This window comes from Desulfogranum japonicum DSM 18378, assembly GCF_000429945.1.
In the GTDB taxonomy this organism is placed as follows: Bacteria; Desulfobacterota; Desulfobulbia; order Desulfobulbales; family Desulfobulbaceae; genus Desulfogranum; species Desulfogranum japonicum.
In genome coordinates this window covers 115,344-173,014 of record NZ_AUCV01000005.1, presented here as the reverse complement: position 1 = coordinate 173,014, position 57,671 = coordinate 115,344, and the positions used below count along the sequence as shown (strand labels likewise).

At 46.1% G+C, this 57,671-nt stretch carries 58 protein-coding genes (2 of these 58 cut by a window edge); 25 read left to right on the top strand and 33 right to left on the bottom strand.

The window, feature by feature from the left end:
* Both G493_RS0106420 and G493_RS28100 read left to right on the top strand, forming a co-directional pair.
* A protein-coding gene (locus G493_RS0106420) for an SLC13 family permease (protein ID WP_028579714.1) crosses the window boundary here: on the top strand, positions 1–1,436 show its 3' portion. The gene continues 340 nt to the left of window position 1, outside the view; only the last 1,436 of its 1,776 coding nucleotides appear in the window; the start codon falls outside the window, past its left edge; its stop codon occupies positions 1,434–1,436.
* Positions 1,437–1,457: 21 nt separating this feature from the next.
* Entirely contained in the window at positions 1,458–2,417 is a 960-nt protein-coding gene (locus tag G493_RS28100; protein ID WP_035273821.1) for a hydrolase, read from the top strand.
* Positions 2,418–2,688: 271 nt separating this feature from the next.
* On the opposite strand, the gene G493_RS0106410 is transcribed toward G493_RS28100, so the two are convergent.
* Positions 2,689–3,456, bottom strand: coding sequence for a carbonic anhydrase (locus tag G493_RS0106410; protein WP_028579713.1), 768 nt, complete (start codon positions 3,454–3,456; stop codon positions 2,689–2,691).
* Positions 3,457–3,656: 200 nt separating this feature from the next.
* Between G493_RS0106410 and G493_RS33335 the strand changes: the two genes are divergently transcribed.
* Together G493_RS33335 and G493_RS32930 are read left to right on the top strand one after the other, a co-directional pair.
* Positions 3,657–3,797: a hypothetical protein gene (locus G493_RS33335; RefSeq protein WP_153306443.1), complete on the top strand. Its 141-nt coding sequence runs from the start codon at positions 3,657–3,659 to the stop codon at positions 3,795–3,797.
* Between the two features lie 74 nt (positions 3,798–3,871).
* A complete protein-coding gene (locus tag G493_RS32930; RefSeq protein WP_084813451.1) occupies positions 3,872–4,045 on the top strand; it encodes an ankyrin in 174 nt (57 codons plus the stop codon).
* Positions 4,046–4,215: 170 nt separating this feature from the next.
* Here G493_RS32930 and gap read toward each other — a convergent pair whose 3' ends face one another.
* From gap to G493_RS0106380, 4 genes are all read right to left on the bottom strand, one after another.
* On the bottom strand, positions 4,216–5,220 hold the full coding sequence (gene gap / locus G493_RS0106395; RefSeq protein WP_028579712.1) for a type I glyceraldehyde-3-phosphate dehydrogenase: 1,005 nt from the start codon (positions 5,218–5,220) through the stop codon (positions 4,216–4,218).
* Positions 5,221–5,546: 326 nt separating this feature from the next.
* On the bottom strand, positions 5,547–6,449 hold the full coding sequence (locus G493_RS31865; RefSeq protein ID WP_028579711.1) for a hypothetical protein: 903 nt from the start codon (positions 6,447–6,449) through the stop codon (positions 5,547–5,549).
* Between the two features lie 6 nt (positions 6,450–6,455).
* Positions 6,456–8,132 carry a glycogen synthase gene (locus G493_RS0106385; protein ID WP_232363720.1) on the bottom strand — a complete coding sequence of 559 codons (1,677 nt, stop codon included), beginning with the start codon at positions 8,130–8,132 and terminating at the stop codon, positions 6,456–6,458.
* Positions 8,129–8,680, bottom strand: a complete 552-nt coding sequence (locus G493_RS0106380; RefSeq protein ID WP_035273820.1) for a shikimate kinase — start codon at positions 8,678–8,680, stop codon at positions 8,129–8,131. Before G493_RS0106380 ends, G493_RS0106385 begins: the two co-directional genes overlap by 4 nt.
* Before the next feature lie 137 nt (positions 8,681–8,817).
* On the opposite strand from G493_RS0106380, the gene G493_RS0106375 reads away from it, so the two are divergent.
* From G493_RS0106375 to G493_RS0106335, 9 genes are all read left to right on the top strand, one after another.
* Positions 8,818–9,768 carry a DnaJ C-terminal domain-containing protein gene (locus G493_RS0106375; protein WP_028579708.1) on the top strand — a complete coding sequence of 317 codons (951 nt, stop codon included), beginning with the start codon at positions 8,818–8,820 and terminating at the stop codon, positions 9,766–9,768.
* 1 nt (position 9,769) lies between these two features.
* Complete coding sequence (locus G493_RS0106370; protein ID WP_028579707.1) at positions 9,770–10,072, top strand: chaperone modulator CbpM; 303 nt, start codon at positions 9,770–9,772, stop codon at positions 10,070–10,072.
* The gene (gene rmuC, locus G493_RS28090; RefSeq protein WP_084813450.1) at positions 10,073–11,440 is read left to right on the top strand and encodes a DNA recombination protein RmuC; all 1,368 of its coding nucleotides are present in this window, start codon (positions 10,073–10,075) and stop codon (positions 11,438–11,440) included.
* Positions 11,441–11,450: 10 nt separating this feature from the next.
* Positions 11,451–11,891, top strand: a complete 441-nt coding sequence (locus G493_RS0106360) for a glycine zipper domain-containing protein (protein WP_028579706.1) — start codon at positions 11,451–11,453, stop codon at positions 11,889–11,891.
* Between the two features lie 18 nt (positions 11,892–11,909).
* Positions 11,910–12,311 carry a secondary thiamine-phosphate synthase enzyme YjbQ gene (locus tag G493_RS0106355; RefSeq protein ID WP_028579705.1) on the top strand — a complete coding sequence of 134 codons (402 nt, stop codon included), beginning with the start codon at positions 11,910–11,912 and terminating at the stop codon, positions 12,309–12,311.
* Between the two features lie 100 nt (positions 12,312–12,411).
* A complete protein-coding gene (locus G493_RS28085; protein ID WP_035273819.1) occupies positions 12,412–12,627 on the top strand; it encodes a hypothetical protein in 216 nt (71 codons plus the stop codon).
* A 26-nt stretch (positions 12,628–12,653) separates the two neighbouring features.
* The gene (locus G493_RS0106345; RefSeq protein WP_035273818.1) at positions 12,654–14,426 is read left to right on the top strand and encodes a UbiD family decarboxylase; all 1,773 of its coding nucleotides are present in this window, start codon (positions 12,654–12,656) and stop codon (positions 14,424–14,426) included.
* Between the two features lie 10 nt (positions 14,427–14,436).
* On the top strand, positions 14,437–15,204 hold the full coding sequence (locus G493_RS0106340) for a pseudouridine synthase (RefSeq protein WP_028579703.1): 768 nt from the start codon (positions 14,437–14,439) through the stop codon (positions 15,202–15,204).
* Positions 15,205–15,322: 118 nt separating this feature from the next.
* Positions 15,323–15,604 (top strand): HU family DNA-binding protein, encoded by a 282-nt coding sequence (locus tag G493_RS0106335; RefSeq protein ID WP_028579702.1) that lies wholly within the window; start codon positions 15,323–15,325, stop codon positions 15,602–15,604.
* 19 nt (positions 15,605–15,623) lie between these two features.
* Here G493_RS0106335 and rimO read toward each other — a convergent pair whose 3' ends face one another.
* The 7 genes from rimO to hemL all read right to left on the bottom strand — a co-directional run bounded on the left by rimO (position 15,624) and on the right by hemL (position 20,838).
* The gene (rimO, locus tag G493_RS0106330) at positions 15,624–16,964 is read right to left on the bottom strand and encodes a 30S ribosomal protein S12 methylthiotransferase RimO (RefSeq protein WP_028579701.1); all 1,341 of its coding nucleotides are present in this window, start codon (positions 16,962–16,964) and stop codon (positions 15,624–15,626) included.
* On the bottom strand, positions 16,961–17,689 hold the full coding sequence (locus G493_RS0106325; RefSeq protein WP_028579700.1) for a nucleoside phosphorylase: 729 nt from the start codon (positions 17,687–17,689) through the stop codon (positions 16,961–16,963). The genes rimO and G493_RS0106325 overlap by 4 nt, the downstream gene beginning before the upstream one ends.
* A 67-nt stretch (positions 17,690–17,756) precedes the next feature.
* Positions 17,757–17,999 carry an ATP synthase F0 subunit C gene (gene atpE / locus G493_RS0106320; RefSeq protein WP_028579699.1) on the bottom strand — a complete coding sequence of 81 codons (243 nt, stop codon included), beginning with the start codon at positions 17,997–17,999 and terminating at the stop codon, positions 17,757–17,759.
* Between the two features lie 73 nt (positions 18,000–18,072).
* Positions 18,073–18,795 (bottom strand): F0F1 ATP synthase subunit A, encoded by a 723-nt coding sequence (atpB, locus tag G493_RS0106315; protein WP_028579698.1) that lies wholly within the window; start codon positions 18,793–18,795, stop codon positions 18,073–18,075.
* Between the two features lie 3 nt (positions 18,796–18,798).
* Positions 18,799–19,224, bottom strand: coding sequence for an ATP synthase subunit I (locus G493_RS0106310; RefSeq protein WP_028579697.1), 426 nt, complete (start codon positions 19,222–19,224; stop codon positions 18,799–18,801).
* An 11-nt stretch (positions 19,225–19,235) separates the two neighbouring features.
* The gene (locus G493_RS0106305; RefSeq protein ID WP_028579696.1) at positions 19,236–19,466 is read right to left on the bottom strand and encodes an AtpZ/AtpI family protein; all 231 of its coding nucleotides are present in this window, start codon (positions 19,464–19,466) and stop codon (positions 19,236–19,238) included.
* A gap of 82 nt (positions 19,467–19,548) precedes the next feature.
* Complete coding sequence (hemL, locus tag G493_RS0106300) at positions 19,549–20,838, bottom strand: glutamate-1-semialdehyde 2,1-aminomutase (protein ID WP_028579695.1); 1,290 nt, start codon at positions 20,836–20,838, stop codon at positions 19,549–19,551.
* 464 nt (positions 20,839–21,302) lie between these two features.
* Here hemL and trxA point away from each other — a divergent pair, with 464 nt between their 5' ends.
* Both trxA and G493_RS0106280 read left to right on the top strand, forming a co-directional pair.
* Entirely contained in the window at positions 21,303–21,632 is a 330-nt protein-coding gene (trxA, locus tag G493_RS0106290; RefSeq protein ID WP_028579694.1) for a thioredoxin, read from the top strand.
* 757 nt (positions 21,633–22,389) lie between these two features.
* The gene (locus tag G493_RS0106280; RefSeq protein WP_028579693.1) at positions 22,390–23,211 is read left to right on the top strand and encodes an outer membrane protein assembly factor BamD; all 822 of its coding nucleotides are present in this window, start codon (positions 22,390–22,392) and stop codon (positions 23,209–23,211) included.
* Positions 23,212–23,253: 42 nt separating this feature from the next.
* Here G493_RS0106280 and G493_RS0106275 read toward each other — a convergent pair whose 3' ends face one another.
* Entirely contained in the window at positions 23,254–23,856 is a 603-nt protein-coding gene (locus G493_RS0106275; protein WP_028579692.1) for an AAA family ATPase, read from the bottom strand.
* Between the two features lie 2 nt (positions 23,857–23,858).
* Complete coding sequence (locus G493_RS0106270; protein WP_028579691.1) at positions 23,859–24,866, bottom strand: hypothetical protein; 1,008 nt, start codon at positions 24,864–24,866, stop codon at positions 23,859–23,861.
* Between the two features lie 380 nt (positions 24,867–25,246).
* Here G493_RS0106270 and larB point away from each other — a divergent pair, with 380 nt between their 5' ends.
* The 5 genes from larB (at position 25,247) to G493_RS0106235 (ending at position 30,851) form a co-directional block, all read left to right on the top strand.
* On the top strand, positions 25,247–26,005 hold the full coding sequence (gene larB / locus G493_RS0106260; RefSeq protein ID WP_028579689.1) for a nickel pincer cofactor biosynthesis protein LarB: 759 nt from the start codon (positions 25,247–25,249) through the stop codon (positions 26,003–26,005).
* 206 nt (positions 26,006–26,211) lie between these two features.
* Positions 26,212–28,773, top strand: coding sequence for a protein translocase subunit SecDF (locus tag G493_RS0106250; protein WP_028579688.1), 2,562 nt, complete (start codon positions 26,212–26,214; stop codon positions 28,771–28,773).
* A gap of 4 nt (positions 28,774–28,777) precedes the next feature.
* Positions 28,778–29,521: a YkgJ family cysteine cluster protein gene (locus tag G493_RS0106245; protein ID WP_028579687.1), complete on the top strand. Its 744-nt coding sequence runs from the start codon at positions 28,778–28,780 to the stop codon at positions 29,519–29,521.
* Between the two features lie 3 nt (positions 29,522–29,524).
* Positions 29,525–30,223, top strand: a complete 699-nt coding sequence (locus G493_RS28080) for an HD domain-containing protein (RefSeq protein WP_051309060.1) — start codon at positions 29,525–29,527, stop codon at positions 30,221–30,223.
* Positions 30,189–30,851 carry an HAD family hydrolase gene (locus G493_RS0106235; protein WP_232363719.1) on the top strand — a complete coding sequence of 221 codons (663 nt, stop codon included), beginning with the start codon at positions 30,189–30,191 and terminating at the stop codon, positions 30,849–30,851. The genes G493_RS28080 and G493_RS0106235 overlap by 35 nt, the downstream gene beginning before the upstream one ends.
* A gap of 134 nt (positions 30,852–30,985) precedes the next feature.
* Here G493_RS0106235 and G493_RS0106230 read toward each other — a convergent pair whose 3' ends face one another.
* Positions 30,986–31,615 carry a DUF4388 domain-containing protein gene (locus G493_RS0106230; protein WP_028579685.1) on the bottom strand — a complete coding sequence of 210 codons (630 nt, stop codon included), beginning with the start codon at positions 31,613–31,615 and terminating at the stop codon, positions 30,986–30,988.
* Between the two features lie 212 nt (positions 31,616–31,827).
* Here G493_RS0106230 and G493_RS0106220 point away from each other — a divergent pair, with 212 nt between their 5' ends.
* Positions 31,828–34,212 (top strand): ubiquitin-conjugating enzyme E2, encoded by a 2,385-nt coding sequence (locus tag G493_RS0106220; protein WP_028579684.1) that lies wholly within the window; start codon positions 31,828–31,830, stop codon positions 34,210–34,212.
* Positions 34,213–34,220: 8 nt separating this feature from the next.
* Here G493_RS0106220 and G493_RS28075 read toward each other — a convergent pair whose 3' ends face one another.
* The 14 genes from G493_RS28075 to dnaG all read right to left on the bottom strand — a co-directional run bounded on the left by G493_RS28075 (position 34,221) and on the right by dnaG (position 49,444).
* On the bottom strand, positions 34,221–35,018 hold the full coding sequence (locus tag G493_RS28075; RefSeq protein ID WP_051309059.1) for a transglutaminase domain-containing protein: 798 nt from the start codon (positions 35,016–35,018) through the stop codon (positions 34,221–34,223).
* A complete protein-coding gene (locus G493_RS0106210; protein ID WP_028579683.1) occupies positions 35,015–35,245 on the bottom strand; it encodes a DUF350 domain-containing protein in 231 nt (76 codons plus the stop codon). Before G493_RS0106210 ends, G493_RS28075 begins: the two co-directional genes overlap by 4 nt.
* Before the next feature lie 40 nt (positions 35,246–35,285).
* Complete coding sequence (locus G493_RS0106205) at positions 35,286–36,257, bottom strand: KpsF/GutQ family sugar-phosphate isomerase (RefSeq protein ID WP_028579682.1); 972 nt, start codon at positions 36,255–36,257, stop codon at positions 35,286–35,288.
* The gene (locus tag G493_RS0106200) at positions 36,254–37,261 is read right to left on the bottom strand and encodes a YhdH/YhfP family quinone oxidoreductase (RefSeq protein ID WP_028579681.1); all 1,008 of its coding nucleotides are present in this window, start codon (positions 37,259–37,261) and stop codon (positions 36,254–36,256) included. The genes G493_RS0106205 and G493_RS0106200 overlap by 4 nt, the downstream gene beginning before the upstream one ends.
* Positions 37,262–37,516: 255 nt before the next feature.
* Positions 37,517–37,939: a GNAT family N-acetyltransferase gene (locus G493_RS0106195; protein ID WP_028579680.1), complete on the bottom strand. Its 423-nt coding sequence runs from the start codon at positions 37,937–37,939 to the stop codon at positions 37,517–37,519.
* Positions 37,940–37,995: 56 nt separating this feature from the next.
* Positions 37,996–38,727: a biotin--[acetyl-CoA-carboxylase] ligase gene (locus tag G493_RS0106190; protein ID WP_161629799.1), complete on the bottom strand. Its 732-nt coding sequence runs from the start codon at positions 38,725–38,727 to the stop codon at positions 37,996–37,998.
* Positions 38,728–38,818: 91 nt separating this feature from the next.
* The gene (locus G493_RS0106185; protein WP_028579678.1) at positions 38,819–39,049 is read right to left on the bottom strand and encodes a dissimilatory sulfite reductase D family protein; all 231 of its coding nucleotides are present in this window, start codon (positions 39,047–39,049) and stop codon (positions 38,819–38,821) included.
* A gap of 76 nt (positions 39,050–39,125) precedes the next feature.
* The gene (gene dsrB / locus G493_RS0106180; RefSeq protein ID WP_028579677.1) at positions 39,126–40,265 is read right to left on the bottom strand and encodes a dissimilatory-type sulfite reductase subunit beta; all 1,140 of its coding nucleotides are present in this window, start codon (positions 40,263–40,265) and stop codon (positions 39,126–39,128) included.
* A 56-nt stretch (positions 40,266–40,321) separates the two neighbouring features.
* A complete protein-coding gene (gene dsrA / locus G493_RS0106175) occupies positions 40,322–41,608 on the bottom strand; it encodes a dissimilatory-type sulfite reductase subunit alpha (RefSeq protein ID WP_028579676.1) in 1,287 nt (428 codons plus the stop codon).
* Between the two features lie 213 nt (positions 41,609–41,821).
* Positions 41,822–43,432 (bottom strand): glucose-6-phosphate isomerase, encoded by a 1,611-nt coding sequence (locus tag G493_RS0106170; RefSeq protein ID WP_051309058.1) that lies wholly within the window; start codon positions 43,430–43,432, stop codon positions 41,822–41,824.
* A 27-nt stretch (positions 43,433–43,459) separates the two neighbouring features.
* The gene (gene rpe / locus G493_RS0106165) at positions 43,460–44,122 is read right to left on the bottom strand and encodes a ribulose-phosphate 3-epimerase (protein WP_028579674.1); all 663 of its coding nucleotides are present in this window, start codon (positions 44,120–44,122) and stop codon (positions 43,460–43,462) included.
* A 427-nt stretch (positions 44,123–44,549) separates the two neighbouring features.
* Positions 44,550–45,674 carry a DNA-processing protein DprA gene (dprA, locus tag G493_RS0106155; RefSeq protein WP_051309057.1) on the bottom strand — a complete coding sequence of 375 codons (1,125 nt, stop codon included), beginning with the start codon at positions 45,672–45,674 and terminating at the stop codon, positions 44,550–44,552.
* A 117-nt stretch (positions 45,675–45,791) separates the two neighbouring features.
* Entirely contained in the window at positions 45,792–47,423 is a 1,632-nt protein-coding gene (locus G493_RS28070; protein WP_084813446.1) for a sigma-70 family RNA polymerase sigma factor, read from the bottom strand.
* 230 nt (positions 47,424–47,653) lie between these two features.
* Complete coding sequence (gene dnaG, locus G493_RS28065; protein ID WP_035273815.1) at positions 47,654–49,444, bottom strand: DNA primase; 1,791 nt, start codon at positions 49,442–49,444, stop codon at positions 47,654–47,656.
* A gap of 395 nt (positions 49,445–49,839) precedes the next feature.
* On the opposite strand from dnaG, the gene G493_RS28060 reads away from it, so the two are divergent.
* Complete coding sequence (locus tag G493_RS28060; protein WP_051309056.1) at positions 49,840–50,577, top strand: hypothetical protein; 738 nt, start codon at positions 49,840–49,842, stop codon at positions 50,575–50,577.
* A 26-nt stretch (positions 50,578–50,603) separates the two neighbouring features.
* Positions 50,604–51,545, top strand: coding sequence for a calcium/sodium antiporter (locus tag G493_RS0106135; RefSeq protein ID WP_028579671.1), 942 nt, complete (start codon positions 50,604–50,606; stop codon positions 51,543–51,545).
* Between the two features lie 100 nt (positions 51,546–51,645).
* Here the strand turns inward: G493_RS0106135 and G493_RS28055 are convergent, their stop codons facing one another.
* Positions 51,646–53,085 (bottom strand): DNA integrity scanning protein DisA nucleotide-binding domain protein, encoded by a 1,440-nt coding sequence (locus tag G493_RS28055; protein ID WP_035273813.1) that lies wholly within the window; start codon positions 53,083–53,085, stop codon positions 51,646–51,648.
* 926 nt (positions 53,086–54,011) lie between these two features.
* On the opposite strand from G493_RS28055, the gene G493_RS0106120 reads away from it, so the two are divergent.
* Entirely contained in the window at positions 54,012–54,206 is a 195-nt protein-coding gene (locus G493_RS0106120) for a hypothetical protein (RefSeq protein ID WP_028579669.1), read from the top strand.
* A gap of 220 nt (positions 54,207–54,426) precedes the next feature.
* On the opposite strand, the gene G493_RS0106115 is transcribed toward G493_RS0106120, so the two are convergent.
* Genes G493_RS0106115 through upp form a run of 3 tightly spaced genes read right to left on the bottom strand, consistent with a single transcriptional unit; the run spans position 54,427 to position 56,811 of the window.
* Complete coding sequence (locus G493_RS0106115; protein ID WP_028579668.1) at positions 54,427–54,888, bottom strand: DUF1178 family protein; 462 nt, start codon at positions 54,886–54,888, stop codon at positions 54,427–54,429.
* A gap of 25 nt (positions 54,889–54,913) precedes the next feature.
* Positions 54,914–56,155, bottom strand: a complete 1,242-nt coding sequence (locus G493_RS0106110; protein WP_051309055.1) for a uracil-xanthine permease family protein — start codon at positions 56,153–56,155, stop codon at positions 54,914–54,916.
* 29 nt (positions 56,156–56,184) lie between these two features.
* A complete protein-coding gene (gene upp / locus G493_RS0106105) occupies positions 56,185–56,811 on the bottom strand; it encodes a uracil phosphoribosyltransferase (protein ID WP_028579666.1) in 627 nt (208 codons plus the stop codon).
* Between the two features lie 468 nt (positions 56,812–57,279).
* Here upp and G493_RS0106095 point away from each other — a divergent pair, with 468 nt between their 5' ends.
* Positions 57,280–57,671, top strand: the start of a protein-coding gene (locus tag G493_RS0106095) for an ABC transporter ATP-binding protein/permease (RefSeq protein ID WP_028579664.1). Its footprint extends 2,173 nt past the window's final position; only the first 392 of its 2,565 coding nucleotides appear in the window; its start codon is at positions 57,280–57,282; the stop codon falls past the right edge of the window.

Sequence of the window (57,671 nt, the reverse complement as noted above, 5' to 3'; positions counted from 1 at the left end):
TGTTGTTTATACCGGTTGTCATGACCATGTGCTGTGAATTTGGCCTGAGTCCCTCTAAATTTCTAATCCCCGTTTCGTATGCATCCATCCTTGCCGGAACATGTACGCTTATAGGCACTTCCACCAACATCATCATCAGCGATTTAAGTGTTGCATCTGGTCTTCCCGGTCTTGATATGTTTGAACTCGCCATCATAGGTGTGCCAATTGCCCTGACCGGTATTACCATTCTCCTGTTTATCGCACCAAAGATACTTCCTGCCCTTGCCAATCCAATCTGCCAACTGCAGGATCAGGATCACCAGAAATATCTTGCTGAACTCCACATCCCAGCGACAAGTCCTTTCATAGGCCAGCGTCCTTGCATACTCTTTAAAGAAAAATATCCCCGTCTGGATGTTCTTGAACTGGTTTCCAATTCGCACATATTTCATCCGGAAAGGGAAAAAAAGAATATCATGCCAGGTGATATTCTCTTTGTAAAAGGATCGCTTAACGACCTTGTAGAACTTTTAAATTCCGAAAATGTCGATCTTCCTCCATCCGAGCGAGGCCTCTCCCTGGGAGCAACAAAAGATGCTTCAATGGTGGTGGAACTCATCATTTCACCCCAGTCTTCCCTGCGTGGTCAACGGCTTTCAGACAGTGATCTGGCCACAGATTCTGCCATCAACATCATTGCTGTTAAACGGTCCAACCTGCACATGAGTGAACGTCAAATTCAGGATGTGCGGCTGAAAGTTGGAGACATTCTGCTGATATGGTGTGACAGCTCCAAACTCGAAACCCTCCGGGGCAACAGTGACTACCTTATTGTTGAAGATGTTTATGAAGAAATCGTCAACAAAAAGAAAGCCTGGTGGTCAATACTCAACTTCATTGCAATGATCATTACAGCAACCCTTGGTCTGGCAGATATCATGACCTGCGCACTTACAGCTGCATTTCTTATGATTATAACAGGCTGCCTGCAGATGCGCGATGCCTATCGCTCACTCCAGGGTGATGTGCTGCTGCTGATCGCCGGGACCATTGCCCTGGGAACAGCCATGCAGAAAACAGGGACCAGTCAGCTCTATGCAGAAACCTTCCTCAACCTGTTCAGCGAGTTTTCTCCCGGTATTATCCTGGGGGCCATGATTGCCCTCACCAGCATCAGTACCCAGATTCTCAGCAATAATGCGACTGCCGTCCTGCTGCTCCCCATTGCCATATCAACAGCCGCAGGTATAGGTGTGGACCCAAAACCGTTTATCATCGGCATATGCTTTGGAGCCAGTGCCTGTTTTGCCACCCCCGTGGGATACCAGACCAACCTTCTGGTTTTTGGACCAGGTGGCTACAGTTTTCAAGATTACCTCAAACTTGGTATTCCACTTAATATTTTCGTTGTAGCAGCAGCAACGATATTGATCCCGATATTCTGGCCTTTTTAAACTCTTACACACCTGATAGATATGCCCAGTTCTAACCTCACCCCACTCTGGCTCCGCAATGGCCACGTACAGACCCTGTTACCCAAAATACTTCGCCATACTCCCAAACTGAACCTGCGCCGGGAACGAGTAGAACTGCAGGATGGCGATTTCATAGACCTGGACCACAGCCTCCGTTGTCAGGGCCCGAGAATTCTTATCCTTCACGGCCTGGAAGGCTCCATGGACTCCCATTACGCAGGACCTTTGGTAGAAGTTCTTGAGCAGCGAGGCTTCAGACCTGTTTTTATGTATCTGCGCGGCTGCAGCGAAGAAACCAATCGGCTTGCCCGTTCCTATCATTCCGGCTCCAGTGACGACCTGCATGAAGTTCTGAATCACTTGTACGTCAAAGGAACTCCAATACAGGGAGCCGTAGGATTTTCCCTGGGTGGCAATATATTATTGAAATATCTTGGCGAACAGGGGAACAAATCCCTGCTCACCGCTGCCATGGCCATTTCAGTTCCCTTGCACCTGGAAATGGCGGCAAAGCGGCTGACCAAGGGCGCATCCAGAATATACCAGCGTTATCTTCTCAACAAACTACGCCGCACCTGGATTCAAAAAAAACGACAACATCAGGAACTTCCTGATATACATGTGAATTCGCTGAGAACCCTTGAGCAATATGACGACCACATCACCGCACCGATAAACGGCTTCAGCAATGCTAAAACGTACTACTCAACCTGTAGTGCGGCAAATTTCCTGAAGGACATTACGGTACCCACATATATCCTCCTGGCCAAAGATGATCCCTTCATGTATCCCTTACAGCAAGAAGACTATGAAATCCCTCCCCATGTCAGGCTGGAAATGTGTGCACACGGTGGCCACGTAGGGTTCATAGCCGGCACCTGGCCCTGGCGGATAAGGTACTTGCTGGATGAATATATTCCTGATTATTTTGAAAAAATGCATTTAAAACACATACAATAATGCTGTTGTGAACAATTTAGGAGTTCTTATCAGGAAGGAATATAACGCAAGGAACTACTGACCGGCTGCTGACTGGTTATAAACCAGCCGGCAGCCGGTGATGAAAGGTAACTACTCGTCAGGGAAACAAATAAACTTGAAACTCCCCTGTTTTTGTAACGGCTTACAGGGCCTGAGATTTTCGCAATCATGCTGGCGCAGCATATTGGATCATACCTAAGCCAGGCTGATCGCGGAAAGAGCACAGTGTTGCCAACGCGCTACAGTGATTTTACTCTACAACAATACGGGCATTAACAGGTTGCACCGGTCTGTTATTAGGTACCCCTATCACCTTCGAAAATTGAGCGATTTGTTCTTTAGAAGCCTGGGCAGACTCTTTGAGCACAATCCAGTGTACACCTTCTGAACAAGGTGGGGTCGTCAATGAACCGTTAAAACGGTAATATCCCTGATTCGCGGGCAGCAATGCTGCTGCATCAACGGTCTGGTGCAGGCTCTCCTGACCACCAACAGCCTGAGGCATTTGTGCCCAGGCTTTAGCCAGTTCCTTATTTGCAGTTCCTTCCTTGAACATCAGTGCCAATACTGCAAGATTACCATCTTTATCTGCATGAACAAAATGAGCTTCCATGGGAAAGGATTCACCGTTAATGGTGTTCTCGCTAGGGGTATGAAAATGAAACTGTTTCAGTTCAAATACCTGCCCATCAAGAGTCAACGTACTGCCTGCAGTATAATTGACCTGGATACTGTGGCCATTATTGATGATCTCGCTTCCCCCGGGAATGTAGGTAATTGTCAATGGAGAGAGATCTGCGTCAAGGTTTGGCACGATGTCAATGGGACTTTGATTTCTTCCATCCTTGCAGGCAGAAAATGGTTCTGCAAGACCTCCCCAATGCTCTGGCCCCTCATGCCCTGTATAGCCCCAGTGAACGTGTCCATGTTCATGCTCTTGCTCATGTTCTTGGGCCAAAACCTGACTGCCAGTGCAAAGGCTGACGACTAAAAATACAGCAGCAATTTTTTTTCGCATTGTAATACCTCCTATTCAAAAATAAAAAATATGAGCGAACTTCCGTAAGAAAAAAACTCAAATTTTCTCGCTTACGAGACGTTCACACAACCCTCTGTAATGATAAGAATGATCCGGAAAATGTCTTCTTATTTTTAATCGATTCACAAAGATAACACTTTTTTCATCCGTGCTCCTCGCATTCAGGAAAGAGAGTTCGTATGAGCATTTCTTATGAAACAGAAAAAGCCGTATCACTCGCTGCCGACACCTTATCCAAATGGGGGAAATGGAGCTACAAGGCTATCCGGTGCAGAGATGGTCAACACAGAATTGATCTCGTGCAGGGAGAATTGAAATGATTGCTTTTCCTAAATATTCGTTTATAGTTATCTCATAGAAGCAGTCAGTTTTCCAATCATCAAAGGAGGTAGTAATGTCACAGGAAGAAAAGAAAACAGTTTGTCCAACCTGCCAGGGAAAAAAAGTAATCGAAGGCGTTTGCGAGACCAGCAGCGAGTGGCAGGGGTCAAAAGCAGATGACGGTCAGGTTTGTACCCCTGACCAGGAATGTCCGACCTGCAAGGGCAAGGGATATATCGACGAATGATATCCAGACTATAGCAGGTCTTTCAGGGCACTTTAAGGAGTGGTGCCCTGAAACACAAAACCGGATTCTGCAGGTAGATTTCACCTGGGATTCCGGTTTTTTTTTATCAAAAATACAACTGTCACCTGCGGTCCAAAACGATTTGGAGAAAGTCCTCCTCCCGTTCAGTATCAGAGTACACTGGCCCGGTCCATGTGCAAAACCAGATCCAGCATCCTGTTGGAATATCCCCACTCATTGTCGTACCAGCTCATGATCTTAACCGTGGTACCCATGACCCTGGTGCAGAGTCCATCAACAATGGATGAGTGAGGATCGCCTTGAAAATCAATGGATACCAGAGGTTCTTCCGTATAGCGCAGGTATCTGTTCGCCGCGGTCTGCAAAGCTTTATTGACATCGGCTGCTGAGGTTTCCTTTTCCACTTCAATCACTACGTCGACCAACGAAACATCTGGCGTTGGTACACGGACGGCAAGACCATCGAATTTGTTTTTCAACTCCGGAATGACCAAGGCCACAGCAGCGGCAGCCCCTGTTTTTGTTGGAACCATGGAAAGCCCTGCAGCCCTGGCACGTCGCAGATCAGAATGGGGAAAATCTAACAACCGCTGATCTCCGGTGTAGGCGTGGACAGTGGTCATCAGGCCGCGCATGATACCGAAATTATCCAGAATGACCTGGGCAACAGGCGCAAGACAATTAGTGGTGCAGGATGCATTTGAAACAACATGGTGTTCGGTTGGGTCGTATTCATCCTCATTGACCCCCATAACAATGGTCTTTACCTCCCCCTTTGCCGGTGCAGAAATAATTACCTTTTTACATCCAGCATCAATATGCGGTTTAGCACTTTCCATATCCCTGAAAAGTCCTGTGCACTCAAGAACATAATCAGCTCCAAATTCACCCCAGGGTATCTCGGCCGGATTACGATGACCGGTCACTGGTATAAATGTGCCATCCAATTGTATTCCATTCTCCGCAGCCTGGACATCCCTTGCAAAGGTGCCCATGATGGAATCATATTTCAACAGATGGGCAATGGTATTCACATCGGTCAGGTCATTAATCCCAACCACTTCAATGTCAGCAAATGCCTCATCTTTACTCATGGCTCGAAAAATATTTCTGCCTATTCGGCCAAACCCATTAATTCCGACTCTAATGCCCATAGCAATTCTCCTTTCTTGAAAAGGTGATTCGATTCAGCAGATAGTAACTGATCACGGGGTTAACAACACTGATATTTCAATTAGTTTTGAGTCGTAACTGGTCACAGGTGCGACGGTCAAATTTGAAAGTCTTCCGCCTTTATAACTGGTTACAGGGAGCCTGACATTTTTGCAAGCAGGCTGGTGACGCGTATTTGCTTATACGTAAACCAGACTGATCGCGGAAAGATCAGGTGCGCTGTGAGCAGTTACGTATCCCTTATCATACCACATTTCACTTCAGATGATCGGATATGTCTACCCTGGGCTCACACCAGCACTGATTATTATTTCGGGATGCAGCAATCATCCTTGAGTATCGCCTGCAGTTGAATGGTCTTTGTTATAGCTTCTTCATGAGATGGATCCAGGCTCAGGGCCCTCTCATAGACCTCCAAACTCTGTTTATACCATTGTCCGGCCAGATAATTTCTTCCTGCAGCACAAAAACCAGAGGCAGCGTTTCCCATAAACATATCGTTGAATACATTTGTCAGGCTCTCACCCCACAAAGCAAGGACCGTTTCTTCATGCTCTACTAAAAGACGAACCACCAGCGCATTTCTCGCCAGTTCAGGCATCAGCCGACGCAAAAGATAACTTGTCTGCCCCAGGAGTAATCCTATCTGTTCTATTTGAACAAGGACATCATCTGCAATCCGTTGGAACAACCCCTTGGCATCAACAACCTGGGAAAAAACCTCCAGCCCCTGGGCCGGCCGAAAACTTCTAGTATCATCCTGCTCAAGGTTGAATACCGCCTGGCCATAATTTTGTAACAGGTAGAGGTTCTCCTTGAGCTTCATGGCCTCGTGAAAAATAGACCCAACCAGCCAGTCAATCAGTGACCCGTGCATACTTTCACCACGAGCCTGCTTTGGCCAGATACTATGACACAAATCCTTCAAACGCCAGAGTGTGCCTCTACTGTTTTCAGAGCCTAACATATCTGACAGGCCTGCAAACAATATCTCGCACAATTTCCTGGCCTGCGGATTTGTCAGGAGGGCACGTGCCGTACATTCACCTTTAAACACTCTCCTGTATTGCCCGTACAGATGGTGATACTTTTTAAGCAAATCGAAGAAATCATCCACAGCCTGCCGGACAAAATGATCCCTTCTTTGCTCAAACCAGGGAGTATCTATTTGAGATGCCGACAGGGATAACGCTTGATGATGTATACTCATATGAAATTACCTTTCCAGACAGGCCATTGCCGAGGCCTGGTGATACAATGCCAGATACTGTTGCATGACACGTTGCCACGTGTGCTGCTGTTGAATTTTCTCTACAGCCGCCCTCTGCATATTGCGCATACGCGGGGTATCTGCATACATGGACAATGCGCGTTCCATGGCTTCACCCAACGCGTCGGAAGAATGTTTGTGAAAAGCGATGCCTGTTTCACCATCCACCACTTTTACCAGTCCTCCCACATGGTGAACGATAGGGAGGTTACCCAGTAACTGTGCCATGTAATCAGTGAGCCCGCACGGTTCATATTGGGAGGGAATGAGGAAAAAATCGCCAGCAGCATAAACCTGATTGGCCAGTTGGGTATCAAACCCTTTTAAAAAGCAAAACCTTCCCAGCAATACCGACTCCTCAGCCCATTGCTGAAACTGTTTTTCTATCTGAGCATTGCCTGAACCGAGTATGAGAAACCGGCAGTTGTCATGCTCTGTAAAAAACGTATCCAGGCAATCCAGGAGAAGATCAACCCCCTTCTGCCCGGTTAATCGGCCGATAAAGGTAAATAATGGTTGTTCAGGAGCATTCCACAAGGTACCGAACTGTTCAACCTTTTCCCATTGCCTGACCATACCCGTCTGTTGCAAAATATATTTCTTGCAGTCTGCCTTGCCATCCAGGTTCCCATGCAGCACATCAAAACCATTGGCCAATCCTAATACTTCAGGGTTATCGGGAGAAAAGGCTTTCGGATTGATGCCGTTGGTAACCCCCTGTATCTGTACATTACGCTCCTTCAGGGCATGCCCCAGCCATCCGGTTCGCGCATCTTCTCGGGTTTCCTGCAACTCCCTGCCGTAATTTTCACTGACCGTGTTCAGAACAGCATAGGAAGAAGATACTATAAAAGGGTCAAAACTCATGCCCAGGAGGTGGTTCATCACGCACCATTTGGGTAACCCTGTTATGGCATGTGCAAAATCGAGGTCTGCCACATCCTGGTGATACCCGATTCCAGCGTTGTGAATCGTAACCACAGCACCACAGGATCTGAAATAGTGACGGTAACCGCTGTTCTCTCTCATGAGCGCAGGCAATGTTGCTGCATGTCCGTCCTGGCAATGAATGATCCAGGGAACCTTCTGCGTGAGTATTAAGACATCCAAAGCCGTTTTCTGCAGAAGGATGTTCATGGCAAAATAATCAAAATGGCCGTCACCCTGCCTGTGATTGCCATTCAACAACTCTTCCTGCCTGGTATAGGTATACACTCCGAGTTTTTCACCGAAACGCTCTGCCTCGATCAGATAAATATGCACACCATTTAACTCGTTGTGCCATATCCCGACCTGTTCACGCCTTTCCTCTTCCGCATAATTCATATCCACACTGAATACGCTGGGAAAAGCATATCCATTCACCTTGCCGGAAGGGCAACAGGCAATCGGCAAAGGGGTAAACCCAGCTCTTTTGGCATCAAAAAAACCATACCTGGGTAAAATAACCTGTACAGGGTATCCGTTGTTTGCCAGCTCTTCTGCCAGTTGCCTGCAAACATCCTTTACTCCGCCGGCACCAGCAATAGTGTCATACTCCCTGGATACCAGTAAGATTGACTTCGCCTGTATCTGGGAGCCATCCGTTCTCATTGTCTCATGTTGTTCAAATAGGTCAGTCATTGCATCAATCCGGAAACATGACGAAGAATGGCTCCAGCCACTTCTTCAGGTCCAAGTGTATCAGTATCAATGGCAAAATGTGATCCTGCATCATAAAGAGGTATCCGTTTTTCAAGAAGTTCCTCTACCTCCTGTTTGGCACATTTTCCGAGAAGAGAAGGACGTTGATGACTGCTTTTGCCATCCAGTCCCATCCGAGAGCAGATGGTGTCCCTGCTGGCACGGAGCCAGACAACGTAATACTGCTCCATCAACTGAGGCCAAATCGCTGTATGCTCAATGGCGCCTCCACCAACGGCAAGCACAGTATGTCTGGCCGTTAATACATCCTGGAGCACTGCTGATTCAAGGGCTCGAAACGCAGCCCATCCATACTCGGATACAATTTCCTGGACTGTCATCCCCTGTCGCTCACAGAGGACAACATCGCTATCGACAAAAGTATATTGAAGTTCCCGGGCTAGAAGCGAACCAATCAAAGATTTTCCAGTTGCCCTGAATCCTGTTAGCAACAGGTTGTGATATGGGTGTTCTGTTGAAATATTCATGATTGTATTAACAATAAAAGATAGCAGACACGATCAGCAAGCAGAAAGTAACCTCTTTTTTGTTCTTTTCTTTTCATGATGCTGACCTTAAGGTATTAACACCTACTAAACTCCTTACAATTCAGACATGATAGCCTATGGAATACAAAGATTACTACCAGATTCTGGGTGTTGAACGGGATGCGACTCAGGACAAAATTAAACAGGCCTATCGTAAGCTGGCAAGAAAATACCACCCTGATATCAATAAAGAAGCTGGTGCAGAAACCAAATTCAAGGAAATCGGTGAAGCATACGAGGTATTGAAAGACCCGGAAAAACGTACTGCCTATGATAAATTTGGCAGTAACTGGAAAAATGGCCAGGATTTCACACCTCCTCCTAACTGGGATGCGGGTTTTGAATTCAGTGGAGCTGATTATACCGGAAGCGACGCATCCGGCTTCAGCGATTTTTTCGAAGCCCTTTTTGGTCAATCGCAGTTTGGGGGAACACGGCGCCACTACACATCCTATCGCATGAAAGGAGAGGACAGTCACGCGAAAATACTGCTTGATTTACGTGATGCCTTCCATGGCTCCAAACAGACGATTACTCTGTCCAGAGCTGAAATGCATGCCGACGGCCGGGTAGTTACCGTACCACACACACTCCATGTTGCCATCCCAAAAGGCATTATAGAGGGACAGCGTATTCGTCTCGAGGGCCAGGGCACTCCGGGCATTGGCGGAGGTCCTGCCGGAGACCTTTATCTGGAAATAGCCTTCCGCGAGGATCCCTTTTTTCATGCAGAAAAACGAGACATTCATCTTTCTTTACCGGTTACCCCGTGGGAGGCCGCTCTCGGAGCTACTGTAACTATTCCCACTCTGGGAGGAAACGTGCAGATGAAGATACCTGCCGGCTCCCAGGGAGGCAAGAAGCTTCGCCTGAAGGATAAGGGATTATGCAGTCAGAATAAAACGGGAGATCAAATCGTCACCCTGCGGGTGGTTGTCCCGGCAGCCGTGACAGAAGAGCAAAAAGCACTGTATCGAAAGATGGCGCAGTTAATGCCCGTTAATCCTCGTAACGAGTTAGGAGTATAGCATGGGAAAAATTCATTACCTGGAAGGGACCGTTCTAGACGAGGATCTGCGTTGCAGCCTTGTGGATATGTGCCGTCTCTGCGGAGTCACAGCGGAACTGCTGCACGAAATGATTGAAGAGGGTGTTATCCACCCCATTGAACCTGCCCCCATGGAGTGGCGTTTTACTGCTGTGGAAATAAAACGTGTCCAGACTGCCCTGAGATTACATCATGACCTGCGTGTTAACCTGCCAGGATGTGCTCTGGCATTAGATTTGCTAGATGAATTGGAGGACCTGAAACAGCGCAGGCGTCGGAGATAAGTGGCGACGACAAACCATTTCGTGCAGACCTTTAACCAGTATTTCCAGCATATAGACTCTATATCCGCCCTTACAGGCTTTTGTGTTGGAGCGCTGCTGGTCCTTATTCTGCTCATTATAGTCTTGGGCAAGAGCAAAAGGGAACTGCTGGTTAACGAACTGCGGCTGCAACAGGCTGAAGCTACGACACGGTCCTGTGAACAGGCATTCGAACAAATCAAGCGGGATGAACAACGGCTTACCAGGGAAAACCAGCAACTCAGTCGCGAAAATGCGGCACTTGAAGCAAAACTGCAGGGGATGGAGGCCATTGTTTCTGAACGTGATTATTTGCTGGAAGCGAATAAAAACCAGATCGAACAACGGTTTGAACTCCTGGCCAGTGAAATTCTGACTGAAAAAAGCAATCTGATTAACCATAATCATGAATCCACGCTCAAACTCATGCTGCAACCATTCAGTGAACAACTGGTTACTTTCAAGCATCGGGTTGACGATATTTATGACAAGGAAAGCAAAGACAGACAGGGACTGCTGAAAGAAATAGAACATCTAAAAAGCCTTAACCAGCGAATCAGTACGGATGCCATCAACCTAACCCAGGCTCTGAAAGGCAAAACGAAACTTCAGGGGCAATGGGGGGAAGTACTCCTGGAATCCTTATTGGAGCAATGCGGGCTGAGAAAAGGCGTGGAATTTGAGACACAGGTCAATCTGCAGAACGAGCTTGGAGCAAGACGTCAACCGGATATTATCGTTCATCTTCCTGGAAAACGGGATGTGGTCATTGATTCCAAAGTATCGCTCAAGGCATTTACCAGAGCATATGCTGAAACAGATACAGAGAAAAGAAAACAGCATATAACAGCTCACCTGGACTCTGTAAGAAGGCATGTGGTGGGCCTGGCAAAAAAAAATTACCACCAACTGGAAGGAATACAGACGTTGGACTTTGTCTTATTATTTATTCCTGTTGAGGGAGCATTCCATATGGTTGTAGAGCACGGCAGTACTCTTTTGCATACAGCCATGCGTAAAAATATTATCCTCTGCAGCCCTTCAACACTTCTGGCGATCCTGCGAACAGTTCATTATCTGTGGCGACTTGATAAGCAGAATCGCAACGGCTTAATCATTGCCAAACAGGCAGGCAGTTTATATGATAAGTTCGTAGGTTTTGTGGAATCATTTGAAGAAATCGGCCAGCGCCTCAACCAAACTCAGCAGGCCTGGCAGACTGCTCACAAAAGGATAAGCACTGGTCAGGGGAACCTGATATCCCGTACAGAGCAACTCCGGGAACTGGGTGTGCAGACTAACCGTAAGCTGGATGATGTTCTTCAGGAAATTAATCATACTCTATCATAAGGAGAAAACCATGAAACTGTACACAGCGCTAACCTTGGTCGGATTATGCCTCCTGACTTCATGTGCGAATATGAACAAAGGCCAGACCGGTGCACTTGGGGGTGCTGCCGGCGGTGCTCTTATTGGACAGGCTATCGGCCACAATACGGAAGCCACGCTCATAGGTGCCGCCGTGGGCACTATGCTGGGCTATATTGTGGGCAACGAGATGGACAAATACGATAAAGAACAATTAAACCACGTATATGAGCGTGGAATGTCCAACCAGCCGTCATCCTGGGTGAATCCCGATACAGGCAGCCAGTACATGGTCACGCCACAGCCTGCTTATCAAAATGCTGGTGGTTCCCCATGCCGTAAGGCTCAAATCGAAGCCATCATTGACGGTAAACGTGAAATAACCAACACCACTGCATGCAGAGACCAATATGGCCAGTGGCAACTGCAATAACACTTCTGGAGGTTTATAATGCTGAGTGGGGAATTGTCGGTAACTACTCGATCACATATGGAAATGATCGATGTTACCGCAGAGATTGCAGCCATTGTGCAGCATAACCGGATTCACTCCGGGCTCTGTACGGTCTTTAATCCGCACACCACTGCAGGTATTACCATAAATGAAGGCGCTGACCCCGATGTACAGAAAGACCTCGTCGGGGTCTTTCAACAAATGGTTCCTCGGGATTATCCATACAGACACAGAGAGGGCAACTCACCCTCCCATATGATGGCAACCTTGACCGGTAGTTCTGTAAATGTATGTATTGAAAACGGAAGCCTGAAACTTGGTACCTGGCAGAGGATATTCTTCTGCGAATACGATGGCCCCCGGAGCAGAAAACTCTGGTGGCAGATCCTGACAGCATAAATACCGCCAACGGGAATCTATCTACGCAGGTCTGTAACGGTATCCATTCGCTGACCTGTGCCGACACACGATATTCTGACCTACAAGAAAACAGCCTGACATGATATTTGGTTTTGACAGAGAAACAGATGAAAATTCACTACGTGAATTCCTACAGCAGTTCAGTAAAGAAGAACTTCTAACACAACTTATCCCCCGTATGACCGACGAGGAAATTAACGCCATTGTCGACACCCTCATGGCGGTTATGCGTGCTCATTTCAGCGAACAGGAATATCACGCCCTGTTTTTAGACGATCCAGATCACCACCATTAACCTCCCAGATTTTTTACATAATTGCCATGCCACCATTGTACAATCTACGTTCCTATATTGATCTGCTAAAACAAAACAACCAGCTTCTCACCATTGATGCAGAGGTTGACCCCTACCTGGAAATCGCAGAAATCCATCGTCGGGTCATTTCCCAAGGCGGTCCCGCCCTCCTCTTTACCAATGTCAAAGGCTCCAGGTTTCCGGTTGTAACCAATCTGTTTGGTACTAACCAGAGACTGGAACTTGCTTTTGGCAAGGAACCTGTACAATTTGTCCAGCAAATGGTTAACCTGGTTGAGAGCTCCATGCCGCCAAAGCTTTCCACTCTCTGGGACGCCCGGTCTCTTTTTACGAAAGGGGTGAAGCTGGGCATGAAAACACGGAAAAAAGGCCCCATATTAGAAAATTGCATGGCCCCATCCCGACTTACCGAGCTTCCCATGCTGACATCATGGCATTCCGATGGCGGCCCATTTGTAACCCTGCCCCTTGTGTATACAGAGCACCCTGAAAACCATGGACACAATCTAGGGATGTATCGTATACAGCGCTTTGATGATACAACCACAGGCATCCACTGGCAGATCCATAAAGGTGGAGGATTCCATTATTTTGAAGCTGAACGTCTGAATCAGGCTCTTCCCATGACCCTTTACATTGGTGGGCCTCCAGCCTTGATGCTCGCTGCTATCGCGCCATTGCCTGAAAATATTCCGGAACTGGTCCTGGCTTCTCTATTGCAGGGAAAAAAACTCGATATGGTACACGACCCAAGGGGAGGATATGACCTTGTCAGTGAAGCGGAATTTGCCATAAAAGGGATGGTTCCTCCAAAAATCAGACGCCCTGAAGGCCCGTTTGGTGATCATTACGGCTATAATTCTCTACAGCACGACTACCCTGTTTTCCAGACCACGCACATGTATCACCGCACGGATGCAATTTATCCGGCGACCATAGTGGGAAGACCCCGTCAGGAAGACTTTTTTATCGGCGATTTCCTGCAGGAACTCCTCAGTCCGCTTTTTCCACTGGTTATGAAAGGAGTGCAGCAACTGAAAACATTCGGAGAAACAGGATTTCATTGTTTAGCTGCAGCCAGAGTGACCGATCGCTACCCAAGGGAGGCCTTTGCCGCAGGCTTGCGTATCCTGGGTGAAGGTCAACTTAGCCTGACCAAGTTTCTCCTGGCTACCGATGGCGCCATTGATGTCAGTGATTTCCCGGTACTGTGGCCCCATATTCTGGAAAGGATTCAATGGGATCGCGACCTGTTTATCTTTGCCAACGTGTCCCAGGATACTCTTGATTATACAGGTCCCTCTGTGAACAAGGGCTCCAAAGCAATGATGCTTGGCCTTGGCAGGGAAAAAATACGCGATCTCCCTCGTGAATTCAATGGAAGTCTTCCCGAAGAATGCAATGAACCCCATGTTTACCTGCCAGGTACCCTGGTGGTTCAAGGACCGTCCTATGAAAGCACACCTGACCTTGGCCAACGACTTGCAAGACATCCAGGTGTAAAAACATGGCCAGTGATTCTCCTGGTTGACTCCACCAGAGAAGCAACCTTGAACCTTCAAGAATTTCTCTGGACGTTTTTCACCCGGTTCGAACCGGCCAATGACATTCACGGAGCATCCCAGGTTGTTCAACGCTATCATGTTGGCCTCGAACCACCCATTGTTTTTGACTGTCGGATGAAACCATGGTACACAGATGTCCTCGAAGTGGATGAAGCCACCAAAAAGCTGGTAGACGGAAAAATACACGCTATCCTGCCGGCATCCTTGCGTTGAATATCAGGGAATGAGTGCACAAAAACAGACCGGCAGTTTATACCGCCTACAGAAAATAATAGCCAGTTCAGGAGTCTGCTCCAGACGAGAGGCTGAATCATTGATAGCAGAGGGAAGAGTTCAGGTCAATGGACAGACAGTGATCCAAATGGGATACAAAGTCGATCCTCTCTGCGATACGATCACCGTGGATGGCAACCCTGTAAAGGAAGAACAGAAAATTTACATTCTGCTAAATAAACCACGCGGATATGTAACAACCTTGTCAGACCCTCAGGGTCGCCCCATCGTATCAGACTTGATAAAGGACATAGATGCCCGTCTTTTTCCCGTTGGTCGGCTGGATCTTGATACGGAAGGCGCTTTACTGATGACCAATGATGGAGAATTAGGCAATTACATTCTTCATCCCAAATATGAGGTAAAAAAAACCTACGTGGCTACCGTGACAGGTAAACCAAGTGGAAGCAGTTTGCAAAACCTTTCCTCTGGAATCCTATTGGAAGGACGAAAAACTGCACCAGCCAGACTTCGTATTCTCAAGCAGCTTAAGGGAAAAACAAGGATAGAAATCATTATCCATGAGGGCAAAAAAAGACAGGTTCGTAAAATGTTTCAGGCAATTGGGCATCCGGTCGCACATTTAAAACGCACAGCGTATGGCCAATTGACGCTTGGAGCGCTAGCACCAGGAGAATACAGGACCCTATCTCTTCGAGATTTAAAAAAAATTTTTTCTGGTAAAATTCCCTTTACAATCAAAAACATACCTGCTTAAATTTTTATAGCTTAATAGAAGTTGTTACTATTGCATACTTTTTAGTATATGGGTGTCCGGGGAATACACCCATAACCATTGAGGATAACTGACCCAAAAGTGAGGGGAGACATAACATATGAACAAATCTGAATTAATTGAAGCCTTAGCCGAAGAGATGAACATTCCCATTCGGGAGGCAGCCTCTATCACCAATACCATCATTGATACCATGAGCGATGCATTGGCCAAGGGTGAATCTATTGAAATCCGTGGATTTGGTAGTTTTGTGGTCAAAGAATATGGCGCATATACAGGAAGAAATCCCAAAACCGGTGAAAAAATTAAGGTGGCCCCTAAAAAGCTTCCTTTTTTTAAGGTAGGTAAAGACCTGAGGGAACAAGTAAACAAAGAGAAATAATCAGCCACTGGTGGCAGACTCATGTCGCATCGTCCACGACTTCCCCGACCAGATCATAGGTGTGGGCATCGGTGATACGCACAGGTACAATTTCCCCCTGGGCTACCTGACCGCTGGTAATTAAGACCGTGCCGTCAATCTCAGGGGCCTGAAAACGCGTTCGCCCCTCCAGTAGCAGGTCACTTTCCCGACTTAGTCCTTCTATTAGGACGGGTTCAACCCGTCCTACATATTTCTGTAGGTGGGTCTGCGAGATGCTTCGTTGTGTCTCCATGACCAAATCATAGCGTTGCTGTTGCACTTCTTCCGGGACAATGGGTTCATAATCGGCTGCAGGAGTCCCTTCTTCTGCCTGAAAACAAAAGGTACCGACATGATCGAGTTGCCATTTCTTGAGCATGGCAATCATCAACTCTACATCTTCTTCTGTTTCTCCAGGAAAGCCGACCATCAATGTGGTACGGAGCGCACAATCAGGCACTGTTTCCCGTATGCGAGTAACCAGTTCATCCAACAGTTGAGTACCATAGGGACGGTTCATGGCATGGAGAACGGAATCGCTGACATGCTGAAAGGGAATATCAAGGTAAGGAACAATACGCGACTGCCTAGCCATCAACTGGAGCAGTTCATCACTTACACCGGTGGGATACAGGTAAAGTAACCGAAACCATGGGATAGTGGAGTTGACCAGCAATGACTCCAGAAGTTTTACAAGAGTAGCACCATCCTTTCGATCACTACCATAAGCTGTAAGATCCTGAGCTATCAGGGTTAACTCCTGCACGCCCATTTCTTCCAGATGTTGAGCCTCTGTAACAAGATCAGAGATTGAACGACTTCGTAAATCTCCGCGAATAGAAGGGATCATACAATAGGAACAGTGATTATCGCATCCCTCGGTGATTTTCAAATATGAACGGTGATGAGGGGTAGATAATTTTCTGGGAACTGTTGCGTCCATGATATAGGTAGAAGAACGAACAACCAACTCTCTCTGTGTGCCTGCAATATACTGATTCAGTATTGACCCTATGTGTGGAAAATCATCTATGGCCAGAAAAAGATCAACTTCCGGCAGTGCCTCTCGAAGTTTATCACCATACCGCTGAACCATACAGCCACAGACTATCAGCAATACTTCCTGACGTGCTTCCTTAAAGGCTGCCATAGCCAGAATTTCATCAACAGCTTCTTCAACCGCTGATTGTATAAATCCGCAGGTATTCACCAGAAGAATTTCGGCATTTGCAGGATTTTCTTCTATTCCGTATCCGTGTTTTTCCAGGTCAGCCAACATGACTTCCGCATCAACCAGATTTTTGGGACAGCCAAGGCTGATAAAATGTAAAGACCTCATCCACATACTCCAGATGTTTTGGAAAGATAGGAGCAAAGTTGCTCTAGTATCGAACGGCTTGTTTTGCGAAACTGCTTGTGGGTAAATTTGGGCACCCAGGTTTCATGAAATAACTCATCAGACACATAGAGCACAGCTGCACAATCAATATTGCGATAGACAGCCAGCGCGAACAGGGCCGAGGTTTCCATGTCAACAACTCCAATTCCCTGCTCATTATAGCGGAGGACCTTTTCCTTGGTTTCCCTATATGGAGCATCAGTGGTCCAGGCATTGGCATGCTGTACAAATATGGGCATACTACTCACAGCCATATCCATTAAAGTTGCAGATAGATTTCTATCTGCGAGATATGACGCATCCCCTATATAATGAGCGCTGGTACCTTCTTCTGAAATAGCTCCGGTGGGAATACAAAGGGTTCCGGCAGGAATCCTTGGGGACAAAGAGCCGCACCACCCATACAAGATAATTCGTTTTGCGCCCAGTGCTATTAATTTTTCTGCGGTCATCACTGCCATGGGGGCGCCAACAGCTGGGCCGGCAATGAAAAAATGTTCATCTGTGAAAAGGGATGAATGGAACAGGAAAGATTTGGACAAATTGTATATTTTGGCAAGGGAAGGCAATGTAGCCGCATCTGTAGGGTTTACAGCTAAAATGCCTGTGCCTGGCAGAATTGGATCGGACTTCGATTTCGTAGGATAAATCAGACAATCGTTCATGGAATAAAAAAAAAGCTGCGGCTCAAAAAGCCGCAGCTTATAAAACAAAAGGTGTACCCTTTTTAGACTACTTCAGTGGGTTGGCGTACAGCATGATGAATGCGATAACCAGACCGTAAATGGCGATGGACTCACAAAGAGCCATACCAAGAATCATGGTGGTTGTGATTGGTCCTTTAGCTTCTGGGTTACGTGCAACACCATCACAAGCGCCACGCAGACCATTACCCATACCAATACCAGCACCAAGACCAGCAAGTCCGATACTCAAAGCTGCACCTACACAAACTAAAGCGGTTCCGATTTCCATTGTACAAATCCTCCGTAATAATTAAGTATATATTGGCCTTCTTCTCTGTTGAACAGAAACTGTAATAACGTTATCAGTGTGCCTCTTCCATGGCACCGGCGCAGTAAAGAACTGCAAGTAATACAAAAACAACCGCCTGGATAATACTTACCAGAACACCAAGGCAGAGGATAGGCAGAGGCGCGAAGTAAGCGCCTGCCAGCATGAAGAGGACTGCCAGCAGCACCTCTTTTGCAAAGATATTTCCGAAAAGACGCATGGACAGTGAAATCAGACGTGCCAAGTTACTGATGATTTCAAGCACGAACATAAACGGTGCCATGGCTTTACTGGGTCCCATAAAATGTTTGTAGTAATGCAACCCATGATGCTTAAAGCCCAGAAAATGATGAGTAAACCACACAATGATAGTCATCCCGAGGGTAATATTCAGGTTGGAGGTGGGAGACATAAAACCTGGAATCAGTCCAATCATATTGGCCAACACGATATAGAAAAAGAAGGTGGCCATCATCGGAAAGAGCATTTTGGCTCCGGACTCACCAAGATTTTCAGTGAAAAAATCCATGAGTCCACCAATCATAACTTCCCAGAAGTTCTGTCCGCTTCCAGGTACCATCTCCAATTTGGACATGGTCAACTTAGGGATAATGATCAGGAAAGCCATAACCAACCAGGTATACGTCATGTATGGCGTGCAAAGCTGTTCAATCAGGTTGCTGCCGGTAACAGTATGCGGCACCGGTAGCCCCAGCTTTTCTAGTATGATTGAAATAAATAATATCGGATGTTCCATAACCTACACGCTCCTCAAACGTAACTTGGAATAGAGTTTTTTCCCCTTGCTTAACACAACAACGACTACGCTCAAGACCACTGTTGCCATCCCCAATGCCAATCCGACGAGATTGACGGGGCATTTTGCAACCAGCGCAATCAATAATAAACCAAAAACAACAAGGCGAGCATGAAACTTGATGAAAAAACGAATTTTTTCAGCCCTTGATACTGAATCAGGGCTGATACCGGCCATACTCACTTTGTTGAGTAACTGCTCAATATCCTTTTTCAACAGCAGAAAGCTTCCATTAACCAGAATGCCACCGATCAGGGTGGAGAGTGCAAATTGCTCTCCCTGCACATACCAGCCAGCCAAAATAAAAACAATGACTATAAGCCAACTGGTTAAAATAACTGCCTGTATAAGGGTCTGGTCTTCTTTCACTACGAACCGTTCTACTTTCCGTCTGAGATTTTCCGGGTTAATTCCCACAGGGTTCTAAACCCTGCAACAATGCCTACCCCTAAAAATATGAAAGTCAGGTAAGGAGTGATTTTTCCGTGAAAAACCTTGTTATCCAGAAACCATCCAATACCAAAACCAACTAGGATTGAAAAGACAAAAGTCATACCAACTTGGCTATATTCTGCAAGTTGTCTGAACATCTCACGTCTTTCGTCAGACATGTATTCCCTCCAAGACCCAGTGAGGTTTTTTAATTGAGGCTACAGGTATCATGCGAATTGATCAAACGCAATATTTTTTTATCTAATTCATCAATTTTTTGAATGATGATTCAGTCACAGCCAAAGCTTTTTCCAGATGTTCTTCCTGGTGGGAAGCAGCAATGAAGGCAGCTTCGAACTGCGAAGGAGCAAGCCAGACCCCTCCTGTGAGCATATTTCTGTAATGTTGTGCATACAGTTCGGTGTCAGCCTTCATGGCTGATTCATAGTCCCTGATTGGTCCTTGTGCAAAAAAACAGGTCATCATGGAACCAATGCGATTGAGTGTGGTTGGCAACGAAATTCCAGAAGCGATATCAGCCAACCGTTGAGCAAACCAATCACTTTTTTCTTCAAGTTTCTCATAAAAGCCCTCCTGTCTGACCAGTTTAAGCGTTGCCAGGCCTGCTGCCATTGCCAGAGGATTTCCGGATAACGTTCCGGCCTGATACACAGGTCCATCCGGTGCAACCTGGTCCATAATCTCTTTTTTTCCGCCATATGCGCCTACAGGGAGTCCTCCGCCAATGATTTTACCGAGGCAAGTCAAGTCAGGAGTAATTCCGAATCGTTCCTGTGCGCCGCCAAGTCCAAGACGGAACCCGGTGATAACCTCATCAAAAATCAGGACAATGCCAAGTTCTTGAGTCAGGGCACGCAATGTTGTGTGAAATCCTTCATCGGGAACTACCACCCCCATATTACCGGCAACAGGCTCAACGATGACACAGGCGATATCCAGTTCCGGATCCCGAAGGGTCTTTTCAAGAATTACGGTGTCATTGTAGGGTATGGAAAGGGTATTTTTCACAATATCTTCGGGCACACCTGGGCTTCCAGGAATACCAAGAGTAATCAGGCCTGAACCGGCCTTTACAAGGAAAGAATCAGAGTGTCCATGGTAACAACCATCAAATTTAACAACAACGCTTTTGCCGGTATATCCCCTGGCCAGGCGCACAGCACTCATGGTAGCTTCTGTTCCTGAATTCACAAATCTGACCTTATCCATTGAAGGGATACTGTCGCAGACAAGCTCGGCCAACTCAACCTCCAAAGCGCATGGAGCACCAAAACTGGCACCGTTAGCTGCAGTCCTCTGTATAGCTTCCACCACATTTGGATGGGCATGTCCGGCAATCATCGGCCCCCAGGAACATACAAAATCAATGAACCTGTTACCGTCGACATCGACGATCTCGCAGCCGCTGGCCTGCTGGACAAATAACGGGTCACAGCCCACAGACCGACAGGCACGAACCGGTGAATTCACCCCTCCTGGAATAGTTTTCTGGGCTTGCTCAAACAGAGTTTTGGATTGAGTTGTATGCATGACTTTCACCTTTTATGGCTATAAAAAAGAGTTAGCTGAAAATTCCGGCTGTTATTATTCCGCATCAGCCCTGTGCCCTCGTGCCTTCAGGAAAATGTGCATGGCACAGGTGAGCACAGGGATACGAATCTCATAAAACATGACCGCGGATATGTATGGGCAAAAATAGGCGTGATTTCCCTGAAAGGATCCTGATCACAATACCATATGTTGAGTTCACCCAGCCAAATGAACTCAAGCTCAATTTCCCAGTATAACAGCCTGTCTTCAACTCTGTCAAAAGCAAAAACCAACAAAACAGACCATATCCCTTGACATGAAGCCAAAGATGGCAATTTTCTCTTGTCACCGAGACACACGCAAGGTAGAATGACTACTTAATTAGCTAACCCTCTATAACTGTTGGGAAAGGTTCATTTTTTCACCATTAACGTCCCAACGGGGAATAACAAGGAGAACTCAAGATGGCAAGTGATAAGGTATTACATGTCTCAGATAGCGAATTTGATTCAAAAATTCTGGAGAATGATCTTCCCTGCCTGGTAGACTTCTGGGCTCCATGGTGTGGGCCATGTAAAGCTATCGGGCCTGTAATCGATGAGCTTGCAGAAGAATTTGATGGCAAAGTAAGTATTGCCAAGATGAATGTGGACGATAACCCTGCCACACCTGGCAAATTCGGTATTCGTGCCATCCCTACCCTTATCCTGTTCAAAGGCGGCGAAGTTGTAGATCAGATCACAGGTGCGGTTGGTAAAACCCAACTCCAGGATCTCATGAATAAAGCCCTTTAATTGCCAGTTGTAACGTGTTTGAGCGTATCTGGAGAGGCAAGTATTCCCTCGATATGCTGATTGATGCTTTTCATGTATTATTCAGGGTATTTTTTGATACCCTCATGGCAAATTCTTCTCCTCGCCAGGGCTGCCTTTCCACAGTCAATTGAGGAGATCTGCAAACTATTCCCGACCATAGTGACCGTATTAGGGGGCTTTATGGTCGGGGAACCCAACCATCAAACATTTTGAGATCCGAGCCACACTCTACCAGAGAGGGAGTAACAGTCCCTTTTTCGCTCTACTTCCCCGCCTCCTTCCCACGGCTAGTGACATTCCCATATGCGCAAGACTCCTGAAATCAGAAAAAAGCCTTTCAGTGCGAACAGGAGGATACCTGAGGGCGCAAAAAACAACGTATCTATTCTTGCTGGTCTTTCAACTCACGTTCTGTTCCTTCAGCCTCGCAAAATAATGTGTGGAGAACAGGCCCAAAACCACCTTCGTGAATAAGGATTATGAAAAGAGACCCATTTTTTGATGAGCATAGCCAGAGGGTTTATTCCGTTATACACAGTGAGCCCATGTGAAAAACTCCCTGCTATTTTATGCTTGATTCGGCCGTAACACATACTTTCTGTCTTTTTTTAGTTTTTCCCGACCGCAAATACTGGTAAAGAATCAGGGCTAATACTGCAGAAATGCGGCTCACCTGACAAAAAAACACTCACGTGGCAGCTGCTCAACCATAGTGTACTCAAGAGAAGGAGATCCCATGCATCATCCTGACCGAAAAAACATAACACAGGCCATCACCACCTTTACCCTTGCCCTCCTATGCGCTGGGCTTCTCTCCAGCTGTTCTGTTTTTCAGGGCATGTTCGATAAAGTCACCATTGGTGAAGAACAGGAAATAGTCGGAGACACCCCCGAAGCTCTGATCACCCAGGGCATGGACGCATACAGCGTGGGCGACTACAGCACTGCAATACGGGCTTTTGAAAAGATTCTCGATGAACATCCTTTCAGCCAGCAGGCGATGCTCGCAGAACTCAAATCTGCTGATGCACACTACTACAATCATTCCTACCTGGAGGCAAAACTTCTATATCAGCAATTTGAAGAGCGTCACCCTACCAACGAGGCAGTCCCCTATGTGATTTTCCAGATCGGCATGTGCGATTTCCAACGAACGGACCGTATTGACCGAGATGTTACAGGTGCACAGGATGCTATAAAATCGTTTTCTCGTCTGCTCCGCTCGTTCCCAGATTCACCATACACCAAGGAAGCAAGAGCCAGAATTGCCGCTGCCAAAAATTTCCTTGTTAACCATGAATATTTTGTTGCTGTTTTTTATGTGCGTACCAAGGAATACGAACAGGCACAACACCGACTTAAATATATTTTAGCCATGTACCCCAATTCAACCATCGCACCTAAAGCATCTGCTCTTCTCAAAAGGCTTGAAGAAAATAATCCTCCCCGTTGGGGAATTCAAAAATGGCTTCCGAGTCTGACAATGCCACAGTGGATATCGAGTGGTGAGGCTGAGGATACGGACAATCCGGTTTCTGAAAAAAGCAGGGATCTTTAACCTCTTTTGCCTCACCCCTAACCAGGCCGACACACAGTAAAATCACAGAGTGCCGGCCTGCAGTTCCTTCAGTATCCCCGAGGCCAATTTTTTCGTCAACGTGGCTGGATCTCCAGTAGTATCAAAGAAAAGGCAATCTTTTTCCTTATCCGGAAATTCGAAGCTCTTTTTTTGATACAGATAAATTTCCCATCTTCCATCGGAAACAGCACTGACATCGCGGGAACGAAAGTCCAACCGTTTTCTGGTTTCCTGTTCAGAGCAGAAACAAAAGATAAAGAGCAGTCTGGCTCCCATTTCTTCAGCTCTGCCACGCACTGCCTCTCGATAGGTATGCCTGGAATAAGATCCATCAAGTAACACCAGGTGTTCCCCACGAGCAAATGCTTCCTCAGCCAGGTCCAGAAGATGTTCATATGTTGTTGCTGTCAACTCGGGTGAATAAATTCCCTGTTCAACACCGTCAGGTCGTTTCTGGGTAGGACTCAGGCCTGCCAGCTTTTTACGTTCCGTATCTGTATTGATATGGATGCCGCCAGTTTGCATGGCATATTGCTGTGCGAGGGTTGATTTTCCCCCTGCTGTCAACCCCATGAACACCAGCAGGATCCTTTCTCCCTCAAAATGAAGTAATTGCGAAGCCATACTTACTTTTTAGTGTAGCGATGTGCCAAGTCAAAGTATCGGGAAGCACTTTCAAGGGATGACTGGCGAACTTCTTCAGTAACCTGCGGATCAGCAGCAGTAAACAACCCTATCTTCCCACGAACATACGCCCGGTAACACTTATAAAAATCCAGCAGGTCATATACCCCCGGATCTTCGGTATGTGCAACAAATCTGTCTATACAGTAATTGGAGAGATCCTCAAGTCCATGATAGTCGAGATCCATGGCCAGAAACGCGATGTCACAGGTTACATCATTGTAACGGAAACGGTCATTGAACTCTATGCAATCGTAAATGTATACCTTATCAGCAAGGCAGATATTGGCTGAATACAAATCTCCATGGCAGTCACGGATACGGCCAGCCTTGATACGATCTTCAAATAGCTTTTCATCCAGTAATACGGCTTGTGCATACGCCTTGATATCCTGAAATTGCTTGCCATCCAGAGCACCCTGGTCAACAAAGGAGGCAGTCTGGTCAAAATTCTCCAAGACGTTAACCCCTACGCTCTGGGCAGTGCCAAATGAGTCGATCTCTTCATTGCTCTCGGCGCCTCTGTAAAATGGAGCCAGTACTTCGACAATCCTGTCTATATGGGTGCGATCAAGTTCTTTTCGCGCAATCACGTTTCCCATCATCATATTTTCGGGCATACGACGCATCTGTATCCCATACTCGATATCACTGTCGCCCTCGATCAATGAATACGTTGTTGCCTGCTTTTGCACACCAACCAGATTCAGATAGATGTCGGGACATAACCGTTTGTTAAGGAGCAGTTCCCTCTCACAGCAGGCTTTTCGTTTCTCCAGAGTGGAAAAATCCAAAAAACCAAAATCAACAGGCTTCTTAAATTTGTATACAAAATCGCCTGCGACAAGCACATAACTGATATGCGTTTGAATCAGCTGGACATGTTCAACAGGATGCGGGTAAGACTCCGGCCTTGACAATGATGCGATAAACTCCGGCAATGTATTCATGTATCTCCTTTTAATGCGATATATAGCAGTCAGTGACCTGAACACAGATGGTTTGCCTGCAAAAAAATAACATTCTGAATTTGTATAACATACTTTCAACCCCATATGAACAGGACGATGTTACTCCTGCTGGAAAAGCATTCCCGTTGTCCGGGTTTTTCTTCAGAGTAGCGGCGATGTTCACCATCCATTAGGAGAAAAACAGCAAGCAGCCTTTCTGTAAATTTATAGGTGGATATTTCAAAAAATATACTTACGGTACATGCACATTCAACCAAGCTATTTTCATATTTCGGATCTGGTTGAGTGATGAGCATATATAAAGAGAAACAAGTTACAGCACCTCCTCTTTTTCTACAAACAAAGCCGTTACCAGCCAGATGAATCACGATCAACTCAATGACCTGCTCACTCGACTCTGCGCAGGTCAAATCAGCCAGGGGGAAGTCGTTGACCAGCTTCGTCGACTGCCCGTGGAATCATTTACGGAAGCACAGCTGGACCATCACAGGTGCCTGCGCACAGGAATTCCCGAAATTATTTTCGGTCAATCCAAAACGGCTGACCAAATTCAGGCAATCATAGAACGTATGCACGCTAGACGCAGTGTTATACTTGCCACCAGAGTTGATAATGATAAGGCAGAAAAAATCTGCAAAGCGCTCCCTTATCTCCACTATGACCCTATAGCACGCTTGCTCATCGGGAACCAGGAATATGCGCCGACAATTGAAGTCCAGGGAGAGATTGTACTGGTAACCGCCGGTTCCTCGGACCTTCCCATAGCAGAAGAAGCCCGTCTCACTCTGGAACTTTTCGGACATCCGACAAAACAGATTTACGATTCAGGCGTTGCAGGGATTCACCGAATACTTGGCCAAACCAAAACCTTGCAACAGGCAGCCGCAATCATTGTCATTGCTGGTATGGAGGGAGCACTGCCATCGGTGGTTGCCGGCCTTACCGATGCGCCAGTAATCGGTGTTCCGACAAGCGTTGGGTATGGAACTGGAGCCGGAGGATTTTCTGCCCTGCTCGGTATGCTAAACAGCTGCTCGCCAGGACTTGCTGTGGTCAATATTGATAACGGTTTTGGTGCGGCATGCATGGCTGCAGCCATCAACCGTATACGTTCATGAACGGTAAACATCATTGGCAGTTGATGGTATCGCTCCTCCTGCTGCAGAGTTATCTGTATGCAGCTATCTATACCGGCTGCCTTTTTCCGGAAAAATACACTCTGCCCATTGCATGATACTAAGTATCGTCGTATAATCGACGAGTTTATCGCTTATCCAATTACCTATTTAAAATATCTATTAAAGAGTAACCAAGGCTATTTCCAATGAATACTACTTTAAAATTGAAAATAGGCATGCTTGTTATGCTGGTCCTGTTTTCGGTTGTCACACTTGTTCCTTCCTTTGACAAGGAAGCTCCCAGCTGGTGGAAAACCTACCTTGCCCCCCAAGGGTTAAAGCTCGGTCTTGATCTTCAGGGCGGCCTTCATCTGGTGCTGCAGGTAGATCTGGAAAAAGCGGTTGAAAATTCATTGAATCTGGCAGCACAGGATCTTAAAGAAGGACTCGCAGAGAAAAAAATCACCGCTGTCCAGCTGAAATCAGACCACAAGGACAGGGTTATATTTACCCTACCCAGTACCAGTGCTGTGGAGACTGTGAAACAGGTACTGGACTCGGATTTCCCTAACCTGTCCTCTGAAATTCAGGCAGAGCCCGGCACCTTTCCAAGGGTTACCCTGAAACTCACAGATGAGCAGATCAGTCATATTAAAAAGAATGCCGTCAGCCAATCTCTGGAAATCATACGAAATCGAGTAGATCAGTTTGGTGTTGGCGAACCTGTTATTGTACGCCAGGGCGAAAACGAGATAGTAGTCCAGCTCCCGGGAGAAAAGGATCCTGAACGGGCGGAAAAGCTCATCGGTCAGACCGCCCAGCTGTCGTTTAAACTCGTTGCGGACAGCCAGGGGCTCAACCTTGGCCAGATAGTGAACGACGCTATTCAGGCCAAACAGTGGAATACAAAAGAAAGCCTCAGTAAACTTAATCATGCCCTTCAGAGCCGTCTGCCCAAAGGAACAGCCATATACTTTGAACGGGAAATTGATCCCCAGACCCAGCAGGTGACAAACATCCCCATGCTGCTTGAAGAGCAGATCCTGATGACGGGAGAAATGGTCAAGGACGCGCAGGTCAGAGTCGGCGGTACATTCAACCAGCCTTACGTGAGCCTGGACCTGACAGGAAGGGGCGGCAAAAAATTCGCTGATGTTACAGAAAAGAATGTAGGACGCAGACTGGCCATTGTGCTGGATGATGTCGTCCGTTCAGCACCGAGAATCAATGAGGCCATTTATGGCGGTAGCGCACAGATCACCGGTCGATTCACCCATGAAGAAGCCACAGACCTCTCCATCGTCCTGCGTGCCGGCGCTCTTCCGACCGATGTCAAAACATTACAGAAACTGACCGTCGGCGCCAGTCTTGGTGCAGACTCAATCAAAAAAGGTTTGCTTTCCGGACTCTATGGAGCGCTGATGGTTCTTGGCTTCATGGTGATCTACTACCGCCTGTCCGGTGTTGTTGCCAACATTTCTTTAGCGCTGAATATCCTTTTTCTTTTTGTTGGCCTGGCCATGCTCAGTGCCACCCTTACCCTGCCTGGTATAGCAGGTATCATTCTCTCCATTGGTATGGCTGTGGATGCCAATGTTCTGATCTTTGAACGTATGCGCGAAGAATTCAGTCTTGGCAAATCCGTCAAATCAGGCATTGACGCCGGTTTCAGCAAAGCTTTCTGGAGTATTGTCGACTCACAGGTAACGACGCTTATCACAGCCATGGCTCTGTTCCTGTTTGGTACCGGTCCTATCAAAGGCTTTGCGGTTACCCTTTCCCTGGGTATTATTTTTAACCTTTTCGCAGTTCTTTTCTGCAGCCGTCTGATCTTCGACAGTCTCTTTGCCACTGCCAGAATGAAAAAACTGAACTTTATGCATCTGGTGAAAAATGCGTCCTTCGACTTTATGAAAGCCCGTAAAATAGCGTTCACCTTTTCAACGGTCCTGGTCCTTCTTGGCACGATAGCTTTTGTACAGATTCTCAGAGGTCATGCTAATCTCGGTGTCGACTTTACCGGAGGTTCTTTACTGCAATACAAATCCGAGCTGCCTTTTGCCCTTGCCGATATCCGTAACTCTCTTAAAGAAAACGGCTATCCCAACATCGACCTTCAGGAGGTTACAGGGGAACACCGTCTGATTGTAAAAATGAAAAAACAGGAAGAGCATGTGGGACACCTCGGTGATGCACTGACAAATATCCTGGTGAAAGATTTCCCCGATAATGCATTCACACTTGAGAGCCAATCAGAAATAGGTTCTTCCATTTCCGAAGTCCTCCGTAATAAAGCTGTTCAAGCCATTGCGATCTCGCTTTTCGGAGTACTTTGCTACCTGGCCCTGCGGTTTGATTTTTCCTTTGGCCTCGCTGCAGCCGCAGCCACTTTACATGATGTTCTCGCGGTACTTGGAATATGCTGGCTGACGAATATGGAAATTACCCTGTTGATCGTTACCGCACTTCTGACTCTGGCAGGATACTCTCTTAACGACTCTGTGGTCGTCTTCGACCGTATCCGTGAAAACATGAGTAAGGAAGAAGAAGAAGGAAATTTACTTGATACCATCAATACCAGTATAAATCAGGTACTTGGCCGTTCTGTGGTCACCTCATTGACCACAGCACTGGTTCTGCTCTCTCTTTTTCTGTTTGGTGGTACGACCATCCACAACTTTTCCGCAGCTTTACTCATCGGTATCATAGTGGGAACCTACTCTTCCATTTTTATCGCCAGCCCGCTGCTTACCCTCAAATCACGATAAGGCAATGGATACTGAAAAATTACCACCTTTTTTTAAACCCATGGAGGCGGAAGAGAAATTTTCCTTCAACTGCCACCCTGATGTTCCCTGCTTCACCGAGTGTTGCAGGGAACTGGATCTTGCGCTGACGCCCTATGATGCACTGCGTCTGAAAAACAACCTGGACATGCACTCAGGAGGCTTTCTGGAAAAGTATGTTATTATCGAGTGGGATCCAAGCCAACTCTTTCCTGTCTGTTACCTGACCATGGTTGACGACGGCAAAGCCAGTTGCGTATTTGTCAGCGGCAAAGGATGCAGTGTTTACCCTGATAGACCGTCAAGCTGCCGGGCATACCCTGTCGGCCGGGGGGTAATCAAGCGGGAAGACGGCTCCCATGAAGAAAGCTATGTCCTCCTGAAGGAGCCGCACTGTCAAGGTTTTGCTGAACAGCAGCAATACACACCAGCGTCTTACTCCACAGATCAGGGTTTGGATATATACAACCGCTTCAACGACGCCCTCCTGGGTCTGGTTCAACACCCCAGGATAAAAAACGGATTCCGCCCTACCAGAGAACAACTCGACCAGTACATACTGGCTCTATACAATCTTGACTCCTTTCGCCAGGAAATGGCTGATGGACGTATTAGTTTGCGCCGACCATTTAACGCCCTTGAACTACAAGCCCTTGCAGGAGATGATGAACAATTGCTCCTGCTTGGAATTCGCTGGCTGAAGCAGGAATTTTTCGACGAACTCGATTGAGCTATGGATGCTTTAAACGACTGCAGCGATCCTGAATCGCTGCAGTCACGTCTTTCACAGGTTCGGGCTATCAGTCAAAGCTATTGTATCGCAGAAGGAGGCTCGCACGGACCTGACCACACAGAACGCGTGTTCACAGTTGCGCTGGCCATGGGCAAACAACTTGGAGCAGACCTGCTTGTCCTTGGAACAGCAGCTTTACTCCATGACGTAGGCAGAAAAGAAGAAAGCCTGAGCAAAGGCAGAATCTGTCATGCGCAAAAAGGAGCAGAGATAGCTCGTGAACTTTTACCTGCTTTGAATTTTCACAAAACAGAAATCGAGAAGGTTTGCCACTGTATTCGCAGCCATAGGTATCGGAAAGGTGATCCCCCGTCAACATTGGAAGCCCAAATTCTGTTTGATGCGGATAAACTGGATTCAATAGGTGCGATTGGAATAGGAAGAGCCTTCCTGTTTGCAGGCCAGATGGGTGCGAAATTACATAACCCGGAAATGTCACCCGAAGAGAGTGAAGCCTACTCTACGGAAGATACAGCCTACCGCGAATTCCAAGTAAAAATGTCTCGAGTGAAAGAACAAATGCTTACGGTGCTTGGTCAAAAACTGGCCACGGAGCGCCATCACTTTATGGAAACCTACTTTGCCCAGCTTCATCGTGAAATCTATGGAATTGAGCATCGTATCAATCAACTTGGATGAAGAGAAAATGCTTAAACTTATTGTTTTTGACTGTGATGGCGTAATGTTCAGTTCACTGGAAGCAAACAGAGTCTATTATAATCATCTGCTGGCTCACTTTAACTGCCCTCCCATGGATACTGCAGAACTGGAATATGTTCACGCACATAATGTGACCGACTCTGTGGATTACATATTTCGTCATCATAACCAGTTAGACAAACAAGCGATCGATCATTACAGATTGCAGCTTGATTATGCACCATTTCTCAAACACATGCAAATGGAGCCTGATTTGCCAGACTTTCTCAAGCAAATAAAGCAGAGCTATCATACCGCCATATCAACCAACCGGACAAACACCATGGATATGGTGCTGGATACCTTTGAACTCCGTCCCTGGTTTGACATGGTTGTCACAGCCTCTGATGTTCCACATCCTAAACCTGCACCGGATGCCTTGCTCACCATTTTTGACACATTAAAAGTGACCGCCGAAGAGACTCTATACATCGGAGATACAACTGTGGATGAGCTACACTGTAAAAGTGCCGGCGTGGATCTGATTGCTTTTAAAAATAAAGATCTGGATGCCAAATACCACGTTAACAATTTTCTGGATATCCTTGAACTTCCTCCACTCAAATAATCAAATAAGTCCTGAATCCGTCAAAATAACGTGCTTCTTTCGCAATCAATGTAAATAAGAAAAACACCTGCCTGGAGAAAAGCGTTTAATCGTCACGGCTTCAGGTAGGTATCGACTTCAACGAGAACACCTATTCATCGCTCATCTTCATCCAGACGCTTCAGCCCTTCCATAAGAATCATCATAAAATCCCCGATCTCCCTGGCCTGCATAAGAGAATCAGGTAGTCCTGGAATAAAACGAAAAGTCCCTTTTTTTTCCGACAAAAGTGCATAAATGGCCTCCTGATTATCCAACTCTTCAAACCGTGCCGCAAGAAGGCCCCCCTCTCGAAAAGTAATTCTGGCAGCCCCTCCGGTAACTTCCATAATCAAGCGTCCTGTCTTCTGATGCATATGAAAAACCTGCAGTAACTCGGCAGGAAGGATGGCATCTACCTGTCCTGTTATAACTGCTCCATCGCCCTCAGATGCTTCGGGTGAAAAATCGGTAGGAAACAAAATTTTATCAGTTATCTTGAACTTAATCAGGCCGGTGCACCCCCCGCAGGTGAATATCTCCTTTTTTTTCTGTTCCAATTCGCTGGTATCAAGCGGTAAAAGAGAGAACAGTAAACCTGTTAGTTCCCTGATTAAAATCAGGCAGACGGGTTTCCCCAGGGGGAGTTTTACGCTTTGATCATTGAGCTGTATGCCCTCTTCAAGGTTATAAAAAGGACAACGACGCTCTTCTGTTATCTGAAAAGTTAGACTAAACGGAGCCATATATTCCTGAGGATCATGGTTATACTTAGTGTCATTGTACACAACATCTAGAATTCACTCAAAGAAAAGTTCGCTTTTCAAACCGTCGTCATTTTTACACAACCACTGGAATGCGCCTTGTTTCACTGATAAAAATACTATACAATATGTGACGATAAGGTTGAATTTTACTATTACACTCATAGCAGTCTTTTTCACATACAGGGCAATATATGGCATCGGGTTCTCAACAACTAGCCGACGATTACGAACAACTCCAAAGCACTCTCGAGCTCTACCCCAAAATCAGTATCATACGTACCGAAGGACAGCCACCGGACAACTATGAGATTGAATACGCATTGCAGGGGTATGTAAAAGCTCATGATAGCAGTATAATCATTGAACACACCCATAGGGTACGTATCAGCCTTCCTTTTGGATATCCACACTTTGCGCCTACTGTTAAGCCGGTTACAAATATATTTCATCCCGATGTCGACCCTGCTGCCATCCGCATTGCGGATAAATGGCAGGAAAATCCTTCCTTGGCTGATCTTATCGTATATATAGGGGAGATGATCAGCGGCAATGAATACAATCTTGAAGATCCTTTTAATCAGGAAGCCGCTGACTGGTATCTTGCGCATCAGGCCAGTCTTCCTCTGGACACCTTAAATATTGCAGATATAGAAGAGTCCTTTCAGGATATTGATTCCCTGGTCGACGACACATTCGCCTCTCTTGGTCTGGAAACAGATGAATTTCTTCAACCGGCGAAAGAACACAGCGAAGCTGACATTGCCTATATCAGGGAGCTTGTTGAATCAAAACAGATTTACACTGCAAATAAACGCCTTGCCGAGCTTTCTCCGTCTGCAGACATGCCTGATCGTGAGTCTCTGCAGCAGTCTATTGGTAAAAATATCCGAAAAGTCGACCAGCTCTACTCACTTGTAGATCAACTGGAAGAAGTGGGTAAATTTGATGAAGCATTGGAGGTCGTAGAAAATATATATGAAATAGCCACTGATGCTCCTGGAGTTGACGAATTACGTGAAAGGGTTGAGCAGGCGTATAGTTTTACGATCACCACGTCTTCCGGTGAAGAGCGTACGCAGGATACCTTGGAGAGCTCTTCCAAAGATACAAAAATATCACCTCCGCCACTGCCTAAAATTCGGATAAAAAAATCCTTACCAAAGCTGAATTTTGCAATTCCATTCAGACTGATTCTGGTAACAGCCCTTCTCCTCGCAATCTGCCTTGGAGGAATCAGCCTTTACTTTAAAGACCAAAATATTGTAAGCCGTACTCAGGCTAACATTCTCAGGAGCCAGCTGCTCATTGATAAAATGCAGTTTGATGATGCCAGAACCACTCTTGAGTCTGCACGGGAAGCGCTTTCAGGCCTATCCATCCTTAGATTTCGTAAATCCAAACTGGAGAATGAAATAGTTACCCTTCTGAAATCTAAGGAAATGCGAGAAGGGCTCATGGGAAATGTTCTCTACCAGGGCGAATATATGCCTGTTTCCGTTGCAAATTCTCTACGCGAATTCACGGTTTTAGTCGAGCAGGCCAAAGCCCTGGTTGAACAAAGCCAACCCCGTAGTGCATTGACTCTTTATCAACAGGCACTGGCGTATGCGCAGAAAAACGATATAAACCACAAAATCCCTGAACTGGAAAGCATCATAAAAGCATTGGAGTTGCAGCTCGCGCTTTCCCACGCTGAACAGGCTGAGATGGGACAGGATTGGAAACAGGCAGCCGAAACCTACCGGCAGGCATTGGAACTCTCCCGAAGCCTTTCTGATCCAGAAACGGCCAATGAAATCACCCATAAATTAACAGCAGCATCTTTTCGGCTTCAACTCGATAAGTCCAAAAAATCCTTCACCCAGTCAGAATGGCAGGAAACAGTTGATACCCTTGAGCAAGCTCAAAAAATGATTAACGAAAATCCAGGCATTGTCTCCACTCGAGAACGACAGGATCTTCATCGCTTACTGGTCAACTCCACACTCTATAAAATCCTGTCTGCTGCCCGTGAAGCTTACCACGAAAAAGATTGGTTTGAAACAATAGCCCAATACCAGAAAGCCCTCGACTTGCTGGCTTCCGAATCAGCAAATTTTGAAGGATTGCTGGACGACTCCATTCGTAAGATTCAAAAGACACTACTCAAAGTTAAAATTGCTCAACTTCAGGAAAAAGTGTTACTGGCTGAGAGTCAAAAGGATCTGAATGCTGTTATCAACTATTCAAAGGACATACTGCGACTTATCGGGTCGAGTCCCCTGCAATATGATGATGACATCAAAAGCATTACAGACACTGTAAATGAGCAAATTGAAGCGCGTAGAAAGGAAATTGAACTCAACAAAAAAATCGACTATCTGAAACAGAACTTTGTTGAGATTTTTCGCGCCAACTATCCTACATTCCAGGGGTCCAAGCTACACTCTCCCAAAGTTACATTTTTACGAAAAAGTGGTGAGAAGCATATTTTTTCCATTTCGTGCATTGAGCGTAGTCAGGGAAGCTCCTCACGCCTGGAACTGAATTACATGTATGATGAAAAAACCAAAACCTGGTCAGTGTATAATGGGTAAAGACTGGCTCATAATGAATAAATGCTTTTCTTTTTCCAATCGGAAGAATTATAGCGGGTTGTCAGAGAAGACCCGTAATTTTTCCAAAAACATTTCCTGTTAAACATATACATTGGCCTGTAATCGGGATAATAAGAAGCCAAAGGGAGAGATTTCATCTGGTTGAAACCCGTTTTCTGGGTGGCTTCAAGCAGATATTCTTTTCCTTCCCGGAAGAGTATTACCCATGCGTGTCCTGTACCTTTATATGTGCCAAGAACTACTCTTGCATCCTGTCCCATGCTTATAAGCCAGTCTGCAAGTGACAAGGCATGATCCTCACAATCACCTCTCGGTAACGTATATGCCTGCTTACTGTTTTGCCAGACATCCTTTCTTCCCTTGTAGGTGATCTTATCCGTCTGATACATTTTGCGCCGGCTGAGTGTTAGCCAGGGTACCCATATATTCTTTGTTTCAAAAGGCACATATCCGACAAGATAACTACTCACTATGTGATGCCGCAGGTCAATGCCTGGAGCTGACGCAGTAAACTCTTTGACGGTATCCATGGAGTAGAACACAGTCCCAGAGCTGTTTGCAGATGCCTGTAACATCCCTTGAACAGCTTCGGTACTTAACCACTGTTTCAGTTGATAAATGTAGATAGCCCTCTGAAGATTTCCGGGGACAGTCTGGGAGGAGCCACCTATTTCCACTTCATTTTCTGCAATAATCTCTTTATCTGAACGAGGAGTTACTGCAACAAGGAAGGCTGTCATAAGAAGCCCTCCAAGTACCACTGATTTACAAAGCCATTTTTTCATCCTTTAAATCCAAATGTGACAATCACAGCTACAAAAATCAAAATGGTTGAAGCAAAAATAGCTACGGCAATATTGCCTTTTTTCATTTCTTCCTCGATTGAAATACCAGGCAACAGTTTTTTATCTACGATTACCAGCGAAAGAATGCTTACAAAAAGAGCCACGATCGTATAAATGAGATTAATACCAAGATTGATAACCGAAACATATATAAAATCCAAATCCATTACACTTCTCCCTAACTGCTATATTATATAAGAGGGTCACTTAAATAAGAAAACGAAACTCCCCTTTTCCCAGCAGGTCATGGAGATGTAAAATACCCTGTAATCTATTGTTAATATCAACAACGGCTAAAATAGTTATTTCTTTGCTTTGCATCAAACTCAATGCGTCAGCAGCGAGAAGATCTGCAGATATTGTTATGGGGGCACGGGTCATAATATCATGTACAGCAACTTCACCGAATTGACTTCCAGCGCTTACAAGCCTCCGGACATCACCATCGGTTAAAATACCTTGTAAGTAGCCTTCATTATTAGTCACGACTACGGCACCAATACTCTTTTTATCGAGTTCAACTACAGCATCAAGCAAGCTGACATTCTCATTGACCGAAGGAACCTCATCCCTGGTAAGCATTACTTCTCTTACCGCGACTTTCAGGCGCTCTCCAAGACTGCCCCCCGGATGATTTTTCCGGAAATCTTCTTCCCTGAACTGTTTTTTCCTTAGCAAGACAACTGCCAGTGCATCACCAAGTGCAAGGGTTGCCGTAGTTGAGGTTGTCGGAGCAAGTCCCAGGGGACAGGCTTCGCCTGGCACAGCGATATTCAAGGTAACAGCTGCGTAACTGCTCAGGGTGGAAGTGGGGTTACTGGTCATGGCAATGATTGGGACACCACGTTCCTTCAAACTGGTCAAGAGGTGATGCAATTCACTGGTTTCGCCAGAATAGGATATAGCCAGAACAACGTCGGTGAGGGCGACCATGCCTAGATCCCCATGCATAGCTTCCACGGGATGAAGAAAAAAACTAGGCGTACCTGTTGAATTGAGAGTGGCAGATATCTTTTGCCCAATAATACCTGATTTGCCTATACCGGTAATAACTACTCGGCTGGGGCATGCATATAATATCTCTATTGCCTGTTCAAATTCTTCACCAAGGGTATCACGTACAGCAAGAATGCCTTCGCTTTCCAGGGTAAGAACTTCTTTTGCTTGTTGCAGGATCACTGTTCCTCCTGTATCTGCACCACAGTTCTGCCAAACGTTTGACCAGCAAGCATTTGATCAATTGTGGAATCTAATTTATCTATCTCTATTTTCGAAGTTATTATTTCGAGATTATCCAATCTCCATTCAGAAGAAAGTTTTTCCCAAATCATTTTTCTCTTTTTCATGGGACAGTTAGCAGAGTAAATGCCAATGAGATGTACACCTCGTAGGATAAAAGGATATACATTTAACGGTAAATCTCCAGAAAAAGCATTACCGCAGGCAGTTACAACACCATCATATCTGCAGGCCTTAATTATATTTGCCAAGATATCACCGCCCACAGTATCAACCGCACCAGCCCAACGTTCTTTCAGCAAAAGCTTATCTTTTCCTTCAAGCCCGGTCTCCCTGGAGTGAATTTGGCATGCACCAAGGGAACGAAGCGTATCTGCGTAGCCTTGTTTTCCAGACAGAGCATGTACTTCATACCCAAGCTGGGATAAAAGTTGCACTGAAAAGGTACCAACACCCCCTGTGGCACCAGAAACAATAACAGGCCCCATATCTGGCGTAACGCCCTGGGTAGTTAAAGCGTAAACACACTGTGCCGCTGTAAACCCTGCAGTACCTATAACCATACTTTCCTGAAGAGAGAGATCTTGAGGCAGAGGTAAAACCCAACTTGCAGGAACACGAATAAATTGGCCATACCCGCCATCAGTATTCATCCCAAGATCATATCCGGTACAAATTACTTTCTGTCCAGGGGAATACTCAGAAACCTCCGATTGAACAACGATCCCGGCTGCGTCTATTCCTGGAGTGTGCGGATAAGAACGGGTAACACCTTTATTCCCTGATGCTGACAAAGCATCTTTATAATTCAAGGAGGAGTAGATTACACGAATAAGAACCTCACCAGCAGGCAAATCGTCCAGGAATCGTTTCTCTATAGATCTGGTAAATGTCTGTTGTGGCGTTTCACGAACTACGAACGCATAAAAAGACGGATTGATCATACCTATCTCCCTATTTTATATAGCAGTTACAATCTATAGCAAACCTGGTATACATAAACATGGTTTGTTATATGATATGAGGTGTCTCTCGGAAAAAAATGATCTCTGGAGAAATATGAAAACGGTAAGTTAACCGGCTACCGACTTGATAGCGATAATCGGTGATGCAGGGTAAATTTATCGAAGTCGATACGCTGAAACACAGTGGACCTCAGGCATTCCGTATTAAACGGCTGGTTATACAATATATCTGTATTATTCAGTAAATCCTCTAGCTGACATGGAGTCTTGGTTTACAAAAAATGCCATACCTGTTTTCATCTTTTTAAAACCTTGTTTTGCATAGAAACTTTCTTTGCCCGGAGCTGCATATAGAATAACATTCAAATTTTGTAGTCTTTTGAGGATTTCTTGAACAAGAAGTTTCCCTAATCCTTTTCCTTGATATTCTTCAAGAACTGCACAATCATAAATTGCAGCTTGATATGCGCCGTCCGATATTGCCCTTCCAAAACCTACCAATTTGTTATGATCGTATAGAAATATTTTACAATAACTTGATTCAAATGCAGTTTGGTGTTTCTCCGGGCTATAATAGGCCATTCCAACTGATTTTAGGGTGTCAGATATCAGCTGCCAGTCAATGTTCTCTATTTCTGTTTTAATTTCTATCTTCATTGGTATGTGAATATTCAGATGGATCACGTGGGAGTTTAGGGGACATGATACTACAACTACCTATAGAGGAGTTGCAGTCGTCCAGAAAAAACCTCTTCCAGGGTTTTATCAGGATATTCGATCAAATATCTGCCGCCATTGACCATTCCCTTACCAAGAGCAGTACGGTAATCTTTACCATTGTAATACTGAACTTGACAGCCATAGAGGTAGTCACGCTTTTGCCATTGTGCAATCAATAATTCCACATCTTCACGTAACAATTCAATTTTATTTGCTATATTCTCGACCAATGCGGCAAGGATTGCCTGCAAATCGAAATTCTTCCCTGTTTGTTCGTGCAGAGTGGTTAATGATGCGCGGATATCTTCAGGGAGGTGGGATATTTTGGTATTGATGTTGATTCCCACGCCAAGCATCACCCATACGGAATCACTCTTTTGTCTTATTGACTCGCACAAAATACCTCCGAGCTTCTTGCCGTCCACATACAAATCATTGGGCCATTTCAATGAGACATCCAACAGACTTACGCTTTCGATCACTTCAGCACAGGCGACACCAACAGCTAAGGTAACACAGGGCAACAACCTGTCAGGAACACGGGAACGATCAAGAATTGTGAAATATAAGCCACCGTTAGGAGAATTAAAACATCTGTTTTGCTGCCCTCTTCCTGAACTTTGCGATTCCGCGACTAAGAGTGCGGCAGTAGTACGTCCTTCACAGACAAGCTGTTTAGCCATAGTATTTGTCGAATCAATATCTGCCCAGTGAAGGATTTCCATCTTTACACCTTTTAGAAAAAACAGAAAAAAAAAGCAGAGCCCATGGGCTCCGCTTTTTACCAGCTGGAAATAACAGCACATGTCAGTGCAATTATTTCTCCTCGTCTTTAATGCGGGAAGGAACAGCATACATTGTTGTTGATCCAGAAGACCAAAACATAAGTTTGCCTTTGGTAACCAACGCATTCGCAATTTTTTTAACTTCGCGAGGTTTCATATCTGGGGCACAAGCATAAAAATCTTTTATATACAGCTGTGGTTTAGGAGATTTTTCTGCTTTTGCAATCATTGCTGCTTCTATTTCTTCTACACTCAGTGCCATAATCAGCTCCTTGAGATGAAATGATGATAAAGGCAGATCGACCCTGAACAGTCAGGGTCGATCATACTACATAGCCTTACTTGGTATAAGCAGCGGTATGGCTTGTGAACTTGAATTGAGCGGTGGTTCGCCATGTATCGTAAGCCAAACGATAGTCATCGATTGATTTATCGGTAAATGGAATTTTGGTTTCCTCGAAGAATTTCTCCCAACCAATACGCTCAGCCCACTCGCCAACGCGCTCATATTTTTTCGCACCCTTGGCATATGCTTCAAGAATGTTGCGGATAACCTCAACAGTCTCAGGCCAGCGTGGGGTAGTATTTGGCAGGAATGGCACAACCAGCTTGGAGAACTTAGGTGCTGATTTAGCGTTTGAAACCTTACCACCAACCAGAATGGCAATACCGTCACCTTCAGGATCTGCCAAAGGCATTGCAGGACACATGGTGTAGCAGTTACCGCAGAACATACAACGTTCGTTGTTAACTTTTACGGTTTTAATCTCTTCACCATTAACCTCTGCTTTCGCAGGTTTGATAGCTCCGAGAGGACAAGCAGCAATCGCCAGCGGAATCTCACAAACACCTGTGATACGCTCATGGTCAATCATAGGTGGTGTACGGTGGATACCGAGAATAGCGATATCAGATGCATGTACCGCGCCACACATGTTCAGACAACATGCCAGAGCAATACGTACCTGTGCAGGCAACTTCATGGAGGTGAAGTACTCAAACAGATCATCCATTACAGCTTTTACAGGACCGGAAGCATCTGTTGCAGGAGTATGACAGTGAACCCAACCCTGAGTATGAACGATATTGGATACAGAAGCACCAGTACCACCAATTGGGAAGGAGTTGCCATAACCTTTGAGAGTTTCTTTCAGAGGTCCAACTTTTTCCTCTGCGTCAACCATGAACTCGATGTTGTTACGGGTAGTCCAACGTACATGGCCGTCGCAATGTTTATCAGCAACATCACAAACGTCGCGTACATAACTAACGGTTACAAGACGAGGGGAACCACAGCGTACGGTAAAAACTTTTGCGCCAGTCTCTGAAACGTGTACGAGTACGCCTGGCTCAAGGATTTCGTGATAAAGCCATTTGCCCTTGTTCTCCTTGATCACAGGGGGCAACATATCACCATAGTATTTCGGTCCTAAGTCGGTGATTCGACCTTCCATAGGATTTTTCGGATCGTAACCCATAATAAGTCTCCTTATAATAAACTTCTACGTTCGTTATTCAGTTCTTCAAAGTTCTCTTACGCGGCGTGACGTTTTCTGAACTCTTTAACATCACGATCCCAACCGCCGGGAACTTCCTCTTCCTTCCAGAAGACATATGGGTTGGAGCGAGGTTCTTTAACATGCTGTGGCAGAGGCTCAACTTCCATTACGCTCAAGAAGGTAGGCAGGCCAACACGCTGCATGGTCTCACCCACGCGCTCACGGTTTTTACCAACTTCCATCCACCAATCCCAAACTTTTTCGATCACATCAATGACTTCTTCAAAGTCACTTTCTTTATTTACTTCGATAAATGGAATAACAAGTGTAGAGAACTGTGCACCGTCAAGGATAGGAGCTTTTGCACCGATCAGAATGGAAGCACCTTTCTCAGCACCAGGACGAAGAGCACGAGGCATTACGTTAATGCAATGCATACAACGGGTACATTCTGCATCATCTATTTTCAGTTCATCGCCTTCCATCCACATGCATTGTGTCGGGCACAGGTCGATAACTTCTTTCTGAATGTCGAATGGCCCCCAGTCGCCGCCTTTATGCGCACCACCGTTGGATGGGTACTCAGCATTATCTGCCATGTACTCTTTAACAGCTGCCTGATCAATGCGAATATTGTCTTTCCATGTTCCGATAACGGAGAAGTCGGAACGTGCAATGGCTGCAACACAGTCATTGGGGCATGCGGAAAATTTAAATTTAAATTTATAAGGGAACGCAGGACGATGAATCTCATCCTGATAATGCTGGGTCAGATGATTACAGATTTCCTGAGAATCGTAACAAGCCCACTCACAGCGGGACTCACCAAGACAACAGGCTGGTGTACGCAGGTTGGATCCGGAACCACCAAGGTCCTGACCGAGGTCATGGGTCAGATCCCAGAACAGGGGCTCAAGATTCTCGGTGCGGGTACCCAGGAAGATCATGTCACCTGTGGAACCATGCATATTTGTTACACCGGAACCATATTTTTCCCACAGATCCATGAGAGCACGAAGGTTCTCTGTGGTGTAGTAGAGGCCTGATGGCTGCGCAATACGTACTGTATGGAAATGCTCTACCCCTGGAAACTGCGCAGGAACGTCAGAGTAACGACCAACGATACCACCACCGTAACCAAAAACACCTACGATACCACCGTGTTTCCAGTGGGTAATCCTGTCTTTGTATGAAAGCTCAAGCTGACCAAGGATGTCCCAGCACTCAGGCTTTGTTTCAGCCTGCCGCTTGAGGTCGGTGACGAAACTCGGCCATGGACCTTTTTCCAGTTCGTCCAATAGAGGCGTTTCATGCTTTGCCATCAGTGTTCCTCCTAGAAGATTATGTGGTTGAAAAATAACCGGTAAATAAAAAATTTCGTAATCAACATAGTCGCGTTGATAAGAACGAGAGCGGACAATACTACATTGAATGCTCATTCAGAAAGCGAAGATAAACGGACGCAACGTCTTTGTCAACAAAAAAGCGTAACCCATTGTTGCACCAACAAAACATCGCCTCTCGTCAACTGGAAATCAGATGATCTTCGCGACTTTTAACAACACTTCTTCGGTGCTACTACCCTCCTTTTTCTGTGCTGTTTTTTTAGAATCCGCAACCATGTGAGCGAGGATTTTTCCAGCTAAAACCTTACCCAGTTGCACACCTTCCTGGTCAAAAGAATTTATATTCCAGCAAAATCCCTGAAATGCAATACGATTCTCGTAAATAGCCAAAAGAGCCCCCAGGGTTCTTGGTGTCAGTTGCTCAGCAAGCAGGATACTGTTGGGACGGTTACCTGCAAACGAACGAACCGGATTATCGCTTTGCCTGCCTGTTGCCAGAGCTATGCTCTGGGCCAGTAAATTGGCCAGTAGCTTCTGTTGAGAGGTGGTTCCTTCAACTTCAACGTCCTGTTCATACTGATTTTTTCGGAAGCCGATAAACTCTGCAGGGACAACTTCAGTTCCCTGGTGGAGCAACTGATAGAAAGCATGCTGACCATTCGTTCCTGGCTCCCCCCACAAAACCGGTCCCGTCTTATACCTTACCGCCGTACCAGAACGGGTGACGGATTTCCCATTACTTTCCATGTCACACTGCTGCAAATGTGCGGGGAAACGCGACAGAGCCTGGCTATAGGGGAGCACCGCACACGTGGCATATCCCAGCAGATTATGATTCCAGATGCCAAGCATGGCCATGAGCAGGGATATATTTCTCCGTATACTGGGGTTCTCTGAGGCAATATCAACTTCATTCGCCCCTTTGAGGATTTCCATAAAACCATCAAATCCCAGCAAAAAACCAAGCGTTACACCACCGACCATTGATGTGGCGGAATATCGGCCTCCTATGTAATCATACATGTAGAAGGATGCAAGATAACGTGACGGATCATCCATGGGACTGCCTTTTCCTGTCACGGCAATCATATGATGTGACGGATTCAGACCTTTATCTTCAAGGGCCCTGCGCACCAGAATTTCGTTCGTGAGAGTTTCCAGGGTTGTGCCGCTCTTGGAAACAACATTGATCAGTGTTCGTGAAAGATCGACCTCCCTCAATACCTCTGCAGCATCATCGGGATCGACATTTGCGATAAAACGAGCACTCCGCCCGTCCAAAGCAAATGGTTTGAGAGCAAGGGCCAATGCCCGGGGTCCCAAATCCGACCCTCCAATCCCCACCTGAATAATGGTGTTGAAAGGTTGCCCCTGACTGTTTACCAATTCGCGGTTCGCCAGTTTATCAAGAAAAAGTTTGAGTTTATCCAACTCCTCCCTTGCAGCTTCTGTGGCCTCAGGGCACAGAGGAGCCTCAGAAAAAAGATCACGGCAGGCCGTATGCAGAACCTGCCGTTGTTCACTCTCAAACCCCTCAATGAAATTAAGGATGGCACCCCTTTTCATAGCTGCAAATTTTTCTATTAATCCTGCTTCATCGACCATCTGCTGGAGCGAATCAAGCACGTTGTCATCTATTCTCTGGGTGGCATAGAGCAGGTCAAACCCCGCTGACGAACAAACATATGTTTCAAGTCGTTCTTCAGAGAGGGCGTCATCTGAAGTAAGATCAAAGGGGGTTTGCGCAAGATTGGCCAATGCATTTTTGCTTGGCAACGTATCAAAATCAATAAACTGCATGGGACCTCCCGGTTGTGGAATTCCTCATCAGCGTGTGGCACGCTCTTTCAATACAGCTATCACTTCGGCATAATCACTTTTTCCGTATATTGCTGAGCCTGCGACAAAAATATTAGCGCCAGCTGCCGCGACCTCTCCTATGGTCTCCGGCCCGATGCCGCCGTCAATCTCGATACCGGCTTCTGGATTGCATTGATCAAGCTTTTCTCGCAGGTCTCTAATTTTATCCAATGTGGAACGGATAAAACTCTGTCCTCCAAACCCTGGATTGACACTCATCAGCATTACCAGATCCACTTCTTCCAACACATAATCAAGGGTTGTAAGTGAGGTTGCCGGATTCAGCACTGCACCGGCTTTTTTTCCCAACCCACGGATGGCGGACAGGGTCCGATGCAAATGGGTACAGGCTTCTACATGTACGGTTATCCAATCAGCTCCGGCATGGGCAAATGATTCAATATATTTATCCGGATCAGAAATCATGAGATGTACGTCCAGCGGTAGATCAGTGATCTTACGGACTGCTTTCACAACCAGTGGGCCCATGGTAATATTGGGCACAAAATGGCCGTCCATGACATCCACGTGGATGACATCTGCCCCTGCCTTCTCCACTGCGCGTACTTCCTCCGCCAATCTTGAAAAATCAGCAGAAAGAATAGACGGAGCAATTTGAAGCGACTTCATATTCGTCACCTATGGTTATTTGTATAAATAAATAGTTTTGACAAGGAGTCTGCCGGAGAATTGCTATTTTTTCTCAGATTAAGGCATTTTCAGGAAATCAAGCACAGCCATATAGTTGAATTGTGAACATTGATTTTCCTGAAAAAACAAAACATGAGGGAAAAGAATTTTCTCCGACAAACTCCTGGTGGCCAACATTTCTCAGTGTATATTTTGCAGTGGCAACATACGGACTCAGGGATGTCAAATTGATGATGGTCTCACCCGGTGCCCAAAACATCATGTGCTGCCAACCTGCAAAAACAGGTAAAGGGTACCGTATCAGACATCAAATGAGAAGCAAAACTGACAAGAAGAGTCTCCATCCCAAGAGAAGAAGGTAGAATGCCTGACTCGAAACGACACGCCAGGATCGCGGCCTTAAAATCTATGACAAACTGACAAGTTCATAAAGCTGGCCAGGAAGTTGGCGTATCACGCCAGCCAGTTCCAGTTCCAATAGCAATCCAGGCAAATCGATGGCAGAATAGCCACTGCTTCTTCCCAGGACATCAATGGAGAGCGGATATGGTTCCATTTTTTCGAGCAGTTTCTGTGCACCAGGACTCAAAGCCTGTCCATGGTCACCACTTGCCTCCTGTCTTCTGCACAACTCAGTCTCGTGAAGATCAAACAACTGAAGTTCAGTGACAATTTCACCTGCATTCTGCGCAAGAAACGCTCCTGTTTGAATGAGACGGTGGCACCCTCGACTTTTAGCTGAATCAATTCTCCCTGGAACTGCAAACACGTCTCTCCCCTGATCCAGAGCGAGCCGGGCAGTGATGAGAGAGCCAGATTTTTCGGTTGCCTCCACGACAACTATCCCTTTTGAAATGCCGCTGATAATTCTGTTACGCATTGGAAAATGGAACCTGCTGGGTTTGCTGCCAAGTGGAAATTCAGAAAGCAATACTCCCTTTTCCTTTATTTGTGCATACAAATCCCTGTGTTCTTGGGGATACGTGACATTCACACCGCAGCCGAATACGCAGATGGTGCGCCCTCCAGCTGCAAGAGCACCTCGGTGAGCCTGAGCGTCTACACCGTAAGCCCCTCCAGAAACTACACAAATGCCTTGAAGGGAAAGATCCTTTGCCAGGGTTGCACTGATTCTTTTGCCATAGGAAGTTGCACTCCTGGAACCCACTATGGCAACACGTGGAAGGCGAAAAGACTGCAGATCCCCCACGGCATAGAGTAACAATGGAGGGTCTGCAATATTTTTCAATTCCTCAGGATACAAGGAACAACATTGGCCGATGAGAGAGCAATGATTTCGTGAAAGCGCTTCCAACTCATGTTTTGCACGTTCCAATGCACGTTCTTTATTTGATCTGTCTTTAAAGGCGTTGAGAACACGGGGAGCCAATCCAGCCGTTTCCAGCCAGCTTTCTTCTAAAAGCTCCCCGGGTGATTTACAATGTTGAACCAGCCGGTTACGTGCAGAAGTTCCCAAGCCATCCAGAAATAACAAGGTAAGCCATTCAATGGCATGGGAACAGATATGCACAATGCGCCTTACGAATAATCAACACAGGACTCTCTCAGCTAACACTTTTCTCAATCTCAAGATTCCACCTACATGCATTGAAAAAAATGAGTCGCCCTTAAAATGACGAACAGGCTGTCAATCAATAATAAATGCTTCCAGATCAGAACTGCGAGATGGGTGCCTGAGCTTTTTAATAGCCTGGGCTTCTATCTGCCGGATACGCTCCCTGGTCACAGAAAAGCATTGCCCGACCTCTTCCAGCGTGTGATCGCAGCCGATCTCAATGCCATACCGCATACGTAACACTTTTTCTTCTCTGGGCGTTAGGGATCCCATAACTTTACACAAGCAACGTTTTAGGCTTTCTGTGATGGAATTCTCCTGTGGATCAGGATGAGCATGATCTTCGATAAAATCGCTGAGCATGGCATCCTCTTCCTCACTAACAGGAGCATCGAGAGAGATTGCATCTTTAGCGGTTTTCAAGGCGATATTCACCTTTTCCACATCAGTTCCGAGCTGCTCTGCCATCTCTTCAGGGGTAGGCTCCCTACTCTCCAACCTCTGGAAATCTTTAGAGAAACGTAACAACCTGTTTATGGTTTCAATCATATGAACGGGCAGACGTATAGTTCTCCCCTGATCGGCGATACCTCTGGTCACCGCCTGCCTGATCCACCAGGTGGCATAGGTTGAAAATTTGTAGCCACGCTGATAATCATATTTTTCCACTGCCTTCATGAGACCGATATTGCCTTCCTGGATCAGGTCAGGTAATTGCATGCCTCGATTGAGGAATTTTTTAGCGACGGAAATTACGAGTCGCAGGTTAGCCCGTACCAAAGCTTCCTTTGCCTGCTTGGCCATTTCCCGTCCCAACTCAATTTCCTGCTGAATTTCCATGAATGCAGTCCAGCTTACGCCTATGGTTTCAGCGAGTTCCAGAGAGATATGCCGTTCAATTTCGGCCGGGCTGACCTCATCCTCTTTTCCATTGGATGATTTTTCACGCCGGGCTGCCAGCAACTCCCTCTGCTGGGCCACAACTCTGACCTTATTGAACTTCATACTCAGCTCTTTCACAGCGTCAGCCACTGAAAGAATGCCTTTGGAACAGAGGCGATGCTGTTTAAACAAATTGGAAATCTCCCAACCGACCGCAAGAATTTCCTCGACAAGTCGCTGTTCCATTTCCCCATCACCGGCATTCTTCTTCAGTTCCAGAAACAATTCCCGGCGTTTTGCATCCAGCTCATTGGCCTCTTCCACGTTGTCCAGCAAAGAATCCCGGACCTTATTCAACGCTTTGTCATCGTTATCGGAAACACCACGGACCACAGTGTTTATACGTGTACTCCCGCGTAGAATATTTTCAGCCAGATCATTCAGTGCTGTAATACCAAGGGTCAATCGCAGTACAGCATACTGAATTCGCGATTCACCATCCTCAACCATTTTTGCCAGCTCAATCTCTTCTTCATGACTCAGCAGCTTCTGGTTGCCCATTTCGCGCAAGTAAATATTCATTGGGTCCAAGGTTGTCCCCATCCCGCGCCTGTCAGTTCGCCGGCGATCTTTACCCGAACGTCTGTCTATACGGGTACGGCGATCTTTGCCATCATGGCTGACCGTTTCAACGGTGTCTTTTTTCTTTGTTAACGAACTTCTCTCATTGTCTTTTGTAGGCTTGGCTTTTTTTACACCCTCGTTGTCGATCAAAGTATCCAACCTCAAATCTTCATCAAACTGATGCTCTGTTTTGTGCATTCTCGCTCCCCAGGATAACAGCTCCACTCATAAAAAAAGCTACCGTCGCCTTTTCCCGACACAAAACAAGAAATGTGGGAAAAAACAGCTGCGAACAAATCGCCTGTGACACTCTCCTAACAGCATAAAATCACACACTTTTTTCTCCAGCCCTCCCCCCTTGACACCTTCTCTAGGGTCTCACTCCATCCGAAGAGTACCAGCATTGTACATTTTTTCAATAGGTTATCTTAATAACCCTTTCTTTTTTTGCCCAACAGCATCTTTTTGTTTAAAAGTTCCATCAACAGAGAAAGATCGCCAGTTCTCTCTGCTTCATTGATCTGCTGCTGCAAGACATTTCCGTTTTTTTGATAATTGACTTCTTCTATCCAATGCAACAACTCTTTGAGCATGGATGCTTTTACAGAATCCCCATCTTCCGGATCAGCATATACAGATACAGAAGTCAGCAAGTCAGCTATGCTGCTACGTACGGATTCGTCAGTGGTTAACTCAAAGATGCGCTCAGGATCAGGGGCGTCCTCCAAACAAAATTTCTCAAGTATTTCAAGAAGTTGAACAGCCACCCCCCCTTCTATTACAGCTGTCAGTCCCGCCTCAGCCAGATCTTGATAACATTCTGGATGTAACAACAAAAACTCGAAGAGTTGCCGTTCTTTTTTCTGGAGGTTGTTAGGGATTACTCTCGGTTCAGGAATGGGTACTGTTGCCGGCAGTGTTTTTCCACCGTCTTCAAACAAAGACAGATCCGTTCCTAATTTTTCACTGAAATGAGCTTTCATCAGGCTGCGCTGTGTGGAATCCTTTGCATCTCGCAATAAGGGTTTTAAGTCCTCCACGATTTTCGCCTTGCCTGACAAGGTCAATCCATATTCCTTTACCAAGGTATCAAAAACGAACTCTGCCAAGGGTCTTGCCTGCTCAACTCGCTGTTGAATACCTGCTGGGCCTGCTTCCCTGACAAAACTATCGGGATCGTGTCCTTCGGGCAGAAGTGCAATCCTGCACTCCAGACTTTCCGCTAAAAAGTAGGGAACACTTCGCATCGCAGCCTTCAGTCCAGCCGTGTCGGCGTCAAACAACAAAACCGCCTGATCACAATAGCTGCGCATCTGCCGAACATGATGGGGGGTCAACGATGTTCCTAACGGTGCCACCACATTATCGACACCATGGACAGCCAGCATCAGAAGGTCGAAGTTCCCCTCCACAACTATAGCTGTTCGCTTTTGCCGTATCGCTTCACGATGCTGATACAGGCCAAACAGCAGTCTGCTTTTTTCAAAAACAGGACTCTCCGGCGAATTCATATACTTGGGTTTTCCATCCCCCAGTATCCTTCCACCAAATGCTACCACCTGGCCTGTCATGTCAAAAATTGGAAACATGATTCTCGAGCGGAACCTGTCATAATAACCTCCCCGCTCTTTCTTGACAGACAGCCCAGCCTGCTCCAGTATGTCTGTTGCAATGGATTTCTTTTGTAAAGCCTGGGTTTGAAAGGCCCATCCAACTGCCTGTGGAGAAGGCGCAAAACCCAGCCGATATCGCTTTATAAATTCAGAGGGTACCCCGCGTTGCTCAAGATAGGCCTGAGCAACAGCCGCCTCCTTACCGCTGACAAGACACTGTTCATACAGTCGAGTGGCTTCTTCGCAGGCTCCGTATAGATTTTCCTTGATTTTGAGGCGCTTCTTCTCCTGCTCTGTCATCTGCCGTTTAGGCATATCAATATGATATTTCTGGGCGAGCTTTCTCAAAGCCTCGGGAAAATCACAGTGGTGGTATTTCATCATAAAGGAAAATACATCACCTGACTCGCCGCAACCGAAACAGTAAAAAAACTGCGCTTGCGGGTTCACTGAAAATGAGGGTGTTTTTTCATTATGAAAAGGGCAGAGACCCACATATCTGTTTCCTGCTTTTCGCAGTTCAACATTTTCACCGACGACCTCTACAATATCTGCAGCCTCTCTTACCTGGTCTTTAATGTGCTCATTTATAGGTCCGACTTCCATTCAGCCTCAACGATATTGTCATTTTGTTGGTAATAAATCTTCAATTACGGTAAACTGTCAGCATCTGAATTATCCATGGCTTGAAGCAATGTTCCGCTACCGAAAAGTACCCTGTCATCGAGAGATCATAAACAGGGCAACATCGCCCTGAATTCTATACCTCTACACCAGGTGAACCCCAGCCGGCTGGAATCAGACACAGAAACACTCCACTGGAAGATACCACAAAAAAACTGCTCTTGGCTTATAATAGTTCATGTGTACTCCGATATATTCCTTTACGCGTATATCCTCTCTGAGAGAGCAACGTGCGCCTGAAAGTACATGTGCTGCCGCACCCCAGCCCCAGGCAGATGTAAACAAGCACCCATAAAACATTTTAACGGACCACAATAATGCAGGACATCGACCATATCCTTTCTCTGGAGTTACGGAAGGAAATCGCCGACCGTTACTTCGGGCTGCGTAAAAGCATTGAAGATGACATTCAACGCTATGACGAACAGCTTAACGCTTCCCTGGATACCATGGAAAACACCATAGGCTTTAATCTCATCCGCATATACACCCTTCTTCACTTTTCAGAATTAATTAAAAAATTTCAAGAGCTTACAGGACTAAGCAGCACACTGTTCTTTGATCCCTATCTTTTGGAATCCAACACGATAAAGCAACGCATATTCAACAAAGCCGAGAAATCATGGGCAAGAGGATTCACCAAAAAACAAAAATTCACAAACCTTCTTTATGCGCTGTATCAAGAATTATATCAGGCGATTGATGAATATCGTCACTCTCTGGAGCAGCTTATGGAAGAAGAAGAGACCATTGCTGAAGAAATCAAATTATTTTATCGGAACAATGATCTTTCTACTATCATGGGATTTCTGCGCCACCTGGATCGCGACACACCCCATGACGGTTTCATGGCCGGTGATATTATGGTTGGAAGAGACAAAAAACTTGATGACAAGATGCACATTCAGCCCCCTCAGAAGCCTGACAGTGTTCTGCCCGTTATTCCAGCCCTGCCCCCTTTGAAAGAAATCAAAAAACAGCTTGCTCACCTGGCACATCGGGCTTTTGACCTCCAGGGACATCCCGATACAGGTCTCCTTTTTCAACACAGTTGACCCCTACATTCTTTACTGATTTTTCTATGACATCCCCTATTCTTGCTTCCTGTTCAGTCATCCTGGGCCTGTTTCTTCTTATTGGAGGCGGAGAACTCCTTGTACAAGGAGCTTCCCGCCTGGCAAAAGGTTTCGGTGTATCAGCCTTTGTGGTGGGCCTGACCGTGGTTGCGTTCGGGACTTCCGTACCGGAATTATTTATCAGTCTCACTGCATCGTTGCAAGGACATGCGGATATCATGATAGGCAATGTTATTGGCAGCAATATTGCCAATGTGGGGCTTATACTCGGGTGCTGTTCTCTGGTTGCCCCTTTGAGGTTGCAGCTCAGGGACGTCTGGAATGAACTGCTCATCGTGGTGGGAGCAAGTGTTTTCCTGATGTTCTGTAGTGGATACGGTTTTTTCCCTCGTATTGTCGGAATTTTCTTCACCCTTGCCATCCTCTCCCATACGGCCTTCACATACCTGAATGCCAAGAACGGCAGAAAACTCGATGGTAAGGATACTCCAAGCCTGACACGGGGTGATACCGTCTTACTTGTTGCCAGGATTATCATAGGACTTGGCCTACTGGCCCTGGGGTCTCACATGTTTATAAACGGAGCCATCACCCTGGCACGTATTATAGGGGTCAGTGAACTGATAATCGGCTTAACACTTGCTGCGGTGGGTACATCCCTGCCGGAACTCGCCTCGTCAATAGCTGCCCTGCGTCACAGAGAGACCGGCATGCTCATCGGTAATGTGATTGGTTCCAATATGTTCAACCTGTTGATGGTCCTTGGTATAACAGGTGTTATAAAACCATTCACAATTGATCCCAGCCTGTTAACGCGGGACTTACCGATCATGCTTTTTTTCACTCTTATCCTGATCCCCATGTTGCTCAGGGATGGTACAACCAGAAAGTGGCATGGAATCATCCTGCTCTGTATGTATACCGGGTACTGTGTCAGCCTGTTGTAAAGGGATAGGCTCTATCTAGTATCTATCCATAAAAGACTTTTATTCTCAAGTTTAGGTAGGCAAGGAACAAGACTCCGAGAAAAATTTTTATGTAAAGGCACTATTTATCCACCCATTGCTGCAACTCCACCTGAGGAAATGTGCAGGTGCCATGGAGATTCACATCGCATGTTCCTCGAATGTCCACCCCCTGATAAATAACTGAAACAGGCCTATCAGAGGACACAACAACCACGATGATATTATCATGTTCAGCGGTAAATCGAAGTGCAGAATTATAACGGGCGCCCCTTGCAAGATCCTCTCCTGAAAAAGCCCGACCATCCAGCAAACATGCAAAACCATGAAGATGCCGGTCAGCTCCAATATGCAATGCTCCATCCACTTTTGCCAGGGACTTTGCCAGGTTGAGCGTGTAGGGTCGCCGAAGATCAAGAGACGGAGACAATTTCTGTCCTGAAATCGGGGTTGGTTTTTTATTCAGATCCAGCACCACTGTACAGCCATGTTTTCTTCCCTGCGCATGATGGACAAGACTGGTGGCTATTTTAAAAAGAAAAAAACTGTCTGCCTCCTCCATATCCGATTCAAGCAGCAGTTCTTCCAGCTGTACCAGTTTGGCATTATATGTTGTTGATCCGAAACGACCATCTGCAAAGCTGCAGACTCTGCTTTTATTAACCTTTAAAAAGCCATATCGCCCTTTAAAATCAGCACAGATAGAAAACGGAGGTAACTTTATTGAACATACCCCAAGAATGGAGCGTCCGTCACTCACCAAACGACGGTTTGACTGCTCCACGGAAAGAAGGAGCTTACGGACATGCTTATTGTTTGCCAATTGGGGCCTGGCGCTGTCCTTGAATTTTACAAGAAACTCCAGGGAGTCGACCATGGTGGGATCCACGATCAATAACTGCCCTTCGGGCCATAGCCCTTCCTCCCTTGTTTCAGAAATACGAAGAATGGCATCCAGGACAGGGTATACACGAATCAACGTATCCCATCCCAGCAACATATTCATTTCATCGACGATATGGTCTCGCACAGCATGGGTAGCATACTCACGGAGAAAGTACCCCGAAATACCGGTATACAGGTCCTTATCGTTGGCTAAATCATGGGAAAAGCGCCACACAGCATGCTCCAGCCATCTTTCCGTGGGTCCGGTGGAACACAGATCCGGATGATGATTTGTAAACCAATGCTGATAAAACAGTGAACCGGAATACCCTCCATAGGAAAGCAGTCCTGCAAGGCCCAAATCCTTTTCCGGATAAATCACTGCAAACTGCGTTTTATCATACGGAAGGTTGTATTTATATCGCCATTGTTCATTATCAACGAACATGGCTTTAAATATCAATTCATGTCCGCGAAGCAGATTTTGCGGATCACACAACATCAACGGCTCTTTGGGGCCAAGGGAAAACAGTACGGCAGCCTTACTTGGGCCGGAAAAATGCGTCAACCCTTCACTAAGCCCATTTAAAATATCACTGACGCATCGATGAAGAAAAGACTGCTCAATCCGGCACATTCTCAAGGTGTTCCTCCTTGCTTATATTCTCAATAGTGTTTCTCCTCCGAAGAACAGCATCCCTGAAGATGTTCCGGAAAAAAACCATCCGTAGCCGTTAACCAGGACGCAACGATTTGTCACAACCCAACCATTGCAACAAAAAACCGGTGTCAACAAAAACACAAAGGTAAAACGGTGCGTAAAACCCTGTCATCCAGAAGAGACTGCCGGCCATCAGAGGTATTCATGGTATCGATTACTGCATTGACTTTAGCACAAAGAGACAAATATTACCTGTACAATTGGATGCTCAATAGCGCATTCCATATTTCCAACAGCCTGTACCTGCGTTCCTGCCGGCCAGGCAACTCTTTGATTCTTTCTTCTGCGTAAAGGAGAGAAACAATGGCTCATACATGTACCACTTGTGGCGCTGTCGCAAATAATCCAGAAAACATCTGCAAGCCAAGCAAGACTACAAACAAAAGTTCCTTTTGTGGTCACCACACCATTGATATTGAAAATGTATGCGCAGACAAATTGAGGAAAATGCAATATGTCTGTGACGGTTGTGGCAGAGTTGCTATGGAGAAAGACCATCTCTGTAACCCACATTTCATTGACGCTTAACCAAAGTCAATCCAGATCAGGAGGTTGCCTGGGCAATAGGATTGTGCGCTCAGATCGGGGTAAATCTGAAACAATACCACTGGCATTCACATGACATTCCGTGGATATTTTTCATATTTAACAAAAATATGGGCGGAAATAACACCCTCAGACCGCCTCTCTGATCATCTCCGTCTATAAATGAGGAGTTTCACGCCTTGGTATACGGTCGCAAGTATGATATATACTATCCAGTCAATTAAACAAAACACCGAGAGAGAAGGGCCTCCTTCCTCCCTTTACCCCTGGTAAAAAATATTACTTCATATAATACAATGGACGCCCAAATATCCAGAGAACTGGTCAATATTCTGAAAAAAAATGAAATCTCTGACTATGAAAATGCCTTTGAGCGCGCATTTGAACTGACCAAAGCGTATGCCAGTTCTTCCAATGCACAGGCCTCGGCCATCCCCACAGTGTTTGAAAAACTCTTTGAACTTTTTGTGACAGGAGAAATTCAGGGATAATATAACAGATTGCCGGTCTGTTTTTTATCTTGTAACGGTTGTAAAGCCCCGGCCCAGAGGGGGACCAGGGCAACTGAGTTCAGACGTAGAAAAACCAACAATCTGTAAAGCGCATATCGGAACTTTTGACACCGTTTTCACACTTGAACTTCCGGCGTATTCTCCGATTCATTTCCCCACATTCAGAGTCTTTTTTGCTGTTTCGCTTCAGGCAACTCTCTCAATTTGATTCTGAACCTGGTTCTGAGTCAGGTTTTATATACGGGACTTTGAGCAACGCAATCCCCTCCTGTTCCAGCATTTTTTCCTCTTGCTCAGTGGCAACTCCTCGAATGTTCCGTTTTTCCTCCACGCCATAATGCATTTTCAACGATTCTGTGGCGAGGTTTGCACCAACATCCTCAAAATTATCTTCAACAAAACGACTGACTGATTCCAGATAACGAACTAGCTCCTGGCCACCTGAATCCTCTTTAACAGGCACCTGCGCTTGTGATGGCCGCGAACTGCTGGACGCTTTATGGTGATACGCAACAGGAGAAAGAATCTTATGGACCTGACAGCCGCCACAATTGGGACACAAAACCAACTGTTGAGACAACTGTTCCTCAAAACCGGCACGACTGGAAAACCAACCTTCAAACTGATAGCCACAGGGGCATTCTAGATCATAGACGATCATAAAAAAATGCTTACTTTCAGAGATATTATGCAGATTTTTTTATGGAAATTTCCTTGCCAGGCAAAATAAGGTGCAACAGGACACCTACAATGGCTGACAACCCTATGCCCTGGACAACGAATCCCTTGGCTCCAAGGGCCATGTCTCCGATGCCGCATACAAGAATAAGACTGACAATAACCATATTGCGAGGTTGTACCAGATCAACCTTTTCACGGACCAGTGTGTTCATGCCAATAGTTGCAATGGTACCAAAGAGCAGGAGCATAATCCCACCCATTACCGGGGTAGGTATGGTACCCAGTAAGGCACCCAGCGTACCCGAAAAAGAGAGAATAATGGCAGTGATGGCAGACCAGGTCATGATGCCTGGATTAAAAGCTCTGGTAAGAGTCACAGCTCCGGTAACTTCAGAATACGTGGTGTTTGGCGGTCCACCAAGCATTGCTGCCAAAGACGTGGCCAGGCCGTCCCCAAGCAGAGTACGATGTAATCCGGGCTTATCAAGATAATTATTGCCCGTAACCCCGCTGATGGCGAGCATATCACCAATATGTTCGATGGCTGGTGCTATGGCGACTGGAACTATAAAGAAGACAGCTTGCCAATTCAGTTCAGGATACTGAAAAGCTGGAACAGCAAACAGGGGGGCTTTCAGGACTGGAGAAAAATCAACCAATCCCATTGCCAAAGCTACCAAATACCCTGCAGTAATACCTATCAGGATCGCAACCAACTTCACAATTCCCCGCCCCAGAAGAATTGCAAGAATGGTGGCCATGAGAGCAACCAGAGCAACACAGACGGCTTTTCCCTGGACATCTCCTCCACCGGCTTTTCCAAGTGCCATACTCACTGCCACAGGAGCCAGGTTCAAACCTATTACCATGATAACAGGACCAACAACCACCGGGGGTAGAATTTTCTTGACGATATTTCTTCCCCGCAGTTTGATTATTCCTGAAAGCAGAATGTAAACCAGACCTGCGGCAAGCAGACCACTCAGGGTTGCCGGAATGCCCCAGTTCTCTACCCCTGCCTGAATCGGGGCAATAAAAGCAAAACTGGATGCGAGAAAAACGGGAACCTGCCTCTTGGTCACTACCTGAAATAACAGTGTACCTGCCCCGGCAGTAAACAGGGCTACGTTGGGATTCAGACCAGTCAGTATGGGAACCAGCACAAGAGCCCCAAAAGCTACAAAAAGCATCTGCATGCCAACCAGCATCTGCTTGCCCAAACCAATCTCCATGTGCTCTGAGCTCATGCGTCACTCCTTTGTATCAGTTAACCAAGCTATTTGGTGCCAAAAATTTTATCTCCTGCATCCCCCAAACCTGGAAGAATATACCCATCCTCATTCAGCTTTTCGTCTATTCCTGCCACATACACATCAACATCCGGATGCTTCTCCTGCAACCGGGCGATTCCTTCAGGAGCAGCCACCAGAAATAACCCGATGATATCTTTGCAGCCAGCCTTTTTCAGCATATCTATGGTGGCTATCAACGTTCCACCCGTCGCCAGCATGGGATCAAGAATCATGGCCTTGCGCTCATCAATATCCTGAACCAATTTTTCAAAATACGCGACAGGCTGAAGAGTTTCCTCATCCCTGTATAAGCCGACAACAGAAACTTTTGCAGAAGGTACGGCTTTGAGAACACCGTCCATCATGCCAAGTCCTGCCCGCAGAATTGGAACTATGGTAATCTTTTTCCCCTTAATCTGCTCAACCTGCACAGGGCCTGACCAGCATTCAATGGTGACTTTTTCTGCCGGAAGGCTCCTGGTCGCCTCATAGGTGAGTAACATCCCGACCTCTGATGCGAGTTCACGAAAATCCTTTGTTGAGATATTTTTTTCCCTGAGTAATCCAAGCTTATGTCGAACCAGGGGATGCTTTATTTCATATACTGCCATAGTGGCCTCCTCTAAATATTACGTAATCTGATGTGCTGAGTATGTAGCATGGAAAGAAAGATCCATCCATAGCAAAAAAGAAACCGGATGCGTTATGATTCCAGGTTTCGGGTACAGGTAATATTCCTCGACGTTTTGGGTGTATGTCCCATCTCTTTTCTGCCAATCATCAACATTGCCTGAAACACCAAATTCATATTTTCGAAACACGAAGCATTCCAAGATCTCAAACATCGAACGATCAAGTCGTCCCACCGTCGAACGATCAAGTCGTCCCACTGGGGATAATTTTAGCATAATATCGACATTTCCATTGCATTCTTTGTGCTGACTAGACAATAATGGGCAATTGTTGAGTCTTGTATTGCCATAAGGCGCCTGAAGAAAGAAAACTTCTTTTTAAAATTGCTCCAGGCATACTCAGAAGAGGCGTTTTTCCCGCAGACCTTGTCTCACCCAGGGAGCCCCATGTCATCTGCTGAAAAAAGAAAGGTTACCAAAAGGTCTCTGTTTTCCTGGGTACTTTATCGACACCGGGGGCTTCAACTCCTTTTACTCCTGATTATAGGAGTCAGCCTCTTTTGCCGGGTTTTTCCCCTGGAGATGCAGAAACGTATCATTAACCAGGCGATTTACCTGAAAAAGGTTGACTTGTTGTTCCTTTACTGCGGACTCTATATGGGAGCAGTCCTGCTGGCAGGGATTACAAAATATATAATCAACGTGATGCAGGCTGCAATCGGTCAGAAAATACTGGTCGAAATGCGAACTGAACTTTACCGCCACGTTCTACAGCTGCCCTTACAATTTTACCGTAGAATGCAGCCCGGTACAGTCATCTCAGCCATGACTTCCGAACT

Bases quoted from the DNA above. Each gene is read 5' to 3' on its own strand.
- G493_RS32930 (WP_084813451.1), top strand. From the start codon at position 3,872: ATGTCACAGGAAGAAAAGAAAACAGTTTGTCCAACCTGCCAGGGAAAA.
- G493_RS0106280 (WP_028579693.1), top strand. From the start codon at position 22,390: ATGCATCATCCTGACCGAAAAAACATAACACAGGCCATCACCACCTTT.
- G493_RS0106325 (WP_028579700.1), bottom strand. From the start codon at position 17,689: ATGAACGATTGTCTGATTTATCCTACGAAATCGAAGTCCGATCCAATT.
- G493_RS0106360 (WP_028579706.1), top strand. From the start codon at position 11,451: ATGAAACTGTACACAGCGCTAACCTTGGTCGGATTATGCCTCCTGACT.
- dsrA (WP_028579676.1), bottom strand. From the start codon at position 41,608: ATGGCAAAGCATGAAACGCCTCTATTGGACGAACTGGAAAAAGGTCCA.
- G493_RS0106335 (WP_028579702.1), top strand. From the start codon at position 15,323: ATGAACAAATCTGAATTAATTGAAGCCTTAGCCGAAGAGATGAACATT.
- G493_RS0106340 (WP_028579703.1), top strand. From the start codon at position 14,437: ATGAGTGCACAAAAACAGACCGGCAGTTTATACCGCCTACAGAAAATA.
- G493_RS0106370 (WP_028579707.1), top strand. From the start codon at position 9,770: ATGGGAAAAATTCATTACCTGGAAGGGACCGTTCTAGACGAGGATCTG.
- G493_RS0106235 (WP_232363719.1), top strand. From the start codon at position 30,189: ATGGAATTGAGCATCGTATCAATCAACTTGGATGAAGAGAAAATGCTT.
- G493_RS0106190 (WP_161629799.1), bottom strand. From the start codon at position 38,727: ATGGAAATCCTTCACTGGGCAGATATTGATTCGACAAATACTATGGCT.
- G493_RS0106245 (WP_028579687.1), top strand. From the start codon at position 28,778: ATGGATACTGAAAAATTACCACCTTTTTTTAAACCCATGGAGGCGGAA.
- G493_RS0106170 (WP_051309058.1), bottom strand. From the start codon at position 43,432: ATGCAGTTTATTGATTTTGATACGTTGCCAAGCAAAAATGCATTGGCC.
- G493_RS28075 (WP_051309059.1), bottom strand. From the start codon at position 35,018: ATGAAAAAATGGCTTTGTAAATCAGTGGTACTTGGAGGGCTTCTTATG.
- G493_RS0106210 (WP_028579683.1), bottom strand. From the start codon at position 35,245: ATGGATTTGGATTTTATATATGTTTCGGTTATCAATCTTGGTATTAAT.
- G493_RS0106270 (WP_028579691.1), bottom strand. From the start codon at position 24,866: ATGAATACATTGCCGGAGTTTATCGCATCATTGTCAAGGCCGGAGTCT.
- G493_RS0106220 (WP_028579684.1), top strand. From the start codon at position 31,828: ATGGCATCGGGTTCTCAACAACTAGCCGACGATTACGAACAACTCCAA.
- G493_RS0106195 (WP_028579680.1), bottom strand. From the start codon at position 37,939: ATGAAGATAGAAATTAAAACAGAAATAGAGAACATTGACTGGCAGCTG.
- G493_RS0106230 (WP_028579685.1), bottom strand. From the start codon at position 31,615: ATGGCTCCGTTTAGTCTAACTTTTCAGATAACAGAAGAGCGTCGTTGT.
- G493_RS0106380 (WP_035273820.1), bottom strand. From the start codon at position 8,680: ATGAATATTTCAACAGAACACCCATATCACAACCTGTTGCTAACAGGA.
- G493_RS28070 (WP_084813446.1), bottom strand. From the start codon at position 47,423: ATGCACAAAACAGAGCATCAGTTTGATGAAGATTTGAGGTTGGATACT.
- dsrB (WP_028579677.1), bottom strand. From the start codon at position 40,265: ATGGGTTACGATCCGAAAAATCCTATGGAAGGTCGAATCACCGACTTA.
- rpe (WP_028579674.1), bottom strand. From the start codon at position 44,122: ATGAAGTCGCTTCAAATTGCTCCGTCTATTCTTTCTGCTGATTTTTCA.
- G493_RS28080 (WP_051309060.1), top strand. From the start codon at position 29,525: ATGGATGCTTTAAACGACTGCAGCGATCCTGAATCGCTGCAGTCACGT.
- G493_RS31865 (WP_028579711.1), bottom strand. From the start codon at position 6,449: ATGAGTATACATCATCAAGCGTTATCCCTGTCGGCATCTCAAATAGAT.
- G493_RS0106375 (WP_028579708.1), top strand. From the start codon at position 8,818: ATGGAATACAAAGATTACTACCAGATTCTGGGTGTTGAACGGGATGCG.
- hemL (WP_028579695.1), bottom strand. From the start codon at position 20,838: ATGCATACAACTCAATCCAAAACTCTGTTTGAGCAAGCCCAGAAAACT.
- G493_RS28100 (WP_035273821.1), top strand. From the start codon at position 1,458: ATGCCCAGTTCTAACCTCACCCCACTCTGGCTCCGCAATGGCCACGTA.
- G493_RS0106135 (WP_028579671.1), top strand. From the start codon at position 50,604: ATGACATCCCCTATTCTTGCTTCCTGTTCAGTCATCCTGGGCCTGTTT.
- G493_RS0106120 (WP_028579669.1), top strand. From the start codon at position 54,012: ATGGACGCCCAAATATCCAGAGAACTGGTCAATATTCTGAAAAAAAAT.
- G493_RS0106275 (WP_028579692.1), bottom strand. From the start codon at position 23,856: ATGGCTTCGCAATTACTTCATTTTGAGGGAGAAAGGATCCTGCTGGTG.
- G493_RS28055 (WP_035273813.1), bottom strand. From the start codon at position 53,085: ATGTGCCGGATTGAGCAGTCTTTTCTTCATCGATGCGTCAGTGATATT.
- rimO (WP_028579701.1), bottom strand. From the start codon at position 16,964: ATGAGGTCTTTACATTTTATCAGCCTTGGCTGTCCCAAAAATCTGGTT.
- G493_RS28085 (WP_035273819.1), top strand. From the start codon at position 12,412: ATGATATTTGGTTTTGACAGAGAAACAGATGAAAATTCACTACGTGAA.
- upp (WP_028579666.1), bottom strand. From the start codon at position 56,811: ATGGCAGTATATGAAATAAAGCATCCCCTGGTTCGACATAAGCTTGGA.
- G493_RS0106385 (WP_232363720.1), bottom strand. From the start codon at position 8,132: ATGACTGACCTATTTGAACAACATGAGACAATGAGAACGGATGGCTCC.
- G493_RS0106110 (WP_051309055.1), bottom strand. From the start codon at position 56,155: ATGAGCTCAGAGCACATGGAGATTGGTTTGGGCAAGCAGATGCTGGTT.
- G493_RS0106185 (WP_028579678.1), bottom strand. From the start codon at position 39,049: ATGGCACTGAGTGTAGAAGAAATAGAAGCAGCAATGATTGCAAAAGCA.
- larB (WP_028579689.1), top strand. From the start codon at position 25,247: ATGAATCACGATCAACTCAATGACCTGCTCACTCGACTCTGCGCAGGT.
- G493_RS0106200 (WP_028579681.1), bottom strand. From the start codon at position 37,261: ATGATCAATCCGTCTTTTTATGCGTTCGTAGTTCGTGAAACGCCACAA.
- atpE (WP_028579699.1), bottom strand. From the start codon at position 17,999: ATGGAAATCGGAACCGCTTTAGTTTGTGTAGGTGCAGCTTTGAGTATC.
- G493_RS0106355 (WP_028579705.1), top strand. From the start codon at position 11,910: ATGCTGAGTGGGGAATTGTCGGTAACTACTCGATCACATATGGAAATG.
- G493_RS0106305 (WP_028579696.1), bottom strand. From the start codon at position 19,466: ATGTCTGACGAAAGACGTGAGATGTTCAGACAACTTGCAGAATATAGC.
- G493_RS0106410 (WP_028579713.1), bottom strand. From the start codon at position 3,456: ATGCGAAAAAAAATTGCTGCTGTATTTTTAGTCGTCAGCCTTTGCACT.
- gap (WP_028579712.1), bottom strand. From the start codon at position 5,220: ATGGGCATTAGAGTCGGAATTAATGGGTTTGGCCGAATAGGCAGAAAT.
- G493_RS0106250 (WP_028579688.1), top strand. From the start codon at position 26,212: ATGAATACTACTTTAAAATTGAAAATAGGCATGCTTGTTATGCTGGTC.
- G493_RS0106345 (WP_035273818.1), top strand. From the start codon at position 12,654: ATGCCACCATTGTACAATCTACGTTCCTATATTGATCTGCTAAAACAA.
- G493_RS33335 (WP_153306443.1), top strand. From the start codon at position 3,657: ATGAGCATTTCTTATGAAACAGAAAAAGCCGTATCACTCGCTGCCGAC.
- dnaG (WP_035273815.1), bottom strand. From the start codon at position 49,444: ATGGAAGTCGGACCTATAAATGAGCACATTAAAGACCAGGTAAGAGAG.
- G493_RS0106115 (WP_028579668.1), bottom strand. From the start codon at position 54,888: ATGATCGTCTATGATCTAGAATGCCCCTGTGGCTATCAGTTTGAAGGT.
- atpB (WP_028579698.1), bottom strand. From the start codon at position 18,795: ATGGAACATCCGATATTATTTATTTCAATCATACTAGAAAAGCTGGGG.
- trxA (WP_028579694.1), top strand. From the start codon at position 21,303: ATGGCAAGTGATAAGGTATTACATGTCTCAGATAGCGAATTTGATTCA.
- G493_RS28060 (WP_051309056.1), top strand. From the start codon at position 49,840: ATGCAGGACATCGACCATATCCTTTCTCTGGAGTTACGGAAGGAAATC.